Source organism: Candidatus Nanopelagicales bacterium (genome assembly GCA_028687755.1).
Taxonomy (GTDB): Bacteria; Actinomycetota; Actinomycetes; order S36-B12; family S36-B12; genus UBA11398.
In genome coordinates this window covers 1-57,671 of record JAQTZL010000011.1, presented here as the reverse complement: position 1 = coordinate 57,671, position 57,671 = coordinate 1, and the positions used below count along the sequence as shown (strand labels likewise).

Below are 57,671 nucleotides of genomic sequence, written 5' to 3'. Positions count from 1 at the left end.
TGAACAAAAGGCAGTGGGACAAATTCAGTGAAACCACCCGTACGTGCTTGCACTTCGCGAGTGCGCAACAGGTGCCGGGCCCAGTGCACTGGTCGTTCAATAGTCCCAAACATGATGGTGACGTTTGATTTCAAACCCACTTCATGAGCAGTTTCATGCACTTCAAGCCACTGCTCAGTATTTACCTTGTCGGCGCAGATCACGTTTCGAATTTCGTCATCAAGAATTTCAGCGGCAGTACCGGGCAACGAACGAAGGCCGGCATCGCGAAGTAGCGTAAGAAATTCACGCAGTGGAAGACCGAGACGATTGGCTCCCTCCCACACCTCTAGCGCAGAAAAGGCGTGGATATGCAGGCTAGGAGCAGCTGCCTTTACCTCAGCAAGAATGTCGAGATAGGACTGCCCGTTAAAGTCAGGGTGAATGCCACCTTGCAAACACACTTCAGTCGCACCAAGCTCTACAGCTTCAACTGCACGCACAGCAACATCGCTGCCCGTTAACAAATACGGCTCGCCACGAAGATTCAGCGTCGCGGGGCCTTTAGAAAAAGCACAGAACTTACATTTGAAGGTACATACGTTCGTGTAGTTAATATTTCGATTGCGCACAAACGTGACGACATCGCCATTGACCTGCTGTCGCAATTCATCGGCTAACGAAGCAACAGCCAGAACCCCTTTGCCACGTGCACCAAATAGGGTGACGAGCTCTTCTTCGCCCAACTCTTGCCCGGCACGAACTCCCGCGAGTACTTCACCAACCTCGCCACCAACACTCACGCTCTCACCATGAGCAATGAGCATCTCGGGGATTTGATCTGAACCTGAATACCAAGCCGTTGACCGACGTCCGATTTGAATAACTTCGGGACCCGTGCCAACGTTTTTTGCTGCTTCATATCGTTCGGGGAACATCGCACCACGATCATCACGCGCCAAACCTTCAGCATCGCTTCGATCCATCACTGCAAAGTGCAGGCGTTGGTCAATCCACTCATCAGCATTCAATACATACGAAGGATGAACGGTAAGGCGAGGCACGAGCGACTGACCACTTGCTTCTACGACAGCACGCAGGTCTTCAATATGCGGCCAAGGTCGCTCTGGATTTACGTGATCCGCAGTGATCGGAGAAATTCCACCGAAATCATCGATGCCCGCACCCAAGAGGCGAGCTGCATCGTCAACCAAATTTGGTGGCGCTTGCACATGCACATCAGGAGGCAAAATCATGCATGCCAACTTGATGGCATCAAGGTGATCTTCTTCGCTACACGCCGGCGCTAATCGCATCACTGTGTCAGGCTTTGGCATGAAGTTTTGAACAATGACTTCTTGCACATGGCCATGTCGTGCATGGGATGCAGCTATCGCTTCCAATGCAGCAATGCGATCTTCGCGAGATTCGCCGATACCAACCAAGATGCCGGTGGTGAATGGAATCTTTAATTCACCTGCTGCTTCAAGCGTTGCTAAGCGCCGCTCAGGTGCCTTATCAGGAGCACCTCGGTGCGCAGGCAAGTCATCACGCAAGGTTTCGATCATCATTCCTTGGCTTGGCGCCACAGCTCGGAGCTTGAACAGCTCCTCCTTGGAAATCGCACCAGCGTTGGCATGCGGAAGTAGTCCCGTTTCATCCAAGACTGCCTGACACGCTGCTACGAGGTAGTCAATGGTTGACGCGTACCCATGATCATCAAGCCATTGACGAGCAACGGGATAGCGATCTTCTGGGGCTTCGCCCAAAGTGAACAGGGCTTCGTGGCAGCCGACCTCGGCACCGGCTCGGGCAATTGCCACAACTTCGTCAAGGGTGAGGAATGGGGCCACATGCGCGGGTGATTGGGCGAAGGTGCAGTACCCACAGCGATCTCGACACAGGGTCGTGAGGGGAATAAACACCTTTGGGGAATAGGTCACCCGAGAGCGATCAATCTCGCTTCCCACCATGACCTCCACTGACTGTGGCACCTGAATTGATCACAATACCGGTCAGGCTCAAGGTCTAACGATGCAGCGGTGCCTCAGAGTGATCAAAGCCTTCTGGCTCAATTTGCAGCGTCGAATGGGCAATATTGAAGTGCCCGAGCAAACACTCTTGAAGTTCCTTTAGCACAGCACCGGTGTCACAGCGCGGCTCATCGGAGCGAACCACAACATGGGCGCTCATGACCTCAACACCAGATGTGATCGTCCATGCATGCATGTCATGAACATCAACCACGTCGACTTGGGAGAGCAGGTGTTCGCGAACTTCATCAAGGTTGATGGAATTTGGTGTGGTTTCCAAAAGAATTGATAAGGCTTCTCGTAGAAGCAGCCAGGCTCTAGGCAGGATCATGACGACGACCACGACTGAGACGAGCGGGTCAAGACGGTCCCAGCCGGTCAACCACATTCCTATTGCCGCGATGATCACCGCCACCGAACCCAACAGATCACCAAGCATTTCAAGGTAGGCACCCTTGAGGTTCAGGCTTTGTTGAGCACCTGCACTCAGCAACCGCATACCGATCACATTTGCAATGAGTCCCACAATTGCGAAGACCAGCATGAGCGGACTATCAACAACTGATGGATCCTGCCAGCGATGCCAGGCTTCGTAGCCAATAAACCCTGCGATGAGAAACAGCAACACCGCATTTGCCGCAGCAGCGAGAATTTCTATTCGCTGCAACCCAAAGGTGCGGTGGTTCGTTGCCGGGCGGGCAGCAAGGGTGAGTGCAAGAAGTGAAATCAACAAACCGGTGACGTCGGTCAATATGTGTCCAGCATCAGCTAACAGTGCAAGTGATCCAGAAAGCCATGCACCGAGCACTGAAACGATGAGTACGACGATAGAAATGCCAAGCGCCATTTTGAGTCGGCCGCGCAACTGCAGCGAAGTTAGCTGACCACCACCACTGTGATCATGCTGAAGCCCACCCATGACGCAAGTATCTCGTAGAAAGCACAAGGGCCGTGTGTGGATCACCACACACGGCCATCAATGAGTGGGGATGGGGCCCTCGAGGGGTTGGTGGGCCCGCCGCTACTCACCGATCTTGCGTAGATCGATGCCGGTCGCTGCATCGAGTGCCTTAACGGCACAGCTCAAGATAAGCACGAATCCACTGCAAGAAAAGCCTTTGATCTGACATTGACCGATCACAGTGTTCAGCTATGCAGTTGCCCAGCCATTGTCATCAAGGAGCAGTGAACCATTCACATTTGATGCTTCTTCGCTCGCCAACCATGAAATTGCCGTGGCAATTTGATCTGGCTCAGCCGGCGGTTGCATTGTTGCCATCGACAACATTGCCCGCTCCATTGCCCAAGGAGCATGCGGTGTAGATGAAGTACCAATATTGGTATTCACTGCACCCGGTAACACGCCATTTGAACGAATGCCTTTAGCCCCGTAGAAGTACGCGACGCTTTTTACAAGCCCCGCAACAGCATGTTTACTCGCTGTGTAAGCAACGCCAGCAGCACCTGCACCAACGGCGGCTTTAGAAACGACGGTAACTATTGAACCTTTGCCCGCACTTTCCATCACAGGAATGACTGCGCGAGTCAATCGCATCACGCCTTTGAGATTCACATCAAAAACTTCATCCCAAGTCGCGTCATCGACTTCACCCAGAGGAAGGAAATGATCCATGATTCCTGCAACATTGGCCAAGATGTCAATACGGTCTCCAACGGCACCAACGAGTGCATCAATATCTGACTGCTGAGTAACATCGCATGTCACAGCGGTGCACACTCCGCCTGCTGCAGTAATTTCACTTGCAGTTAACGTCAATGCTTCGACATTAATATCTGCAGCAAACACCTGTGCGCCCTCAGCCGCTAAACGAATCGCAGTTGCCTTACCGATGCCGCTTGCGGCGCCCGTGACGATTGCGATCTTTCCTGCATGCCGAGTGGTGTCCATGACGATCTCCTTCATTGAAGTCTCAATGTGAGTATGCGCCTTTTAACAACAAAAAAACAGCGGCTCAAGGTCCTGACCTGAAATTAGCTCGGTGGTTGCCACAGCGGCCGGGCGGCAAGTTTGCCCTTGATTACTGCACGTCGAAGAATTTCTGCGAAGTCTTCCAACTCGGCAGCTCGCCTCGTTGAAGAGCGATAGACCAACCCAATAGTGCGACCAGGAGCGGGAGCCTTGAAGTGCGCAATCCCTAAGGCTGCACCTCTGGCCTCAACGGTAACGGCGGTGGCTGGTAGCAAGGTGGCACCCAATCCTGCGGAAACCAACTGCACGATAGTTGCTAACGACGACGCACGTGCCGGATCACTGCCCGCTTCATTGGCTCCCGCTTGTCGGCAAACATCCAATGCTTGATCGCGCAAACAGTGTCCTTCATCAAGGAGTAGTAGGTGCAGATCTTGCAACGTCGTTGGGTCAACATCCACTCGACCGGCGAGCGCACTTTTTGCCGGGAGAGCCAACACGAAATCCTCGACATACATTGGGATCTCTAAGAGCCCCGCATCACTCGTAGGTAACGCCAAGATCGCAACATCGATATCACCGCGCTTCAGCGCATCAATCAGTCGCCAGGTTTGGTCCTCGTGAACTGAGAGTTCAAGATCAGGTGCTTCACGCTTTATCGTGCGCAATACCGAGGGCAATAGATATGGGGCGATCGTCGGGATCACGCCAAGGCGCATAGACCCAGTGAGCCACCGCGCTGGTTCAGCAGCGTCAACGACTGCATCCACAGCCGCTACTGCTTGCTGAGCCAAAGGCAACAGCTTTAACCCGGCAGCCGTGACAAGCACCTGGCGTGGATTGCGTTCAACGAGTTGCACATCAAGATTGGCTTCAAGGGTAGAAAGCGCCTGACTCAGAGTCGGCTGGGAAACCCCAATCATTGCGGCGGCATCGCCAAAGTGTTGGGTCGCAGCAATCGCAACAAAGGCACGCAACTGCACCACGGTAACTGAGGCCATAGTTAAATCCTATGACTCATCGCATTCATCAATGATTCTTCAATGCGAAAAAGTTCTCGAAAATCTTTCGATACCCCTCCGCCCCACACAAATGTCCACTAAGTTCCGTTTTATCGCGGTCAATACGACCACAGGAAGCAGGAACGATGGAAGACGAAGGTGCCCCAGGTTGGCAACGCAATAACTACGCAGCAATGCTCGCGGTGTTTTTGCTGTGCATCACCTTCTCCTTCACGATTCCCTTCCTTCCCCTTTACATTCAACAAATAGACCCAACCGTGAGTGGGCCGGATGCAGCCATGTGGGCAGGTATCGCAACGGGACTTGGTGGCGTGGGCTCGTTCATCTCTGGGCCGATCTGGGGAATCCTGGGAGACAAGTACGGGCGTAAGCCCATGCTCATCCGCGCGTGTGTCGGCGGTGCTGTCGGGTTAGTTCTCTTTGGCTTTGCCACGAGCATCTGGCAAATCGTTGCTATACGAGGGTTCATTGGCATCATGGCCGGAGCCCCTGCCGCAGCTATGGCCCTGATTGCTGCCGGTACACCAGCAGCAAAACTCCCCAAAGCCTTGGGTCAATTTCAAGGCGCAACCTTGGGGGGCATAGCTATCGGACCAGTGATCGCCGCAGGCTTTATTGCTGCTTGGGGCTATGAAACTACATTCTTTGTTGCAGGTGCATTGATGTTCTCTGGGGCTGCAGTCACAGTGTTCATGATCAAAGAACCAAAACGCGCTTTGGCACCCAAGGGCTCAGTCAAAAAACAAAGCATGCGCACTGTTCTGCGATCTCCACTTGTTTGGGGTGCTTTGATTTTGGTGCTCCTCCTGAGCTTTGCCGCACCAATGGTTCAACCAATTCTTCCGCCGTATGTCGTAGAGCTATTACCGGACAAGTCCAACGCAACCGCAATTATTGGGTGGCTCTTCTTTGGCATCTCTGCGGCAGGAGCCATTGCATCGGTGTTCGCAGGTCGAGTGATTGGTCGCATCGGCCTTCAACGAGTGCTGCTTATTTCGGCAATTGGCGTTGCAGTCTTTTTGATCCCAATGGGCTTTGTGAATTCGGTGATTGCACTGTCAGTCTTAGCCATCGTCATGTCACTCTTTGGCGGCTTTCTCACCACTAGTGCGGTCACGTTACTTCCAACTGTTGTTACAGCTGCGGCACTCAGTTCAATGTTTGGGCTTTACCAAAGCGTGCAGGCACTATCCGCTCAACTGGGTCCGGCCGTGGGCGGAATCATTGCGGCAAACATAAGTTACGAAGCAGCGTTTTTCATCGCAGCCGCTACCTTGATCTTCCTCGGACTCCCGATGTTTTATATCTTTAAACGTATTGCGGCAGTTCATAAAGTTATTGAAGAACCGCATCCTCATCAAATTGAAAAATCAGTGGATTCCCAAACACCATCAACTGGTCGATAAATACCTTCGGGTGACGCCTTGCCAGTCACTTCAGTTTCCAGTGCTTCAACGCGGGCCAGCAATGCCTGCACTGCACTACCCACAGGGTCAGGTGCATTGCGATCCTGTGCGTCATGCTTGGGCTGCGCAGTGTGAACACCAGCGCGAGCAACTACTTGACCTGGAACGCCGACGATGACTGAATCAGGGTCGACTGAGCGAACCAACACTGCGTTTGCACCAATACGCGAATCTGCACCGACATTGATGTCGCCTAACACTTTTGCACCTGCGCCAATGGTGACGCGATCACCCACAGTGGGGTGACGCTTTCCGTGACTCAAACTTGTTCCGCCAAGAGTCACACCGTGGTAAATCGTGACATCTGCACCTACGACTGAAGTTTCACCGATAACTACCCCTGCACCATGATCAATGAAGACGCGTGGGCCAATCGTGGCTGCTGGGTGAATCTCAACGCCTGTGACGGCTCGGGCAACTTGAGAAACAGCGCGAGCGGGAAAGTACGAGCCTTGCTTCCACAAGGAATTACTCAATCGATGCGCCCAAATAGCGTGCAAACCCGGATACAACAATGCCACTTCGATGGCAGAACGAGCTGCCGGATCGCGCTCTAGTACGGATTCGACGTCTTCCTTAGCCTGAGCTAAGAACGACACCAGTCCTTGGGGAAGGAAAGACATGACACCAGTGTGTCAGTTAGTCGCCTAGACCAGCAAAAAGGGCGGTCGAAAGATAGCGCTCGCCGAAGGAAGGCACGATGACCACGATCAATTTGCCTGCATTTTCTGGGCGCTGTGCAACCTGGGCTGCTGCCCACAGGGCCGCACCTGAGGAAATGCCTACCAGGAGACCTTCTTCAGTGGCTGCGCGACGAGCTGTCTTGAGCGCATCTTCGGCTTCAACCTTGACGACTTCGTCAAAAACCTGAGTGTCGAGCACTGTTGGCACGAACCCTGCACCAATGCCCTGAAGCGGATGTGGTCCTTTAGCTCCACCTGAAAGCACTGGTGATGCTGCTGGCTCAACCGCAATGATCTGAACCTTTGGATTACGTTCCTTAAGAACCTGACCAACGCCGGTAATGGTGCCGCCAGTTCCTACGCCAGCAATCACGATGTCGACTTTGCCGTCAGTGTCATTCCAGATTTCTTCCGCAGTTGTTGCGCGGTGAATTGCTGGGTTAGCTGCGTTTTCAAACTGCTGTGGCATGAAGTACTTAGGGTCTGAATCCGCAAGTTCCTTTGCCTTGGCGATCGCTCCACCCATACCTTCTGGCCCAGGGGTCAGAATGAGTTCTGCTCCATAGCCACGAAGCAACATCCGGCGCTCAATGCTCATGGTCTCTGGCATCGTTAACACAACCTTGATGCCGCGTGCTGCGCACACCATCGCTAGAGCGATGCCAGTGTTTCCACTTGTTGGCTCTACAACGATGGTGTCAGGACCGATGAGTCCTGCTGACTGTGCAGCATCGATCATCGCCACGCCAATGCGATCCTTCACGGAGTTACCCGGATTGAAGAACTCAAGCTTGGCAGCGACCGTGGCATTGGCGCCATCGGTGATATTGCGAATCTTGACTAACGGGGTGTTGCCGATCAACTCAGTGATGTCATTTGCAATGCGCATGAGCAAATCATGCCCTGTCCCCCACATTTCGCGCAGCACTCCTGCGGAAAATGCGGATGATTCGCAACTGGAGGCAATAATCGGACCTATGCCTGCTCCTAAAGACTGGAATTTACCCACCACCACGCGTAAGGCATCGGTCGCAGAGCGGTCAGCTGCAGGAAAGGCAGCTCGCAAGGAACACCCACGAAGCGCGCTTGGCCAGTGGTCACCAAATGGCGACCGTCCCGATGTCGTGAAAATGGTGCTCGACCAAGAAGTCAACCGAGTGCCAGAGCTGCTGCCCATTCGTCACGCCCGGATGGCTGCTAGCCCTTTCGCCTTTTATCGCGGCGGAGCATCAATCATGGCCTACGACCTTGGCACCTACTCCAACTCTGGAATCGTGAGCCAGCTTTGTGGTGATGCCCACCTATCTAACTTTGGTGTTTTCGGTAGCCCCGACCGATCAATGATTTTCGATGTCAACGACTTTGACGAAACCCATCCAGGCGCCTTCGAGTGGGATGTGGCGCGCATGGTCGCTTCATTCTTGATCGCCGCACAGGAAAATAAATTCACGCAGGCAGAAAGCCAAGCCATCGCCAGCACTGCAGCGAAAACTTATCGCGAATCGATGATGACATACGCGACCATGAATGATCTGGATCAGTGGTACTCCAGAGTTGATGCTCAGTATTTGATGGATCTCGCGGAAACTGAAGGCAGCACAAAAGCCGTGAAGAATATGGGTCGCACACTCGATAAAGCGCGCAGCCGCGATCGATGGTCCGCAATTAGCAAATTGACCGAGATTGTTGATGGCAAGCGACAGTTCCTCAATCAACCCCCACTGCTTGCTCGGCTTCCCATGACTGGCGCTGTCTGGCTTATGGTTGAAAGCCAATTTCAGCAGTACCGCACATCAATGCTCGATGATCGACGCGAACTACTACGTCGCTACCACATCATTGACTTCGCTCACAAGGTTGTCGGAGTCGGTAGCGTTGGCCTTCGAGCATTTGTTGTACTCCTTCAAGGTCGTGATGATGATGATCTACTCGTGCTTCAGGTCAAAGAAGCTGTGCAGAGCGCGCTATCTCGATACACGGGTGGACCACTCTTTACCGACGAAGGTCATCGCGTAGTAGCTGGTCAGCGAATGATGCAAGCAGCAAGCGACGTCTTCCTTGGTTACATCACTGGCATTGGGGGGCGACACTTCTATCTACGTCAACTTCGTGACATGAAATGGTCACCGATCATCAGCAACCTGACGCCTAAGGCCATGAACGGGTATGCGCAGTTGTGTGGGAAGTCCCTTGCTCGAGGCCACGCACGCAGCGGCGACTCCGTCAAGATTGCCGGCTACATCGGAACCAGCGACACATTCGATACCTCATTGGTTGATTTCAGCCAGCGATACGCAGAACAGGTGCATAAGGATTTTGCTGAGTTCACTCAAGCCATTACCGAAGGAAAAATCTCGACCACGATGAGCGAGACATCTGCGGTTGATTCCAGTTTGAATACCGAAACGCAGGCTGCAGGAGAAGCGTATGAGTTACATGAAGCCTCGAAACCAAAGGGTTGATTGCGTTTACCACCGCATCACGTCAGTGCCCTAAGGCCGTAGAGTCCACTACATGGACACCGGCGAGCAGATTGAACAAGATGCAGGTGAGCGCCGTTGGCCGATGACCGTTGCCGTCTTAGCTACCGGAGCACTCTTCTTCGTCATTCCAGAGGAATTCCGCTTAAACAACGTGTGGCATTACACCTATCTCGCATTCCTCATCGTTTTGCTCTTGATTTTGATCATTGGCGATCCCGGACGTATCGATCGGGAGTCACGCGGCCTGCGAATCGTCACCGGCATCATGCTTGGACTCATCACGTTCGTCACCCTCGTTTCCGCCGTACGCTTAGTGCTCGGTATTTTGACCAACGCTCAATTTGATACGCCAGGCACACTGTTACTCATTGGCGGAATTATCTGGGTAACGAACGTACTTGCATTCGCACTTTGGTACTGGCACTTGGACTCAGGTGGCCCCGCAGCACGCGCATTACGAATGATTCATACCCAACCAGCTTTTCGCTTCCCTGAGCAAGGACTGCCAGAAATTGTTGGTGAACACTGGTACCCGAAATTTGTTGATTACCTCGCCTTGTCTTTTAACACTGCTACAGCGTTCAGCCCCACTGATATTGCCGCGATTCGTCACTGGCCCAAACTTTCCATGATCACCGAGGCAGCGATTTCTCTTTCACTGATTGGGTTGGTGCTCGCCCGAGCAGTGAATGTTCTCTAGGTCGTTGAGCTTGCCACCGCATGTTTAGGCTGCTCATCGTTTCCAAGTTGATGGTCAATGAGTAAACGAATCAAGAACCCAATCGCCGCACCCATAATCGCAAACGGCGCAACAGCGGGACCCGCGCCAACGATCAAAAGCATTCCAAGAAGTGCGGAAGTCGCAGGGAGCTTGAGCATTGCCGCTGCCGAAGCGGCAATACCCGCAGCTGCCATTGCACTTACGGAATCGTTAGGGAAAATCAGTACAAATAGCACTGCAACTGCGACGCCTAGGAATGTTGCGGGGAAGATCGGGCCGCCACGGAAACCACTACCAAGCGCAACCGAATAGGCGATTCCCTTCCCAATCAAGATGCACAGAACCGCAGCAATTGAAGTTTCATGAATGAGGGTCGCCATGCCTGAATTACCACTGAAGAGAATTTGATCCATCGGCAATGAGAATCCGTTCATCGCAACGAAGAGAACGCCTGCTGTGACGATCGCAGCGACGAAAAGCCCGACCGTTGCGCGTTGGGAACTCAACCGTTCAAATGCCAAACCACCTAGTCGCGCCAGCACTGCGACAACTCCCGCCACGAGCGCAACGAGTAAACCAATAAACAGATCACCAAACGCAATTTCGGTATACGCGGGAAGCCCAGGAACACTCAATGAATGAACCCCGAATCCCGGGATACCCCAAATACCAATTTGGACGATGTAAGACCCAGCTAAAGCAACAAGCACTGGAGTAATCAGCAGTGCGGGCAACATGCCCAACGCCGCGAATTCCAAAATCATGAAGGCAGTGATGAACGGGCTGCCAAACACCGCACTGATTGCCGCCACGCCGCCGAGCATCATGATGGCCTGACGAGTTTTCGGATCCGCCTTGCGTGCCACGATCGCCCCAATGGAAGTACCTAACACAATCAGCGGGGCCTCCGGCCCAAGTGCGATACCAAAGATCAATGTTGCGAGCGCCGCCAGGAGAACTCCAGGAACAATGCGCAATGGATCATCAAAATGAAAACCTGTCAGTGGACCTTTACCTGTTGCCCCAGGTAGCTTGCGAATCAGCGTTACCAAGAGCGCCGAAAGCAACAGGAGTAGCGCTGCCCACCACCATGGAGTGGTTTCCAGACCAAGGGCTTGGGGAATATGCGCGAATACGAGATCGGTTCCATGGTCGATAATCCACAACAACAACGATGCGCCAATCGCGCCGAGCACTCCTATGGCAAGGGAAATTACAAGAAGGCGTGCAAGTTGTTTGCCAGTGAGCTGCTCAGCCATGGTCACCATTTCATGAGGAGATGAATATGAGGGCGACCCTACTCATTTACAGGAGAGTCACTACCTCGTGATGCTCGAGTCGAGGGTTGCGAGGGAAGGTTCCCTCAGGTGTCGCGTACCCGAGATTGACCACCATGAAGGATTTCAATGGCGTACCCGGGAAGAATTCAGCATCCACACCGGCAAGGTTGAAACCGCCCATAGGCCCAACATCAAGACCCACCGCGCGAGCAGCAAGAATGAAATAGCCAGCTTGAATATTGGCATTTGCCAAGGCCGCTGCGATGCGTATTGCATCGTCGGCAAATCGATCCTTGGCCGATGGATTCTGCGGAAGCACTCGTGGCAAGTTCTCGTGGAAATCTGTATCAGCAGCAAGAATGGCAACAACGGGTGCGGACTGCGACTTAGGCCGATTGGGTTCTGCAAGCAATGGAAGTAAGCGCGCTTTGGCTTCCTCAGAGCGAATGAAGGTGATCCGCAATGGCTGTGTGTTCATTGCAGTTGGTGCGTATTTCACTAGATCATAGATTTCTGCGAGCTGATCATCCAAGACAGGAGTGTCGTGAAAGGCGTATCCAGTTTGCGCCTCACGAAAGAGCGCATTTGTTGAGGCCGGACCAATTGCGCGTGAATGGGCTGTGAAGGTATCGCTCATGGCGGTCTCCTAAATTCCTGGGCTTCGTGGGCTTCATTGACGTGAGTAACGATCGAATGCCATAATAGTTGAACGTTCAACTTTAGGCAAAGGTGGGTCCCATGAGCAACCAACGAGCCGGCGCAGCATTTGATGCGTTCCTGCCTGATGCCCTGAAGCAATCACAGACCCATCGCACATGGACCGGCGCCGATGGCCCAATGCCTGCGCTGTTCATCAGCCACGGCGCTCCTCCACTCTTTGATGACGGCGCTTGGATGAAATCGCTGCTCAAGTGGACAACCTCTCTTCCTAAACCAACCGCAATCGTGATGATCAGCGCTCACTGGGAGTCAGCTCCCATTGCGATTTCATCGTCGAGTGCGTCAACCCCGTTGGTCTATGACTTTGGTGGCTTTGATCCGCGCTACTTCAACATGAAGTACGAAACCCCAGATGCATCCACGATCGCCAAGCTCGTCAACGATGTGTTGCCAGATAACGCACCGATTCATGAGCACAAGAACCGTGGACTTGATCACGGCGCCTGGGTGCCACTGAAAGCCATGTACCCATTAGGTGATGTGCCCGTGATCCAACTGAGTTTGCCAACCGCACGCCCTGATCGCCTTCGTGAACTCGGGAATCGACTACGCCCACTTCGCGAACAAGGCGTGCTGATTGTTGGATCAGGTTTTTGGACCCATGGATTGCCGTATCTCACCGGCGACATGATTCATCTTGGCAAGGTTCCTTCCTGGTCATCAGATTTTGATGCATGGGCATGGGACGCAACTCAACGCTTAGATTTCGACACCCTTGCCGACTACAAAGATGCGCCAGGCATGCCGTATGCGCATCCCAGCGCTGAACACTTCACCCCACTGTTCGTTGTGATGGGCGCTGCTAGTGAGAACGCCTTGCCCAAACTCACAATTGAGGGTTATATGTGGGGACTATCAAAGAAGTCCTTCCAAATCGCCTAAAGGAAAACCATGCATCCGATCGTTCACCAGAACGTCGCACTTCATCGCTTTGAAATTCATCTCGATGGCGAATTGATCGGTGTCTGTGACTACACCCAACACAACAATCGACTTTCATTCACTCATACTGAAATTGAACCTGCCCACGGCGGAAAGGGTTACGCCAAACTCTTGGTTGAAACAGCTCTGGATGATGCTGCGACTCAACATCTCGAAGTGGCGCCCTACTGCAGTTACATCCAAAAGGTGATTGCGGATCAACCGGAGAAATACCTTGGGCTCGTACCTCAAGAAGTACGAGCCCAATTCGGTTTGCCAGGAAGTTCTACGAAGTAACGATCACTCCACCAGCCGCTTGTAGATCGGCAATGCCGCCCTGCAAGTTCGTGATGTTAGTGAACCCACTACTTGCCATCTGGTCAGATGCGAGTGCGGAACGGCGACCACTGTGGCAATACACGGCATATGCTCCCCTCTTGCTTAACGCATCAATGGCAGCAGTAAAGGTGGGTGCCTCCACATCGATATTCACAGCACCTTGCAAGTGACCTGATGAGTATTCACTCGGGGTGCGCACATCGATCACTGTTGTCCCAGGCTGGGATGCAGTCTGCAAGAAGACTTGAGGATCTACTGTTGTTATGGCACTCGATGACGAACTGCACGCGGTCACCACGAAAAGCCCAGCCACAAGCATTCCTATGAATGCTACGAAGCCTAGAGATCGTCGGTTCTTGACTGCATTACTCATGCGCATGCTCCTGTTCCATTTGCGATCGCACTTGGTTCATATCAAGCGCTTTTACTGCCTGCACTAACTCTTCAAAAGCCGTACCGGGAAGAGCACCAGCTTCCCGGTACACCAAGATTCCGTCACGAAATGCCATAAGGGTAGGAATTGAAGTGATCTGAGCGGCAGCAGCAATCCCCTGCTCGGCTTCGGTATCAATCTTGCCAAACACCACATCCGAGTGGATCTCTGAAGCTGCTTCGTATACCGGCGCAAAACTGCGGCATGGTCCGCACCACGATGCCCAAAAATCCACAAACAGGATTCCGTCTTTTACAACTGCATCTTCAAATGACGTTGCAGTGAGATTCGTTGTTGCCATGCTGTTCCTTTACTGGTGTGAAGTGTTATGACTACTTATTGGTTCGAAGGCCAAAGATTCGATACAGCGGACAAAAGCCAACAACTGCCGTAACCACCATGACCGCGGCTACGACGAAAAGAATGATGCCGACAACTGTTGATCCACCAACCACCAACGCAATGGCGATCGCCACAGCAGCAATAACCAATCGAATGACGCGATCTACTGAACTTTCATTCTTCAACATGATGTTCTCCCTTTGAAATTTTCTTAGCGGGCGAAGGCCGCAAGGTGACTCTTTGAGCCACTCAGCAAACGCTGCAACACAGATGTGACGTCAGCAGGTGGATTGTCTTTAAGCATCACATTGATATCCGTGATGTCCTTTTTCTCAATGGCTACACCTGCGGCTAGCGCCGCCGTGGTCGAGGTTTTCCCACTCGCTATGAGTTTCTTGTAGAGCGCACTAAGAGACGCGTCTTTAAACGATCCAACTGGTAAACCAACGGTTGGGTCGGCTATGCCATAGGTCTTCAAGATTCCTTGCATGAGCGTCATGTGTGTGCGCTCAGAAGAGGAAATATTGCTGAACTGACGAACTCCTGTGGCTGCATACAACGTCGTGTACACGTCACGAGCTAACTTCTCCTCTTGCACGAGGTAGACCAATTGGGCTTTCAACTCCGGTGAAACTGACACAGCTTGCGCCTGCGCGGACGGGGTCAGTACTGCGACGCCGATGAGTGCGGCTGCGACAAATGATGAAACCTTCATGGCGAACCTCCATAGTCGGCCACGTCGTGACCTAAATTTAGTATACCCCATGGGGGTATACTTTGCCATAGGTATCTTCGGGTTTATTTGGGTGCGCGACCGATGTAATCAATGAGCGCCGACATGCCCTCATGCCCTTCGCCTTCATCTACCTCTTCGTCGTAGTCACGAAGTTCGATGGTTTCAAGACGTGCAAAAGCGCTACTCAACAACGCTTGGTCATATAGCTGATCAAGTACCGGTGGGCCACCCGTACCAAAACCAAGTTGACGATGGTGATAGCCCTCAAGCAACAACACTCCACCGGGCTTCAATGCCGCAATCATGTTAGCGAACATCATTGAACGCTCATCAGGCTTGGCGAATTGAATGAAAATCCCAACAACGGCATCGAAAGCCCCCACAGGCCAGATCCAAGTGTCGGCGTCTGCGCATTCATGGAAGATCGATCCAGGAACAAGTTCTGCCGCGGAATAGACAACAGGCACTCCGCGCTCTTTAGCCAAGGCCATGGATTTGGCTACAGCCACTTTTGAACCGTCAGTTGCGTGGACTGCAAAGCCCTGCTGCGCCAACCAGACTCCGTTGCGGCCTTCTCCGTCAGCAACCGCAAGCACGCGAGCGCCTACTGAAATATGCGCGGCGGAATTCACGAGGAAAACATTGGGGGCGGTGCCAAAGATGTAGGCATCTTGCGCAAAGCGGGTATCCCACGCTTGTAAATCAGGAGTAGCCATGGATTCCGCCTTATTCATGTGAGTGTTTTGTGTGGAGTGTAGGTTGATCTTATACCCCCATAGGGTATATTGCACTTATCTTCACTACGAGAAACCGAGGAATTCCATGTGTCGTCAGGCAACCTGTAAGAACTGTGGCAAAACCACGTGGGCCGGCTGTGGCCAACACGTTGATCAAGTCATGAAGGGTGTACCTAAGGACCAACGCTGCAAGTGCACCGCAGCGGAGAAAGCCGCAGCAAAAAAGCAGGGCGGTTTCTTCTCCAAGTTCTTTGGCTAAGAAGCACTAGCCTTGCGCGATGTCCAGTGAGATGAAGTCCACTCCACTCATCGCAATAGTTACGTGCGCGGCCTTCGCTGATCTTGACCCCGATGATCAACTGCTTCTTCCCTCACTCGCAGCACGAGCCATAAATGTTGAGATCACAGTGTGGGATGACCCTTCAGTGCAGTGGGATCGATTCGATCTCGTATTGATTCGATCCACGTGGGATTACAGCGCGCGCCGCAATGAGTTCATGGAATGGCTCAAGCGCGTCAATGTCGTCAGCACTCTTGTTAATCCAGTTGACGTCGTTACCTGGAGTTCAGACAAGCATTACTTAAATGACTTGGCCAAAGCTGGCATACCAACTGTCCCCACGCAGTTTTTCGAAATTGGCGATGAACTTGTGCTTCCCGAGGATGAATTCGTTATCAAACCGTCGATTTCTGCCGGTTCACGCGACACCTATCGCCTCAGTGCCGATAAACGTCAAGAAGCTCTGACAGCGATGGACGCCATTTTTGCCAGCGGACGTAGCGTCATGGTTCAGCCATATTTCAAGAGTGTTGATACCGCTGCTGAGACTGCGCTTATCTTTATCGGCGGTGAGTTCTCACACGCCATTCGCAAAGGTCCACTTTTGAAGTTAGACAACGCAGCTCAGGAATTCCATGGCGGGTTGTTCATCAAGGAAGAAATAATTGCGCGCACAGCCACACCAATGCAACTCGATGTCGCACAAAAGGCGCTGGCAGTTGCTCCGCAAGGTTGGCTTTACGCCCGCGTTGACCTCATTAATGACGATCATGGCAATCCTGTAGTGCTCGAACTTGAGATGGTTGAGCCATCACTATTTTTTGAAGTTGATTCGAACCCAGAGACGGGTGCACCAGCACGATTAGCTCGCGCCATCAGTCACACAATCAAATAACCGACAAAACAAAATAATCGTGGGCCCTCCCCCTCACCGAAGTGATGGAGAAAGGCCCACGAAGTTGTGAAGTGTTGTGCTTAGAGAATATGCAGCATTTCCTGGTATGTAGGAAGCACCCACAGATCATCGGCAACAACCGTTTCAAGTTTGTCACCAGCGGCACGAACTGCACCCATGGCTGGAATGATGCTGTTCAGTGCGTACTTGGCTTCATCAGTCAACTCGTGGCCAGCGTCAGCAGCAAGCACACCTTCAAGGGCAGTCAGTGCTTCAGTGAGTTCATTCACGATTGCCGTGACAGTCTTCAACGTGGTTGCGTTGCCTTCAACACCAGCGGCCTTGAGTGCAGCAATGTTGCCAGCAAGTTCAGTCTGGTAACGAATTGCTGAAGGCAACACCATCGTGGTGCCCATTTCAAGGGTGAGCTTTGCTTCCACCGCGATGCTGTTGACGTACTGCTCAAGAGCAACTTCGTAGCGGCTGTGCATTTCGCGTGCACTGAAGACTCCGTACTTCTCCATCAGTTCGATGGACGCTGGCTCAATGAGCTGAGGAAGCGCATCAACAGTGGTACGAAGGTTCAACAAACCGCGCTTAGCTGCTTCAACCTGCCACTCTTCTGAGTAACCGTTGCCGTTGAACACAACTGCGCCGTGCTCCTTCATGATCTTTGCGAGCACATCTTGCACAGCAGCGTTGAACTCAACACCCTTCGCAATTGATGCTTCAAGTTCGTTGGCAATGTAATCAAGGGCTTCAGCCAACATGGCGTTGATAACCGTCATTGGAGCTGCAACTGATTGGTTGGAGCCTGGAGCGCGGAATTCAAAGCGGTTGCCAGTGAATGCAAATGGGCTAGTGCGATTACGGTCACCTGGATCTGAGGGAAGATCTGGCATCGTGTCGACACCAACGCGCAAGGTCCCCTTGCTCTTCGATGACTTTGCTCCACCTGCTGCGATCTGTTCGAAGACGTCAGCCAACTGCTCACCCAAGAAGATCGAGATGATTGCCGGTGGAGCTTCGTTCGCACCAAGACGGTGATCATTTGAAGCTGAAGCAACAGAAACGCGCAAAAGGCCACCGTACTTATGCACGGCACGAATAACTGCGGCACAGAACACGAGGAACTGGGCGTTGTCATGCGGGTTATCACCTGGGTTGAGCAGGTTGCCTTGACGACCGTTACCGATCGAGAAGTTCACGTGCTTGCCAGATCCGTTAACGCCAGCAAATGGCTTCTCATGGAAGATGCATTCCATACCGTGGCGCTGAGCAACAGTCTTCAGTGTTGTCATCAACTGCTGCTGGTGATCTGAAGCAATGTTTGCGCGTTCGAAGACCGGTGCAATTTCGAACTGTCCGGGAGCAACCTCGTTGTGGCGGGTCTTCGCTGGAATTCCGAGCTTGAAGAGTTCGCGCTCTGCTTCCATCATCATGCCGAGCACACGCTCAGGAATCGCGCCAAAGTAATGGTCGTCAAATTCCTGACCCTTAGGTGGCTTTTGGCCAAACAACGTGCGACCTGAGTTAAGAAGGTCAGGACGCGCCAAGAAGAAGTGACGATCAACCAGGAAGTACTCCTGCTCTGGACCACAGAACGAAACCACGCGGTCTGGATCATTTCCGAAGAGGCGTAGAACGCGATCGGCCTGTGTTGACATTGCCTGCTGTGCACGAAGAAGCGGTGTCTTGAGGTCAAGAGCTTCGCCGGTCATTGACAGGAACACTGTTGGGATGCACAGCGTGTTGCCATTTGGGTTTTCAAGAATGTACGCAGGGCTCGTGACATCCCAACCGGTGTAACCGCGAGCTTCGAAGGTTGCACGCAGGCCACCGTTAGGGAAACTCGATGCGTCTGGCTCGCCTTGAACGAGCGTCTTTCCTGCGAACTCAGCAAGAGTCGTGCCATCGCCAGTTGGCTCAAAGAAACTGTCATGCTTTTCAGCAGTGAAGCCGGTCAGTGGGTAGAACACGTGCGCGTAGTGAGTCGCACCCTTTTCCAAAGCCCAATCGCGCATCGCTGCGGCAACTGCATCAGCAACTGTTGGGTCGAGCTTTGAACCATTTTCGATGGTGTCGATGACTGACTTGTAAACGTTCTTCGGCAGGCGACGTTGCATCACTGCCTTGTTGAAGACGTTCATTCCATAGATCTCACCAGGGGCTTCATTGACATCGAAGCTCACTGCGGGTGGAACGTAGGCCTCGACATCTTTGATTGCTTGCAGGCGTACGGCATTTCCACTCATGTTCATTACCTCTCGACACAGAGCACGGCATCCAGCGCGGTGCAGGTTGGGATAAGAGTAGGAAACGTAATCGCATGTTTTGTTACAGAGATATTACAAATAGGACATAACGGACATAAATGTCTGGTTTGAACCTCAGGCTGGAGGAATAACGGCTTCGTCAATCACCGTCTGGAAATCGACGGTGGCATCGATGCTGGTCAATAGCGCAAGCATTCCTGTCACCGCGCGGTGTTCAAGAAGCAGATTCGGCGGAAATGATAGCTTCCCCGCGTCTTTCAGTGAGCCTCCCGGATCTGACCAATCGCCGGCGCGCTCGGTGATCCAGTCTGAGGAAAATCGAAATTCAGGCTGCACGTACGGCGTGACATCTAGAGCAATAATGCGAGCCAACTCATCGGCACTTGTTGAATCCATGATCATGCCAACGTTGAGCCACAATTCCCGAACACCTTCAAGATCGTTTGCTGCCGCGAGTTGAAAGGTACGAACGAAGAGACGAGTGAACTCACCAGCGGGATGACCAACGGACCCAAAATCCAACACACCAATGGAACCGTCGTCCATCAGTCGGAAGTTACCGGGGTGTGGGTCTGCATGGATTGCTCCGACAAGTCTTGGAGACCACAAGGTGAATCGTGCAAGGTTTCTTGCAGCTTGATCACGTTGTTCTACCGGAGCTGACTGCAAGGTCGCATAAGGAATTCCCGGCAACCATTCAGTGACCAACATCGTTGAATCCGCAAAGATCACCGCAGGAATGGTCACCACGCCTGGATGCTTCGTTGCCCAAACATTGCGGAATTCTTCTTGCCACTTGGCTTCATTCGTGTAGTCCAGTTCATCCCACAACCGATCCGCATGTTCCTGAAGAAGTGCCTTGACATCCAACGTGGGAATCAGTCGGTGAATCAGCGGGATAAATGTGCGTAGCTGCAAGAGATCCGATCGAACAATGCGATGCGCATCTGGATATTGCACTTTAATTGCAACCCGCCTGCCGTCTGGCCATGTAGCAGTGTGCACTTGCCCAAGACTTGCGGCAGCCACAGCAACCTCGTCGACGTTAACACCTGCGGGCAAGCGATCAAATGCCTCTTGAACTTCAGTAAATGGCCGTGGTTCCGCATCTTCATATAACCGAGTTAGCGACGAAAGCATTTCCGCCTGCTCTGGTGGCAGCGTTGAGGAGAACAGTGCTAACAGTTGACCAAACTTCATGACGGGACCGCGTGCTTTTGCAAGCGCAGCGGTGAGTTCCTCCGCGGATGCTTGAAGCGCCTTACCGTAAGCAGCATCACGATCTCCACCAAAGGCTGAGATCGTTGCTGCACCAGCAAAACGAGCGCCGCTTTTTACTGGCACCACGGCTAACGAAGCAGCACGAGAAAACAGACTCATCGTCGCTCCTCTTCACTAGTAGCAAGCACGCGTGAAACAGACTGCTTCTGATCGTAAGCGCATCTCGAAGTCACGACGCTGGCGGCTACCTCTGGCGACCTTGGGATCGACCGCGCTGTGGCGCTTTGCGCGATCCTGCACGAGGAGCTGATGGTCGTCGAGCAGCTGGCGCTGATTCCACATGCACAGGCGCTGGCTTCACATATGGAGCAGCGGGTCCAACAAGAGCTCGAATCACTTCGGAACCCGGCTCCACCTGATGCATCTTTGGAGTGATGGCTGCTTGCTTCATTAACGAGCGAACATCGCCTCGTTGGTCAGGAGTGCCCACAGTGATCACAACACCTTCTGCGCCTGCACGAGCCGTGCGACCCGATCGGTGCAAGTACGCCTTGTGCTCTGCTGGCGGGTCAACATGCACAACAAGTGACACACCATCCACGTGGATGCCGCGAGCGGCAATGTCGGTCGCTACAAGAACGCGAACATCACCATCGGAAAATGCAGCCAGATTTCGAACGCGAGCATTCTGCGAAAGATTGCCATGTAACTCAACGGCCGGAATACCTGCAGCAGTGAGTTGCTTGGCTAGCTTTTTTGCTCCGTGTTTCGTGCGAGTAAACGCAAGCGTTCGACCTTCACCTGAAACAAGTTCACGCACTACAGCAGGCTTGTTATCTGACGTAACACTCATCACGTGGTGTGTCATTGCAGGAACAGGAGAGGCTGCTGAATCAACTGAGTGAGTTACCGGCGAGCTCAAGTAGCGCTTGACGAGCACATCAACACTGGCGTCGATGGTCGCCGAGAACAGCATGCGTTGGCCATTCTTGGGCGTTGCATCAAGTAGGCGCTTCACTACTGGCAAGAAACCAAGATCCGCCATGTGATCGGCTTCGTCGAGAACCGTTACTTCGACATGATCAAGTTTCGCAAAGCGCTGTTTCATCAAATCTTCAAGGCGACCCGGTGTTGCGATCAAAATATCGACGCCATGCTTCAACGCTGAAATCTGCGGATTGATCTTTACTCCACCAACAACAACCAGCGTGTTCATATTCATCGCTTTAGCCAACGGTGAAATCGTTTCATTCACTTGCGCCGCAAGCTCGCGCGTTGGCACCAAAATCAATGCACGAGGAGCACCTGGTTTGCGGGCGTGCTTTGACTCTGACAAACGCACAACTGTTGGGAGTGAGAACGCGACAGTTTTGCCACTTCCAGTTCGGCCGCGGCCGAGCACATCTCGCCCAGCGAGCGAATCAGGGAGTGTGGCCGTTTGGATAGGGAAAGGTGCATCAATTCCCGATGAGCGCAGTGACTGCACGAGCTTGCCCGGAACGCCCAGGGCAGCAAATGAATCAGTCGATGAGTTGACTGGGGATTGAGCGGAGACGGTTGTTACTACAGGCGTGGTCGAACGTGACAAAAGAAATCCTTCGTTGGTGAGCGTGGTGGCCGAGGTTGCTGGCCTGATTACGCGTCAACGCAACACAGAGGGGGAAAGAATCTTCCCAAGCAGACGACCTCGAGAGGATCTGATGATCTTCTCGGTCCATGTAAAAGTAACCCCTTCAGCTCAATTCACCCAATCCCCTCACAAAATTCCCTCAAGGCGAACAGGATTGATCATGCCTAGGCCCCGCGATCGGGCTACCTGCAAGTAATCTGTACCTGCAATGCCAATGGCAACCACAAGTGAGTTGAGTGAGATGACGACCAAGAATTGGGACGACTACCTGCGCGAACACGGCGTACGTATTACTCCCCAACGTCAAATGGTGATCAAAGCCGTCGCTGACCTCGAGCATGCCACCGCTGAAGAAATCCTCAAAGAGATTCAGCTTGTCTCATCAGCAGTGAACCTCTCAACTGTGTATCGAGCTCTTGAGGTCCTTGAAGACATCGGCTTGGTTGCTCACGCACACCTTGGCCACGGCGCCCCTACCTACTTCCTGGTCGATGACCGCACGCACATTCACCTCGTATGCGATATCTGCAGTCAGGTGACCTGTACAGGCGCGAACCTGGCAAACGAACTCGGCATGCGTCTGGATACAGAGCATGGTTTTGATCTTGACCTCACGCACCTTGCGATTCACGGCACCTGCAGCAAGTGCCGCTACATGGACACTGCTGCTTATATCTAGCAGCTACTTCCGATCATGAGCACTACAGATTTCATTGACTCTGACGATCCAATTGTTGCCGATCTTCTGGCCAGCACCATCGAATTAGTCGCTGAGGCAGGCGGTTGGATTGCGCCAACTACCACGTTCGTTTGCCGTGATGGTCAACTGCATGTTGAGTCCACGGAAGAGGCCAACAGCCCTCTCTTTCACATCCCCCGTGCTGCTTTTGTCCGCGTTGATGATGCGACGTGGAGCGACAACCCTGAACAGCTAGAAATGCTTTCCGTAGCCGATCACCTCAGTGACATCGAAGTTGAGATGCTTTACGTTCAAGTTGCCCTACACAACCAATGCAAGAAACTTTCATGGATGTCGAAAACTCACCCTTGGTTGGCTCCAGACTTGCCGAACGAAGTCATCGAAGCCGTGCGAGCCATCTTGCCAACATTTCGAATCCCTGCGATGACGGCAGCAGACACACTCTGGGCTAATCGTTGTTTCAAGATTGCACTTGATAATGATGAAGCACAACAACGCGTCCTTATCCCCCTGGTTGACCTACTCAATCACCATGAACAAGGTGCAATCGGTTCATGGAGCGGCGACTCGTTCGATGTCACGAACGCCCAGCCTTTGAACGCCAATGAGTGCGCACTTAATTACGGGATGAATCGCGATCCTCTTGAATTGGCTGCGGCCTATGGATTTGTGGATTCGGATAGCCCCTACGTACCAACAAGTGCGCTAAGTGAAGCAACACGAACACAGCTTGCATACCTTCTGGAATCTTGCGCAAAGTACCCGTCGAGCATTGCATGCCAGATTATTGCTGAAGCTGCGCGAAGAAATCTGGGAGCAAGTTAAGCCTCAATAAATAATGATGGACCCCGAAATTTCGAGGCCCATCATTGATGTGAAGCGTTACTTTGCCGGTGGAATTTTCACGATGTTTGAGAAATTCTCACCGTTGGCGGTGAATTTCACGGAGACATCTGAATTTGCTTGGCTTCGTGGAACCTTCATCGACCAACCAAACTTTTCACCTGAAACAGTTGCCGTTCCAGGCTTCTGAGCCTCCCATTTGCCGTTGGACCCAACCTGCACCCAAGGTGTCAGCTTCGTGCCATTTGCATAACCAGGCGCAGCACCTTCAACGCTTGGCTTTTGGCCACCAAGACCAAACAGAATCTTTGTTCGATTGAACTTCACGATTTTAAGATTGAACGCAGCAGCTTCGTTGCTCGCAGCTGACTTGTCACCCCAACCACCAGAGTTAAGTGCCTGCGCATAGAACGTGTACTTGGTCCCAGGAGTGACGTTATTAAAGGTGCATTGCGTCAAAATCTTGTCACTAAGGCGGGAAATGCAAACCTGGGCACTTGGAAAGTGCTTGCACAAGGTAGTTGGTAATCGGTCTTGAGCCTGCATCCTTAGGCGCATTCCAATTCAATGTAATGCGATTCCATTTTGGAGTTGCTTTCACGTCAATAGGTGCGCCCGGAGGATTGAGAACTTCGTTAAAATAATTGCTCCCGAATTGCGCGTACACGCGGTTGTCACCCGTGAAGTGAAGAGCGCCACCTGGGCCAATCCAGATACCCGATCCATCCTTACTGGTGTTCCAACCTATGAATTGCTTACCCGCAAGTGAGCAATCGTCAGCCTTTGGCGCCTTACCCCAGTTACCCATGAAGTCGGTTATTTTGGATGTCTTGCAACTACCGCCATTAGCATCGAAATCCAGGGTAATTAATGCAGGATTCGCAGCAGCAACATAATTCACCGGGCAATTCCCCAAGCAGGCGTTAGACAACTGCCATTGCTGAGTTGGATAGCCCGCAGTGAAGTTCACTCCATACTAGCCACTTGACGGTAGACCAAAACTGTTGCCTGGAAATGCAATTTTTACTTGGCTACTACCGTTTAAGCCAGTAGCGTCCGAATAGACGAATCTAAATTTTGTTCCCGATACCCAGTTACATGCAGACAGTGTTGGGTTTGCACTGTTAGCGCCAGGTGAACCATTTGGAGTCGGCGTACCTGATCCACCGGTCAATGTGAAGGTAGGGCACGTTGTACCTGTATTCGAACCGGCATGTTCGTGAAATCGAGCCAGTAAACGTAATAGTTATTCAAAGCCATGGTTGGAAAACCGTTAATGGTGACTTCGAGAGGCGCAGTCGCGTTCGTGTAGGTACTAGGGCTCACCGTGATTGTCTCGACAGCACTCGCCGGCCCAGCAACACTGACCAGCGTCGCCCCAGCCACCGCAACAGCAGCAACCACCGATGCAATCTTGCGCGAGATCAAACGTTGCACACTCATCAATCCACCCCCATACAGCCGCTGAACCGCGTCTATTAAAGACCGGACAATACACCATAAGTGAATGTTATTCACATTTAATGTGTGGAATCAATGGCTGCTAACGTCCGCTCGTGCCCCCTGGTCGCAAGCCCACACATTCCCGCGAGGAATTCGTGCTGGCTGCCATTGCTTTTGCCGATGAATTTGGGATTGCAAGGCTCACACTCCGCGCATTGGGCACGTCCGTAGGTGCCACCACAACTGCCATTTACCGGTATTTCCAGGACAAAGACGATCTGATCGTCGCCATGCGCGAATCTCTCTTAAATCAGATTGCGCCCCCGAATATTGACAGCAATCCACGAGCCAGAATTGTGGCCCTTGCACTTGGGTTCAGATCGACAGCTAAAGACCACCCTTGCCTTAGCCAGATCATGCAACTGTCAGCCGTCGAAGGCGAACAAACTGGCGCAATCATCGCACTCCTGTTTGAGATGTTGTCTGACTTGGGACTTACCGGCCCCTTGTTGGCCCGCGGCCATCGACAACTTGAATCCTTTGTCGTTGGTTCAACAGCGTTCGATTTCAGTGGTGCTCCCAATCACCTCTCGACTCGACTTGCCCGCCTCATATTTGTCAATAACAAGACAATCTTGCAATCCATCAATACCGAAAGTGACGTCGAAACCGTGAACGAGGCCGCATTCGTCACGAGCCTGAACTGGATCATTGACGGCTTGATTGCCGAATCCTCTGTGCAAAAGTAGCTTGCTTGACTGCCGTTACTTTTCAGTAACAACCAAAAACCCGTCTGCACGTTTCGGGGTCGTGCCGCGCAAGTGCACAACTTTTTTCACAACTACAGCGAAATGGTCGACATGAAGCCATAAGAGGCAGAAAAGCAGACTCTTCGTGAGTCGTGAATCAAGGAATATTCTTCAAACTTCTGTACCGTTGATCAATCATCAACACAAGAGGTTCTCGCATGCGACGCATTTCCACATTGCGATTTCTGCTCGGAACAGCAACTCTCCTTGCTGCTACCTCACTGACAGCTTGCTCTAGTTCTACTGAGGCTTCTACACCGAACGAAGTTGCGTCTTCTCAACCGTCGGCAACCAGACTTGCATCGGCGGAACCCATCCACGTCACTAAAGAAGACATGAACAAGACGTTCAACCTGACCCTTGAGCAGATGCTCATCATCGATATCGATACGCCAGCAGGAAGCGATCTCTTCGTCGCAACCGACAACTCTGATGCAGTGTCTATTGATCAAGCTGAAGGTAGCGGCGAAATCACCGCATCTCCTGCAGTCATCGCGAAAGCACCAGGTACGGCATTGATCACCGTGCAAGCGATCAATGACAGCGAAGATCAAACACCGTCAACGTTATTGAAATTTACCGTTGAAGTAACCACTAATTAAGCATTCCTCGACGAGGTGCCGCTCAATGTGCTGAACAATCTATTGAGCAGGACTGACCCTCACAACATTGGAGAAAGTTTTCTCCATCGGCAGTGAATTTCACTGAAACTGCTGTGTTGAATTGGCTGTGAGGAAGGTTCCTTGACCAACTGAACTTTTCACTGGAAACGAATGCAGGTCCAGCCTTCTGAATTTCCCACTTTCAGCTGGCGCAAGCCTGGACCCATTCGTTCGACTTGGTTCCATTTGTGTAACCGCCGGAACGACAATGTTTGACTACAGTCAAGCCCCAGCACACTTATCAACTCGACTAGACCGTCTTCATCTCGTTATTCACCCAACAGCTCCTCTCGTGAGGCACTTTCGCACCCGGCAGCTACGCCCGAACTGAGTAACACATTCAAGTGCCAACTATCGTTTTCTATCGATTTTAAATACCCCTACCCCTGAAGCATTTTCACTGCTAGCGTCCCTCAACCACATCTTCGCGCCCTATGGAGAACTGATGCTGAACGACGAGGAACTCGCTAGCCGCCTTGCCTTATGGCTTGCTCTACAGCTTGGAACATCCAGCGTTGAGGTGTCAGGGCTTGCTCGCAGCGGCGCAGGCAACTCCAACGACACCGTGGTGTTTACAGCCGTATGGGATGGGCAACCACACAAACTCGTCGTTCGCATTCAGCCGGGAAGCGACTCGCTTTATAAATACCCGTCGGCCGCACGTGAGGCGCGCGTAATTCAAGCGGTTGAAGCCGTTGGCACCGTGCCCGTTCCGCACGTCATTGGGATAGAAGAAGACGCTTCAGTTCTCGGCGCGCCTTTCTTCGTCATGGATCATGTTGAAGGTCGAGTACTCAAAGATGTGCCGAGCTATCACAAACGTGGCTGGCTGGTGGATCTCACACCTGAAGAACGCGCCAAACATTGGGATGAATGTTTGCGCGTGACAGTTGAAGTATCGAAGATTCATGGTCTTCCTGAATTGAAGTCAGGAAAGCGACCAATCAACGCGCTCACCGAACTCACCCGAGAAACCCTTGATTGGGCTGCACAGGGCAGAGATACCGGGCTTCTCGAACTTGGCATGCAATGGCTTGAAGCCAACATCCCAGATCGTGATGACGACTCCCTTTCTTGGGGCGATGCTCGCCCAGGCAATGTCCTGTTCAACCTTGACGGCACAGTTGCTGCTGTTCTTGATTGGGAAGCAGCAACCCTGGGACCTGCTGAACTCGATCTTGGGTGGTGGCTGTTTATGGAAGACGTCTACGGACGTCGTACTGGTCTCACGCCATTAGAGGGTGTGCCAATCGAAGAACCGCTCATCGCACGATGGGAAGAATTCATCGGACGCCCTGCCCAAGACTTGCAATGGTGTCGCATGCAAGCGGCAATGCAAATGGGCTTAGTCATGTTGCGCCACCGTGATCAACAGGTAACCAAGGGCTTGCTCACTGAAGAAGCCACCACTCATCTCTATAACCCAGTGACCCAGATTCTTGCTGAATACTTGGGCGAACCCGTTCCAGAACTTTCACCTCATTTCGCCGAACTCATGCGCGCGATGAGTCAACAAAAATCAGCGAAAGACGCTGCCAAGGAGACTTCTGCATGAGCAACAACCAACTTGGCGCCTACACACTTCCCGGCCGATCCATTCATCCACTCCTCGCCATTGAGCAAGCAAAGGTCGCTGAAGACATCGGCCTTGGAACAATTTGGCTCTCGGAACGTTTCGGGACCAAGGATGCTGCAACTGTTCTTGGTGCAATGGCCCAAGCTACGAGCACGATCAACCTCGGTGTTGGTATCACTCACTTCCAAACACGACACCCACTCGCCCTTGCTTCAATGGCACTCACACTGCAAGCACTCTCCCAAGGTCGATTCATTCTCGGTATGGGTCGCTCCGTTCCAATGCTCATGAAGGCATGGGGATTGCCACCAAGCACGAATGAATTGTTGATCGATGGTGTGCGCGTACTCAAGCAGCTGATGAACGGCGAGCGAGTGAAATATGAGGGACCGCTCGGAACTTTCCCCGTTCTTCAAATCAATGACTTACCTGAAGTAACACCACCACCAGTGATGCTCGCCGCTATTGGCCCAGTCTCACTTGATCTTGCCGGCGCCAATTATGACGGCGTGATCTTGCATCCATTTCTTTCTTTAGAAGCACAGCGCAAAGCGGTTGACATCACCCGAGCAGGAGCGGAATCTGCTGGTCGCGATCCACAAGCACTTCGCGTCGTGGCAACGGTCGTTGCAGCAGCTGATATGTCGCAGGAAGAAACTGACATGCGCGTTCGCGCTCGCTTGATTACTTACCTCAATGCTCCTGGACTTGGGCTGGGTCTGGTCAAAGCCAACGAGTGGGATCCCTCAGTCATTGATGCAGTGAACGCACACCCGCTGATCGCCACGCTTGGACGTCGGCCTGCGGATGGTGCCCTTGATCATGAACAACTCGTCGAGGTGAGCCAGGTCGTACCTGATTATTGGTTTACCGAAGCCGCTGCAGTGGGTACTACAGAACAAGTTGCCGAACGGTTGAAGCAATACCTCAATGCCGGGGCTGATGAAATTTTGATCCATGGCAGCACACCTGAATTTCTGGCACCGACAGTGCAGGCCTTTAATAATCAAACCGCTTGAAGACTCTCAACGTAGTTCTATCAGGATAATCTTATAATTCTGTAATAAAGAACCATATATACGGATTTTCGTATAGTACTCTGGCTTCATGAACGCCAAATCGACGGTCCGTGACGCTCAAGAACTCGGTACCTTCCTCAAGCACGCCCGTCGGCGACTCCACCTCTCACAAGGCCAAGTAGCCCAAGAACTTGGAATTACCCAGGCCTACGTCTCTGAACTCGAGACCGGAAAGAATTCGCTTGCCTTGGTCAGGATGTTCGACTTTATGCGCCTCACCGGGATCACCGTCAGCGTTGAAATTCCAGCAAGCGTTCAGACCTCACAGTTCCTGCGTACATGGAACCAGCAGTCACTCATCGACATATGCGTGCGTTACGGACTTGCCGAGCTTGCTGTCTTTGGATCAACCGCACGGGGTCAGGGTCGCGAAACAAGTGATATCGATCTGCTCTACACCCTCAAACCCGGTGTGCAACTTGGATGGTCCATCAACGACCTCAGCGATGAACTTGAAACGTTGTTCGGTAAAAAAGTCGACTTGGTAAGCAGGAAAGCGCTGCATCCTGCACTCAAAACCGAAGTGCTCAACCAGGCACAGGTGATCTATGCAGCGTGAGCGACTGCTTTTGGAAGAAATCATTACTGCCGCAAATCGAGCGACACAGATCGCTTCGCAATACACCGCCGAAACACTGGCAACATATCTTGACGCCCGCGATGCACTTCTTTGGAATCTCACAGTTCTCGGAGAAGCAGTCAATCAACTCCCCGAGGATCTACGAAATTCTTATCCAGCAATTCCCTGGCAACACCCCACGCGTTTACGCAATCGCATTGTCCATGGTTACTGGTCTGTTGATCTTGACGTCCTTTACGCAGTTGCAGTCAGTGACCTTCCAACTTTTGTCAAAGCAGTTGGCCAAGTACTGAAATCACTGTAGATCTCAGCTGCGAACTCAAGAATCTACCCGTCAGAGCACCATCGCTTGAGCGAGCAGTTCAAGCGACCGCAGGCGAAACTCAGGTGACACTGACTGATGCACAGTGATGAGCTCATCAGCACCAGTGTGTTGCTGGAAGTCATCAACAAATGCGCGAACTTGATCGATGGTGCCCAGTGCCGTGTAGGTGAACATCTGATCGAGCATCGCGGCTTGTGACGAGGCGAGCACCGCATCAACATCTTCCTCAGTGAGTGGCGCTCGACCGCGCCCAAACATCGCGCGCACCCAAGCACGTCGACGTAATTCAAACTGTTGTTGTGCGACTTCTTGTGAATCTGCCGCCATCACACTGAGCGCAGCCATGACATATGGCTGTTGCAATTGTTCCGATGGTTCAAAGCGTTCACGGTATATCTCAATCGCTTGGTGCAAAGCTTGCGGCGCAAAGTGCGAAGCAAACGCAAACGGCAATCCGAATTGTGCGGCTAATTGCGCGCCAAACAACGAAGATCCCAAGATGTAAAGCGGAACCTTTGTGCCGCGACCTGGAGTCGCATGAATGCCTTCAATCCTGCTCTCGTCGGACAGGTACGCCTGTAACTCCAACACATCATGCGGAAAGCCCTCTGCCGACCGTGGGTCACTGCGAAGTGCGCGAACAGTGACTTGGTCAGTGCCAGGTGCACGACCAAGCCCTAGATCAATGCGCCCAGGATGCAATTCCGCCAACGTTCCAAACTGCTCGGCGATCACCAAAGGTGAATGATTGGGCAACATGATCCCGCCCGAACCAAGGCGGATTGATTTCGTATTCGCAGCGATATGCGCGATCAACACTGCTGTTGCCGACGAGGCAATGGTCGCCATGTTGTGGTGCTCGGCATACCAAATGCGTGTGTATCCCAAAGCTTCTGCGCGTTGAGCCAGAACAACGCTGGCGTGTAACGCCTCACCAACACTTTGACCTTCGCCAATGGAAGCAAGGTCGAGTAAGGAAATCGGGACTGTCGTCATGGGGTGCCGTGCTCCTTTCGCACTGCCACCAAAGTGATCGTGCTCGAACCTAGAAGTCTGTTCCGCCATCAATGTTGATGAGCGATCCTGTGAGGTAGCCAGCACGTGGTGAAAGCAAGAATGCAATCAGGTCGCCAACTTCATCGGGCTTGCCTGGACGTCCAAGAGCAACGTGCATGCCCCATTCTTCAACCATCACGCGCTCAAGAGCGGTGTCGTAATCCCAACCGCGGGCTTCAGAGATTTGCTTACGCATGCCAGCAAGAGCATCAGTTTCAATTGCTCCAGGCGCAATGCAGTTCGCGCGAACACCATACTTGCCATAGGCCTTGGCGATGCCTTTAGTGAAGAGTGCGACGGAACCCTTGAGTGATGCATAAGGAAGGCGTACGAGTTCTGGTGATCGAACTGAGAAGGCAGCGGTAGTCACGATCGTGCCCTTGGTTTCGATGAGGTGCGGCAATGCTGCTTCAACTGCACGGGAAAGTCCCAGGAGTTGATCGCGAAATGCTGCGGTCCAATCATCATCTGAAGATTCAATCGACATCTGGCCTTTAGTGCCGGTCGTAATACCAATGCCGTCGAGACGACCCAAGAAATCAACGGCTCCTTGCACTGCCTTGGCTGCATCGCCTTGTACAGACACATCAAAGGCCAAACCCTTGGCCTTCGTTGCACCCTCAGAAACCAAAGCAGCGGCTGCAAGATCAGCACGCTCTTGATCGCGTCCGACCACAACGATGGAAGCACCGTCAGCCGCAAGGGCACGAGCGCCAGCAAGGCCCATGCCTGCAGTTCCACCAACAAGCAGATATCCCTTATCGCGAACTTGCAGATCCATGAGTTCCTCGTTTCACTGTATGGCCAAAGCCTGCGGTAACTAGGGGGAGTTTATTGAGTCTGAAATGATGCACGGGATTGACCGCCCCAGTACCCATCAATGACCGGCTGGATACCTTGATCGACCTTGTCTCCTGCCCCCAGGGTGACAAAAAGGGGCACAAAATGTTCTGCGGTGCGATGCGCATACGGCATCCCTGGCGCGTCCTCGCGATACTTGATCAACCTATCAATGTCACCGGCTGCCAACGCCTCTAATGCCCAAGTTGAGAACTCAGTTGACCAGCTTGACACAGCTTTACCCGTGATTGTCTCGGGAGTTGCAAGACCTACTCCATGAGTCATGAAACCCGAACCAAGGATTAATACGCCTTCGCCGCGAAGGGCCTTTAGACGTGATCCAAGCGCCAAGAGTTTGACTGGATCGGATGTAGGCAGACTTAGTTGCAGTACCGGAATATCAGCGCCCGGATACATGATCTTCAGCGGAATCCATGCACCATGGTCCAACCCGCGCGATGCATGCTGATGCACTGGCCCAATTTCCGACAATGATGCAACGACACTGCGTGCAAGGCCACTTGCATCAGGGGTGTCGTATCGCATTTTGTAATAACGATCAGCGAACCCACCAAAGTCGTACACGACATCAGTGTTCGGTGAAGTTGCTGACAACAACATCGGCGAGGACTCCCAATGCGCTGAGACAACCAGGATCGCACGGGGCTTTGGCATTGATTGCGACCAGGCAAAGAGTTCACTTATCCAGAGCGGATCATCAAAAAGTGGTGGTGCGCCGTGTCCTAGAAATAACGCTGGCATTGAGCCATCGTGCGCGGTCCATTCTGATTGCGTCGCGCTGATGGGTGCTGCAGCAGTGAGGAAGTCATCGAATGCCTGTGCAGGTTTTAGCGGATTGAGTAAAACAGGTGAGACGCTACCGCGGATCTGCACAGACATTGATGTTGAGTTCAGCTGAGGTTAAAGCTTGAATTCTGAGCGCTTACCTGCTGGAACAAGTTCAAGATATTCATCTTGATGCTTGCCGATAAATCCTGCGACGTACTCACACACAGGAAGTACTTGAAGATTCTTCGCCTTGGCTTCATCCAAAATTCCCCGCACCAACGTCTCAGCCATGCCCTGACCTTCGTATTCAGGAATAACTCGAGTGTGAAGAAGTGAGAGCACCGTTCCGTCAAGTTTGTAATCCTCAAAGGCAGCCAACTCGCCTACGAAGTAGTACTCATAGCATTTTGCCTTAGCATTGTTTTCTAACTTTGTGTCGCGCATGTCGTCTCCAAGTTGAATCGGTACCCCACACTAACGAATGCCTGCATCACAGGTGCAAACTTCCGCCTCCGCCGACTGGAATTGACTGCCCTGTGACCATTTGTGCTTTGTTTGAACACAGGAAAGCAACGAGCGCTGCCATTTCTGAGGGTTCACCGAAGCGACCCAACGGAATACGGTCGGTCATATCTTGAGTGGCCTCAGCAACGGTGATGTTGCGCTCGCGAGCAAGCCAAACCCAATAGGACTTATTGCGCCCGGTCAGAATCGATCCCGTCAAAATGTTATTGACCGTGATGCCATCGGACGCAAGACGAGCAGCCATCAATCGGTGCATGCCAGCAACTGGTGGTCGCACCACATTGGGCAACAGGTGTGGCAGATGTGTGCTTGGTTCACGGGCAACACCAGAACCGATATTGCAGATGCGACCCCAACCTTGGGCTTTCATGTCTGGTACGCAAGCGCGAGCCAAGGCCCATGACGAAACCAGCAGCTGCGTGAATTCTTCACGGTAAGCATCTACCGCCATGCCCTCAAAGGTTCCAGCCCCCGGGCCAGAGCCCTCTTTTGCAGCATCAATGACGTGACCAATGACGTTACTTATCGCAATGCTGATAGGACCGAAGCGATCACGTGATTCATCAACTACTCGTTGAACACTTTCTGGGTCCGTCATGCTCGCAGCAATGCCGTGGACACGACCTGGCGCAATCTCTTCTAACTCAGCGAGTGTTTCTTCCAGATTGGCTTGGGTACGTGACGCAATGACAACCTTGGCCCCTTCGTTTGCAAACGTGGTCGCAATTGCCTTACCAATGCCACGGCTTCCGCCTGAAACGATGGCTACTCGACCTGCAATTCCGTAATCCATTAGAAGATCCCCGATCCAGCGCCGCCATCGACAGTAATAGTGATGCCACTTAAGTAAGCAGCTCCTTGTGAACATAGGAATGTGACTGCGTTTGCTACATCTTCATCAGTAGCCGTACCACCCCGTAGCACTGCATTCGCAGTGATTCCGTTAGACCCAACTTCGCCCGTAATGACTTTGTTTAAACCCAGAATTCCAAGGGATGCAATTGCAGCTAATTCATCGGCTTCTGCGTCAACAGACTTCGCTTGCGCGGAGCCGATCCAGATGAAGCGACCCCATTTGCCGTCAATCATGCGAGGAAGTGCTGAGCGATAGGCATCAACTGCATTCGTAACATCGGTCCAGGCTTCATACAAGGTGTCTGGATTAGAAACATCGAGAACATCACTGCCCGGTCGTACCCCACCCACCGCGATCACCACATCGGCGAGAGGAAATGTTCCGTCTGTAGGTGACTGTGCAACAACAGCGCCTTCAGCTTCGAGCACTTTGCGACAGGCATCAAGTGTTGCTTGCTCTGGCCCACAAAGAGAGACCACCTTGCCTTGAAGATGAAAATCCACTGATCACGCCTGCCTTCCAGAGCGGTGGTGCATGTTCTTTGGAGTCAAGCAGAGGTTTTATTCACCGTCAACGCGTTTACGGTAACTGGTACCCAGTGAATGATTGGGAGTTCCGTTCAGCCTCGATACGCCAAGTCCAGTCTCTTGAACCCTTCATCGAGTGAAACTCTCGGTTTCCATTGCAACGCAGCTTGAGTCTCTCGTTGATCAAACCAGTGCGCGGTCGAAAGCTGTTCGGCGAGAAATGTTGTGATGGGAGGATCAATATCTCGATTTCCCCATACGCGCTCGACAACCATTCCCGACGCATACGCAAGTGAATATGGAACTCGACCACGAATCTTTGCGCCACCTGCTTGCGCGATGCGAGCGACAACTTCTGCAACCGTGCGTGGTTCACCATTGCTCACGACGAATGCTTTGCCGCGGGGGCATTGTTCAAGCGCACACGCAAGAGCATCGGCTGCGTTATCTACATAGGTCGTATCAATAAGGGACTGACCATTGCCGATGAGGAACAGCCGACCAGATCGAGCTCGATCAATAATGCGCTCGACCAACTGAGTGTCGCCCGGGCCCCACACCAAGTGCGGACGAATCGCAGTGACCGCCAATTCAGACGAGTTTGCCTCTAACGCAATGATTTCCGCCATTGCCTTGCTGCGTGCGTAATGACCTCGCACGTTGTCAGGTTCCGCAGGCTGCGCTCCCACGCCAACAAGCGGCGCGCCTGCATGCGCTACGGATGGTGAAGACACATGTACCAGCCGTGTCACACCTTCAGCCCTACACGCGTCGACAACATTGCTTGTTCCATCAACGTTGACCGCAACGAAATCTTCCCACGCACCAGCCATGGAAACCTTGGCTGCAAGGTGAACGACTGCTTCGTTTACAGCGATAGCGCGTCGTACTGCCGCAGCATCCGTCACATCTCCGAGAACTTCCTGCGAATTTCCGCTCGGGCTGCGCTGAAAGGTTGTTACCTCGTGCCCACGTCGACGCAGCTCTGCAACTGTGGCACTTCCTAGAAGTCCACGCCCACCGGTGACAAGAACTTTCACGAGCGCCCTGCCAACAATTGATTTGCCCACACTGCCAACGCCCTGCGATCAACCTTGGATCGATGACGAATATCTACTGGCAAGCTCGTGCGTGCAAGAACTGCCGCAACGGGCATTTGTGCCAACGAGCGAACCTCATCAATGAGGTCGAGATCAACTACGCGATTGGTTTCCAAAATAATGACCACTTGCTGGTTACCCAATGGCCCTACGCCAACTGCGGCGGCCTGAACTACGTCAGGAATTGCACCCATGCGTTGTTCGATAGCGACAGGGGCAATAGGGCCCGATGCAGTGGTGATCACATGCGCGAGTCGACCGCCTATCCACAGGCGACCGAAATCGTCCAATTCACCTACGTCACCAGTGCGATGCCAGCCAGCATCGCGACTACTGCGCCGCTGAGTAGCCCATAAGGAGTCGTAGCGATCTTTCATGTGCGGCGCACGAACTACAACCTCACCCAAGACCAAAGCTGAGTCACTCAGTGGGCCAGTAGCCATTCCTTGATGATCAAGAGCACTGATCCGAACCTCAACACCATCAACTGGATGACCAACGAGTACTCCTGGCCCGTCACCGGCTGAAATTATTTCTTCCAGAGAAACATCGCATACTGGCAATACTTCAGTCATTCCATATGGTGTGCGCACATCAGCTGTGGGACACAGATCCTTCATTCCTTGCAACAGTTCGCGTGACACAGGAGCACCTGCGCCCATCACGAGTCGCAAGGAGTTCAGTTCTGAATTTTTACGCAAACCATCTTGCGTTGCAACAACTGCACGAAGCGCAGCTGGTGAACCCCAAAGAACCGTGCCGCCAACAGCATGAACTGCTTCACCTAAAGCCTTGGCAGTTAATGTCGCAGGTCGCGTGACATCCATGTCAGGAATGACCGAGGCAATGCCTAATGCCGGGCCAAGTACCGCCCACGGTGCGAATGCGGCGACAAGCGCGTCGCGTTCGGTGATGTCCAGGTGCGCAACGATCAGATCCCTGGTGCGAGCAATGTGCTCATGTTGATACACCACACCCTTTGCCGGGCCAGTGGATCCAGAAGTGAACACGACAATGGCTTCATCATTTGTCTGTGCGTGTGCAGGGCTTACTTGCGACTTCCCTTCGGCAGCGATCCGCGCCAATTGCCGAGAGGCAATCACGTTCGCGCCAAGGCCTTGGACAACCGGAATTGCCTTTGGGATAGCAATAATTGAAGTAGGTCGAGCACTGCGCAAGGCACGTCGAATTCCGCGAACACCTAAGGCTGCATCGACGATCACTACCGTGACACCAATGCGCCAACACGCATAAATCGTTGCAATGAGATCTGCACCTGGCGTCACGAGTACTGCAACACGGTCACCTCGCTTGATACCCCTGCCTGCTAATCCTCGAGCAAGCAACTCAACTGTGTGATGCAACTGCCGCCAAGAAATTCGTTTCCAATGGCCACTACCTGCTGGTTCAACGATCGCATCTTCATGGGGGTGAGTACGCGCCCGTTCTTCAAGCGCATGCCACAGCGGAAGGGACTCTTCGAGAAAACTTCCGTCAAACTCAACCGTTGATTCATCAACATCGTGACGTGTTGCATCGAGATCACTCATCCACATCCAAAAATCATCAACAAGTGACGGTGCATCTTCGATGACGAGGTGTCGAGCACCTTCATATCGATGCACTTGTGCGTGTGGCATGCGCTCGCGCAAGTCGTTGAGATAGCGATCGCTAAACACTGGATCACCTGGACCCCACAGCATCAATGTGGGAACTTGAAGACCACGAATGCCTTCAGCAACTTCATCCAAAATTGCGGCACTGGGATGACTTGGCTTGACGGGAATGTCTTCAACGAAATCGCTAATCGCTGCACGACGGTCACCTTTGATGTATGGCGCCCAAAACGCATGTCGAATTTCCGGCGTCATTCGAGAACCACTCAGCGCTGTGGTGATGCGAAGGAAAATTGGCAACCGTTGCGTATTGAAAGTACGCAGTGGAGCGACGCGGGCCATAGCAATCACCCGTGGAATGCCACTGTCACTTGGTTGATGCACGGCAGTGTTGGTTAACACCAATCCCCGAACCTGCAATCGGTGAGCAAGCGCCCATCCCACCGAGATCGGCCCGCCCCAATCATGGGCAAGCACCACAACAGGCCCATCTATTTCCAATGCAGCGGCTAGACGACCAAGATCATCAATGCGTTGGCCAAGTCTGCGCTGCGTGGATAACCGTTCACTGAAACCCATTCCTAACTGATCTACCGCAACTACTCGCACATCCGCTGGAGCAGAAGCTAGTACTCGACGCCATAAATATGACCACGTCGGATTACCGTGAACCGCAAGGACAGTTACCCGCGGGTTGGGAGTCTGCGTATCAAGAACGTGCCACGTGCGTGCGATTCCATCACCGTCATCACAGGTGATCAGGCGCGACCACGACGGGTCAAGCCCAGGCAGATCAGCAGGTGGCAATGTCGCCGGCGCAGGTGCTGAAGGACCGCGCATCAACTACCAGACAATCTCGATGATGGCCGAGTTCAAACCAGAACCAATTCCCATCAGCGCAATGCGTTGACCAGAGACGAGATTGGCCTGATGTTCAGCGAGGGTGAACGGTACGGATGCTGGGCCGATATTGCCGCGGGTTGGGAAGATCACTGGAGTGCGTGCGGGATCAATTTCAAGTGCAGTGGTAATTGCATCCGTGTACACCTTAGAAACTTGATGAATGAAGTAGCCATCCAGATTCGACCAGTCAAAACGCGCCTTTGCGTCTTGCCAAGTATCAACAGCAAGTTCAACTCCGGCATTGAGAAGCTTCGTGGAATCGGTAACCATCCTCTCGAGATCACCAATGCATAACTTGTTGTGTTGCGTTGCGGCTCGAGTAACGCCGCCAATCATGCGGTGGCCTTCAGGGTGAAGGGATGCACGACCAAGCACCATCGCTGCTGCACCAGAACCCAACGTAAGCGTCGCGAATTGTGAAATCACTTCACTGCGCGTGGCATTTGAGTTTTGCAGCCGCTGAATTGTTGTTTCTTGCGTGTATCGAGTTCCTTCGGCATCAACGACGACCGCATAATCAATCTGCCCAGAATCAATCATCGTTGCTGCAAGATGCATGCCATTAAGAAATCCCAAACACGCATTACCGACATCGAAATTCATGCAGTGCGTACCAAGCCCAAGTTGTTCGTGCACATCAACTGATGCAGCAGGCTCCAAATGACTGCGACTTACCGAGGTATCGATCAGTAGGCCAATCTGACTTGGATCGATTCCGGACTCAGCAATCGCCTTAGCGCCGGCCATTGCTGCAGCGTCAGCAAAGGAAACATCAGTTGGCCACCAGCGACGCTCGCTGATCCCGGCCAGAGATTCCAACAGACCCGATCGAAGCCCTACTCGCTCCAAAGTTTCTGCGAGCTGAGTTTCTATTTCGGCAGATGTGACCACGATAGGACCATCAATTGCCGTCACTGACAACACCGCTGTATCGCGGTATCCGAACATTGCATTGCCGGTCATGAAATCCTTTATGAATAGTCGTGCTAACCCTGAAGCGACCCAAGCCTGCCATGGCCGCTACCTAGGCCCTTACCGCGGACTCTCCACAACCATATTCGGCCAAGATTTACCGCCGTTTCCCACTCCTCATACGCCGGATGCACCTTGCGTTGCTGTACCTCCGCCGATGGCAAGACTGAAGACAGCACGGGCGCTCCCCTCAGACCGCTGTTGTGCGAAAACGCGAATCCGACCCGAAACGCGTGTCCCGGGAGCCTAGGACATATCCGAGCGTCCAACAACATTCAAACCGTGATCGCACTATCGAGCAGGCTCGGTCTTCGTTGCTCCTTCGATCGAGCAACTAGGCCGTGTAGGTAGTGCTCACGGCAACTTTGCCCGCACGATCTCGATCAATACCAACCGGTGTCAGATTTTGGCGTATCAATGAATGCTCGAACGAACATCAGGAGCTCAAAAGAATGAGGACCAGCCCAGAGGGCTGGTCCTCATATTCGTAGCGGGGAGATACTGAGGATGCACGATCGTTGGGTTGCGTGCCCTGCAAGTTGTCCTCACAAAAGACCACTTCTGCACCCCCGTCTGCACTCCCCCGGGGGTGCAAGCTTGCACCCACCGCGCACACTTTCGAATCGTAAGCGGCCGACACTCTTCCTGGCTCAGGCATTAGCGGAATTCAACTCGGTTCATCGCTCAACCCGCTCGCACTGCATCAGATGCGTCATCAAGGAAGCGGGTTCATCGGATAATTGCGCATTGCATCTGCCACGCGGCAGGACTCTCCAGAACACTCTGACAAGGCATTCAACTGTTGTCGTAGTTGTCGAACGATTTCAGGGTCAGTAGTCGCGATGATGTTGTCCATCTCGTATGGATCGTTGATGAGATCGAAGAGCTCTTCCTCTCCGTCGTCGTATTGCACGAAGAGCCATTGTTCGCTGCGGCTCGCGTGGAATGCGGGGGCTTGGTACGGCTCATAGTCCGGGTCACCAGGTTTCGTCTGACGTAGCCGCTCATTGAGCGCCGCAGTGCGCCAGGGCGTCTTGGACTGGTGTGAGATCAAAGTGAGAAGACTGCGCCCGTCAACCCATGAGGGTGTCTCGGCTCCCAGCAGTGAGCTGATGGTCGGTCCGAGGTCCACCATTGACGTGATCTTGCTGATGATTGTTCCTTGGGCGATTCCTGGGCCGATGAGTACTGCCGGAACGACAGAGTCTTCGCGGTAGGCCGTGTTCTTTCCCGTTCCAAGCCTGTGGGTGCCAGCGTGATAGCCGTTGTCGGAAGTAACCACAATCAGTGTGTCGTCCAAGTGTCCAGCGCGCTGCAATGCGCTGACGAGCGCGTCGTAGGTGTCGGCGATCGATTCGGTGGACTCCAGGCCTTTGCGCCAGCGATCATCGAACATTGCAACGCGAGTCGCTGTGTTGTCTGGTTGAGCTGCCAGCCAATCGACTTCGCTACTTCCATGAACATTGAAGGACGGCGTTCTGGGTACGCCTTCACCGAGATGACTGCCAATGTGGCGATCTGCGACAGGCGCTGGGGTGTGCGGCTGGTAGGACGCGAACTCCATGAAGAACGGGGATGTCACCGATTCCAGGTGCTCAACTGCAGCCTGAGTCAGCACATCGTTGAGGAAATCCTCCGGGCTGTGCCCGTAGTCCTCCAGTTCGCCATTTCGATTGAGCGTGTAGTCGTAGCCCTTGTACGACTGATTCTTCGATATGGAGGTCACGAACGAATTCCAGCCCGGCGGAATGTAGTTCCGTGCAACCGACGGTCCGGGAAATCCATTCATGTACTTGCCGAACAGTGAGGTGTTCACTCCGGCTTCCTGTAGCCAAGTGGGTAGACAATCGTGTTCCAGCCCACGGTTGTAGAACGTCTGCCAACCGCCGCCGGTTTGAGGCACGTTGGATACGACTTGGTGGTTGTGCACGTATTGGCTGCGCAGGAGTGAGGCTCGTGAGGGGCAGCACAGCGAATTCGTGACCACGAAATTCGTCAAGGTCGTGCCCTGCTCTTTGAGCGCAGCCAGGCGGGGCACTTCGTCAAACGTTGACCAGTCCAGATCATCGGCCAACAGCAAGACCACATTCTTGATGTCCGCAAGGGAGCCGGTAGTGCGAAAGGACTGGGCCGAGTTCACAACAGACGGATCTGAATTTCCACTGCGGGATGAGTTCGAGGCAATCTGCCCCAGGACCATCACTGCGGCGATCGCAACGGACGTGAGGATCGCGGCTATAGCTGTTGACCATCGTCGACTCACTGGCACAGGCACGTTCGCGTTCCTCTACTGTCGCTGGGGGGTGTTTCCCATCTGTCGCAGGAACTCACCGAAAGGTCGGCATGCGCCGATTTGTCCCGTACCTTAACGCAACGTTAGAGTCTGGGCCGTACTGCAGGTGGCGAGTCACTCGTCCTGCCTCATTTCTGTAAGACCGGAGCATTTCTCGTGTCATTGGCACTACGTCCCACATCGCTGTCCCGACCCACGTGGCTGAGCCCGAGGGTCTTCCGAACCGAATTTCTCGCCGGATTGGTCGTTGCTATCGCGTTGATCCCGGAGGCGATTTCATTCTCGATCCTGGCCGGCGTTGATCCGCAAGTAGGCCTGTTCGCATCGTTCACCATGGCCGTCACGATCGCCTTCACCGGTGGGCGGCCGGCAATGATCTCCGCAGCCACCGGGGCAATTGCCCTGGTTGTTGCGCCACTGGTTCGCGATTACGGCCTGGGGTATCTGGTTGCCGCCGTGATCCTCGGAGGGATCTTCCAGGTCGCTCTCGCCCTTGCGGGAGTTGCGCGACTCATGAGGTTCGTTCCACGTAGCGTTATGGTCGGTTTCGTCAACGCGTTGGCCATCCTAATCTTCAGCGCCCAACTGCCATACCTGATTGACGTGCCAGCATTGGTGTATCCGATGGTGGCGATTGGGATCGTCATCATGCTTTTTCTGCCACGCGTCACCAGCATCATCCCTGCCCCTCTGGTTGCAGTCGTGCTGCTGACCATCGCGACTGTGACGCTCGGCTTGACCGTGCCAAACGTCGGCGGTGAAGGTGAACTGCCTACCAGCCTGCCGACGCTGGGGCTGCCTGACGTTCCGCTCACGTTTGAGACCTTGCGTATCATCGCTCCCTTCGCCCTCGCGGTGGCGCTTGTCGGGCTCATGGAATCGCTGATGACCGCCAAGCTCGTCGATGACATCACTGACACCCACTCCAACAAGACCCGGGAGTCTTTTGGTCAGGGCATCGCCAACATCGTCACCGGCTTCTTTGGCGGTATGGGCGGCTGCGCGATGATCGGGCAGACCATGATCAACGTGAAGACCAGCGGGGCACGGACCCGCCTGTCCACGTTCCTCGCAGGCGTCCTGCTGCTGACCCTGGTTGTCGCGCTGGGGCCCGTCGTCGAGGTCATCCCCATGGCTGCGCTGGTAGCAGTGATGATCATCGTGGCCTATTCGACCTTCGACTGGCACAGCCTGAAGTCGCTGCCCCACATGCCTAAGAGCGAGACCACCGTCATGCTCGCCACCGTGATCGCCACGGTATTCACCCACAATCTAGCCATCGGAGTTGTTGTCGGCGTCTTGACGGCAACGGTGCTGTTCGCCCGGCGCGTGGCCCACTTGGTCACAGTCGACCGCCAGCCAAGCGTCGACGGGACTTCGATCACCTACTTCGTGCATGGCGAGCTGTTTTTTGCGTCCAGCAATGATCTGGTGTACCAGTTCGACTTCGCCAACGACCCTGACGAAGTGATTATTGACATGACTGGTGCACACATCTGGGATGCCTCCACCGTTGCCGCACTCGATGCGATTATCTACAAGTACGAAAAGCGCAACAAGAGCGTGGAGGTGATCGGAGTGAACGAGTACAGCACCGCGATGCGTACGCGACTCAAAGGCCGTTTGACCTCGGGACACTGATGGACGGCAACGGAGTTGGAGACGGCGTTCTCGTGCAGATCGGCGTCCTCGCAGAGCGCGTAGGACTGAGCATGCGGACCGTGCGCTACTACGAGGAAGTTGGACTCGTGGTCCCTTCCACCCGTAGCCCAGGAGGGTTTCGCCTGTTCGGGCCACTCGAGGAAGAACGACTTCGAGTGCTCAAGACCCTCAAGCCTTTGGGATTCACCCTTGATCAGATGCGCGAACTCGTGCACGTCCTCGACGCCGCTGGCGCCCCAAGCCTGACTTCGGCCGCCCGATCCGCACTTCTGGCAAAGCTGACCGCTTTACATCAGGACCTGGACCAACGTCGAGTGCGTCTCCAATTGCAACTGGACGCTGCCACACAACTCAGCACGGCTCTCCAACGCGCCGAAGAGTCACTAGGCAGCGCCTAGCCCAACAGGCACGTGGCGAACCTCATCGCTCGCGACAGTTATGCTGCAAATGGAGCGCCGGGAAGTCTGGTCGGCACGGCAGGACATGCCGTCAACTGATTGGAGCGCTCCTTGCCTTCCCCTGGCGTGATATTCACGCGCATCCCCCGAGCCAACCGCCGCTGGGTTGAAGAGCAACTGCGCGAGGAAACTATCGGCGGAGCCCTCCTGCTCATCGCAGCCGCACTAGCCATGATCTGGGCCAACTCCCCATGGAGCGCCCAATACGAGGCCTTTGTCTCGACAGTCATCGGCATCCCCGCCCTCCACTTGGACCTCACAGTCGGGGAATGGGCTGCAGACGGGCTGCTAGCCATCTTCTTCCTGGTTGTGGGGCTCGAACTCAAGCACGAACTGACTCTGGGAACGCTGTCGCGCCCAGCACAGGCTGCTGTGCCTATCGCCGCAGCCTTGGGCGGAATGCTTGTACCAGCTCTGATCTACACAGGCATCAACCTGTGGACTCCAGGCGGATCACCCATCGGTTGGGGCATCCCCATGGCAACCGACATCGCCTTCGCACTAGCCGTGCTCGCCATAGTCGGCCGTCGACTGCCGGTGGCCCTACGCGCTTTCCTGCTCACATTGGCCGTCGTCGATGACCTCGGCGCAATCACTGTCATCGCCCTGTTCTACACCGAGCACGTATCCCTCACCTGGCTCGCAGCATCCCTAATCTGTCTAGCGGGCTACGCGTGGGCACAACATCGCCGAATAACCACATGGTGGCTGTATGTGCCTCTTGCCCTACTGGCCTGGGGCTTCATGCACGCCAGTGGCATCCATGCAACCATCGCCGGCGTTGCAATTGGACTTCTCACTCGTGCGCGCCCAGACACGGGCGAAGAACAAGGACCAGCAGATCGAGTCCAACATCGGATTCACCCGCTGAGTGCCGGAATCGCAGTACCGCTGTTCGCCCTGACCGCCGCAGGGATTCCACTTGCCGGGATCAACGTTGTCGAGGCGCTCACCAGCCCGATCGCCCTGGGAATCGGGATCGGGCTCGTGGTCGGCAAGCCAATCGGCATCGTATGCACAGCGTGGCTCGTTGCAAGGTTCACTCGGGCCTCGCTAGCTCCATCAATCACCTGGGCCGACGTCACGGCAGTCGGCGTGCTTGCCGGAGTTGGCTTCACCGTCGCACTACTGATTGCAGAACTAGCCTACGAAGGAACAGCCCTGCTCCCCGATGCCAAACTCGCAGTCCTCGTGGCCTCACTGATCGCTGGAGTCCTCGCCTCCATAGTGCTTCTCGCTCGCGGACGGCACTACACGCCACTGCGAGCGCACTCGGACTGATGAGAGCACCAGGGGCGAAATCGCCGAAGCCATCGATGGAATTGCCACGGCAAAGCTTGACGTCACCCGTAGTCCGTTTGAACTGCGATTGATTTTGCGAGGTACCGATGCTGCCGGGCACCTCACACCAACAGGGGTAGGGACCCGTGCTGCCGTTCGGGCAGATCGCGTCAGTGTCGGGGTCATGGTCAGTCCATTTCACGCGGGTGAGCTCGGCGCCGTCGGATAGCGCTCCTTCGAGGTTGGCTCCCCTGAGATTTGCTCCGGTCAGGACTGCGTACCTGGAATCTGCATTCCTGGGCTCTGCTTTCGCCAGCTTGTTCCCCCCTGAAGTACGCACCCGTGTTTTCAGAGTGACTCATGTCAATGCGGTTCATCGTGGCGTTGTCGAACATCCCCACCTCATGGTTGCCTTTGGACAGGTCAGCGGCCGTCAGGCTCGCATCGCTGATGCGTGGATCCGTTGGTATTCGGCATGGCCAGCCCGGCCAGGTACGCCTTGGCGAGGTTCGAAGCGTCGAATACAAACGCCGCCTTCCCGGCGGACTTCAAATTGCCGATCGAAATGCTGTTCTTGAAGCCAACTGCTCTGCGAAATCAATGACGTTCTGCGTGCGACATCGCCGACGATCGGTTGCGAGTTCTCGGCAAATGCGCAATGACAACATCTCAGCGAACATGTATCCCGCTGACGTCTGTATCTCACTGACGTCGCAAGTTCTTTCTAATCGTATTCGCCGCCAATTCTGTGCGCGGTGGAAGGTTGGCGGAGTTCTACTTTCGAACCATGACAAATCTCCACTTCCTCACTAAACCAATGGTCGCGCTCGCAGCAATTTCCGTTAGTGCTTTGGGATTCGTCCAGCCCGCTCATGCGGCGGTAGGCGACTTCACGGAGATTTCGATGCCGGCCTACGCGGCACCATACGGAGTTGTCCTTGGGCCTGATGGCAACATCTGGGTAGCAAATGGAGGCGGCGCGAACGCCATCGCAAGAGTCACGCCGTCCGGCACGGTCACCAATTTCCCATTGCCTGGACCCGGGTCGAATCCTCGATTCATCGCAGTCGGCTCCGATCGCAATCTTTGGTTCACGGAGCAGTCAAGCAACAAGATCGGTCGGATCACCACGACTGGGGTGATAACGGAGTTCGCCGTGCCTACGGCTAACTCCGAGCCGTGGGGTATCGCTCCCGGCCCCGATGGGGCACTGTGGTTCACCGAGATCAAGGCCAACAAGATTGGGCGCATTACCACCGCCGGGGCTATTACAGAGTGGCAAATTCCTACGCCGAATTCGCAACCGTGGGGCATTACTGCAGCACCCAAGGGCGAGCCTCGGATGTATTTCACCGAGCAAGCGGGCGACAAGATTGGCTCCATCTGGATGTCGGGAACGATCTCTGAGGTGGCTCTGGCAGCGGGCTCAGCTCCTCGAGGTATCGCAGTGAGCGAGGATCTGGTGTGGTTTGCAGAATCTGGATCCGGGAAGCTCGGTCGGCTGGCGGACTCGACTCCGCTAGAAATCAGTTTCCCGAGCAACTCACAGCCGACGATGCTCGCTGATGGTCCCGGACCGTCCATCTGGATCACCATGAACGGGACCAATCAGCTGGTGCGCATGGCGGCCAATGGATCCGTAGTGGGTATGTACGCGCTGCCCGCCAGCGCCAGGCCTATGGGACTGGACATGGGATCCGACGGCAGCATGTGGGTGGCAGAGACCTTTCCTGGCAAGATCGCCAAGGTCCTTTCGGGGCAAGTTCCCATGATTGCCAGCCCTCCAGGGATTATGTCGCCCACGAATCCCAATGTGGGATCGGTTCTGACGGCAGCCAACGGAAGTTGGTCCTATGCACCCACTAGCTATACCTACGCCTGGCAGCGTTGCTCTAGCCAGGCCGTCAACACCTGTACAGCCCAGGTATCGACGGCGTGGCAGTACACCGTCCAGGCCGCTGACGCCAATCAATATTTGCGCCTGGGGGTTGCTGCGTCGAGCGCCAACGGCAAATCCACCACGGAATACTCAGCTCCAGTTTCAGTGGGCTCCAGCACCACGACACCAGTTGTGGTGCCAACGGCGCCGCCACCGACTGTGGTGCCCACGGTGACCACTGTTGTCGGACCTGCGAAGCAAAAGCGCAAGGCCACCAAGACCTATACCGCGCGCGTCTCGGCCAGTGCGACCGGAACAGTCACCTTCAATTTCCGTGCTGCTGGCAAGCAAGGCATCCGGCGCGCAGCAGTTGGTATCGGTGGTGTTGCGCAGGTGCGCTGGCGTGTTCCGGCTCGATGGCCGCGTGGGCTCACATCGGTCACGGCATCCTTCCAGCCTGCCGTGCCGTCAGCCTTCACATTCTCCAGTGGTTTCACGCAGACAAAGATCCGCTGAAGGTGGTTGCACATTCGACCTCGCCCTTGCCCCCACGAGAATGCGGCATCGAACACGGACAACGAGACATTCTTGATGCCATTGGTTCGCTGATCGTGAAATGCAGGAATGGCAACGCGTGAGTTGCCGAAAGGCAATCCAATGTGAGCGCCTCCTCACCCCAAACACCTGATCTCACAATCTACGGCGGCATCCCCAGATGTCACTAACGGGTTCCACAGCTCTACGGGATGGAAATACAAATGGATCGCAAAAGCATGGCTGGGATCCTGGTTTCGAGCCTTGCGGCCGCAATGATTCCGCTCGGTGCTCTGGCAGCACCGGCAGCACACGCAGACACCTATGTCGATGGTCGTGACTTTGGACTGCACGTGCCCCGAGTAGCTAATGGTGTCGTACCAACAGTGACGTACGGAGCGATCAGGTTGTGGGATTCCGGTGTCGCATGGGGACAAGTCGAGCAGCAACGAGGCAAGTATTGGTGGGTGGGGCTGGACCACGCCGTACAAGCGGCGCAGGCGCAGCGTGCGCAGATTCTGTACGTACTTGGATCACACCCACATGGGGTGCTTCTCGCGTCTCGCAGGGCACCTACCCGAATAAGGGAGCCGCCTCCAATCCGCGGCTTATGTCCGATTGGCGTCGGTGGGTGACTGCCGTTGTTAGGCGTTTTGGGCCATCGATCGATGCGTACCAGATCTGGAATGAGGCCAACCTCACGACGTTTTGGCAGGGAACTCCACGACAGATGGTCCTGTTGACGCTGGAGGCAAAGCGCATCATCCGACGTCTGGACCCAACAGCGGAGGTTGTTGCAGCAAGCAGCACTGTCCGGCTGAAGAGTACCTTCAACAGAATCTTCCCTCGTACCTGAACCAACTGCGACGTCCGGGCTGGCCTGTGGACGCCTTCGCTATCCACACCTACGGACCGAGCACAGCAACCCCTGCACTTCGCGCCGCATACGTATCGCGTGCTCGCGCGGCGCTTCGCAAAGCACACGCGGCAATCCGACCACTGTGGGACACCGAAGTGAACTATGGAACAAAAGGCCCCGGCTCGCACTACCCCGACAAAGACATCGGCGGAACCAAGGCAGCGATCTATGTCGCGCACACCTATCTGGACAGCGTGAGGCTGGGGGTCGCGCACACCTTCTGGTACTCGTGGTCTGCCAGGAACGATCTCCTGGGCGTCACGATGAATACCGGCTTCCCCAGTTCCACGGCGTTTCAGACCACATACGCGTGACTTGCCGGCGCTGTGGTGAGTTGCCGAAGCGGGCATGTGCGCCTCTGCCGAGTGAATCGAGCAGGCGTCCTATCGACGGTTGCATGGACAAGCACCGGCAGTTGCGGCGCATTCACAGTTTCCTAATATGCGACGCTCATGTGCGATGCCACCAATCGCTGTCAGGACATAACCCCTGGAACACATATGCGAATCGGCAGGATGCCCCGCTGGTTTGGATAGTGGCGACGCACACTCAGTCGCTACTCAAGCGTCCAGCCATGTGTCCCAAGATTCATCTCACCGAATCTTCATTGGTACCGCTTGATCTTCCGCAGTTGCGAGCCTGGACTGGTGCACTGGAGCGCTTCTCACGAGGCCTCACTCATGCACGCTGGCTTGGAAGAAGCATTGATCCAAGCTCAAGGCGACGAGGGATCTCCGAAACGTGGAACAAGTGACGGCAAGAATTACCTCGCGCATGCTGCGACTGCAGTCAAGCGCAGCCGCAGTTCGCCGCACATTTGGACTGCCGCACTGACGCCCGCCGCACCTCGCGGAGACATGAAGTGAGCAGACGCACCGTGGCATCTGCGGTGCGTCAGGTGGTGTCCGGTAACAGCGTGTCCGGATGGCATCGCCTGCTCGTGCAAACACGACCAGTAGCCAGGGCAATCGGCCACGCAACAGTGCGCAACTCACGAACTACTGCACAGCCCTCGATACGACTCAAAGGTAAACCAGATCACGCTTCGCCAGTCCTGGTGGTTGCGCTCCTAATGCAACCCGATGATTCACACAACTGCCGGGCGAGGGAGCTACAAAGAATGGGCACCCGACTCTGTGAAATTTGTCATTCACACGATGCGCATGTGAAGTTGGGGCAACTCACTTGCGCTGATCCGCACAACGCGCGCGGACAATTCCGAACCGAGCATGTCCAAGAGCAGATTCATCAATTCGTACATGGACGAAGAGTCGATGTACTGCGTAGCAAATGTCATTTCCGTGCGACCTAAGTCCAAATCATTATGCACGGCGACCGTCGAACCCTGAAAAATGAGGAACAGTTCTTTCACCTCTGCTTCACAGAGATCAGGGTATGCAAACTCCACAGTCACTTCGAAATCGACCGCGCAACCTCCCGCTGCTACAGCAGGGCAGGGCATGGTGAGGGCGTAGGTAGGGCATCCAAGAAACGGAGAGCTCGTTTGGCCTAACACTGTGCTCATGCTCACCGCGCATTGACCTTGGACAGGTAGAGCGGGAGGCGAAGCAATTGACTTGCAATGCGAGTCAACGCCCACGGCACTCTTTCTCGCGTGAATCTGCAATTGCTCATGAGGAATGGTGCACACGCGCGAACACTCGTGGCGCTAGCCAGATCCCTCACGGCCGTCAGATCCCACGAAAACTTCCGTCGCTGAAATCTCAATACACGCCTGGGCGGATGTTCAGTCAGATGCTTGCCGAAGTTCATAGTTGGCACACGTCCGATACATTGATCGATGAGTGTCTGTAACAGTGGAATCGAAATCACAACAATCGAACAAGTACTCATTGATCTGTGCCGCCAGTACTTTGTGGCCGCGAACTGACTAGGTGTAGACGCGAAGTCCCCGAACTAGTAAGCCACCGGCAGCAGTCAGCCATAGCAAGGTCCTCGACCAAGAAGTTGATCAACTGGATGCGTTTCAGCACCCACTTCACCGAGTCACGCACCCACATGGCTTCGTGGCTTTCCCCAGCCAAGCGAGTCACAGTTTCCCGCGTCGACTGAATCGCATCCAGGGCTTCACTACCCATTGCATCAAGGGATAGAGCCTGATCGGCCAGGTGAGGCATGTCGGCGGCCATTTGGCTCCCTACGATCTTCAGGTTTGCGGTGAGAACCTCTTCCGCAAGCAGATCCAATGCCGCTGCCAATCTCGTCCACCAAATAGCCTGCTTCAAGTAGGCATGCGGACACATTGCCAATTCGCAGATCTCCTGGGTAGCGATCAATTCGCGTCGTGAGTCGATTTCACTTGCTTGGCTCATTACTGCCTCCTCGCGTGGACTCGTTGCACTCAGATTGCCATCGAACTGTGCCCAATTTGATTCTGGGGAGGTGACAGCTATGTGTCAGCACGATTCGGCAATTGGATCCCTACACACTGGTAGGAATGTGTGGAATTACACCAGCCATGCCCTTCAGGCGCTAACCGCGATTGCCGTCAATTGGACTGCCGCTCGTTGGGTCGCCGATGAGTTTGATTCACGCCAACTCGCGATGGAGCAAGATTCAAACACCGTTGACAGGGGATGACTCATTGCGCCTGACCCATCCTCTTTCGCACTTAAGATGAGTGGGACTGTCACGACCTAGACGTTTGCAGACGAAGTCAACTGCGACTGGAGAAACGTGACAAAACGCTTGAACCCTGAGGAATTGGATGATTCAGGATGTGTCCGAGAACCCTCGAGGACACCTAGCATCGCCGCCAATGCTGCCGCAATCGGCATATCGGTGATCTCCGCATCCTCCACGACTTCTGGTCCGTGCAGGTGCTCCGACAGTAGATTGAGGTCACCTATGACATGAACCCCACTGGCGCGAATCGCATCGACGTACACGCTCGCGAACTCGGCCGCCCGATCCAGTGCCCACTGCGGCGTCTGTAACCGCGCCTCGTCAGGCCCGGGCATTCGTCTTTCGATCATCCCCTTAATCAGCCCGTCATGTACTTTGTCGCTGTACGGGCCCCAGCCCATGGCTCCTCCAACCGCGATGTTCAGGTGACGAAGCAGTTCGGCTTCAGCCAGTGTCATCGAGCGATTGGGCGCAGCGTCCCGGTGATTAAGAAGGGTCCCACCGGGCAGACCGAGCAGCCGCTCGAAACTCAGGTAGATGCCATCACGGTTGGCGTCGTCAACGACAACGACGGTCAAGTTCTCTGGACCGACCAGTGCAGCCCAACGCTGGACAACGCGGTCATGGTGATGACGATTCCAAAACGTTTGCGGCTTGGGCTCCGCGAACTCAGAGGCAAAGATCTGGTGCAGCCAAGGCTCATATCCAGTCTCGTAGCCAGACTTCAGGATCTGCTGCCAGGCCGAGGGCAGAATGCGTGCCAAGTTACGAAGAGTGACAACAACATGGATGCGTTTCCGGCCGACCTGACTGACGATACGCTCGGCGATCTCGTTGCTGGACTCAGCGAAGAACTCACTCGAGCACACTGTTGTGCCCTCGTATAAGTGCGCGCTACGCACGAAATCCTTCCAGGCATTCGGATCAGGCGCCGCTGATCCCCCGACGCGCCAGCCCAACCTCCTGTCCATGGCCGAGGAGGCGATGAGTCGATGAGCCTGTCGGGTGCCCGGGTAGCGGATCTTCAGGGTTTCCAACACCGGTCGGCTATTAGCGAGCGAAGCCTGAATGGCGGTAGTGCCCGTCTTGTGCACGCCAATATGCAAGACCATGCCACCAGGAGCCAGCAGGAGAGAAGACCCTTCAGAATCTGCAGTCACTCCCAAACCCTACCTACAAGGGCTGCACCTGGGCTTCGTCAGCACCTGCGAGTACAAGCGCAACTCGGATCCGTAGCCGAGCACGCGCACACAGTTGAATAGCTGCTGCGAGCACTCACAACTGTGCTTCACCAGCATCGGCGCGTGGACCCCCGAAATGACCAAGGATCCCCGATTTTCACAGGGACCCACTGCTGGGCCAAGGCCCATGTAGTTGAACGTTCAATCTGTAGCGGGGAGCAGCTGAAGATGCAAGGGCTTTGGTTGCGTGCCCTGCGAGTTACCCTCACAAACGAGCACTTCTGCACCCCTTTCTGCACTTCCCTGAGGGTGCAAGCCTGCACCCACCCCGCGCACTGTCGACCAATCTAACCTCAGGGACGTTTCAACCTTTAGCAGCGCAAAGCCATCAATGCGTATACGAATTCACCACGCCGTTGGGCATTGCATCCGCCACTAGACATGAGGCTCCTGTTCATGCGGCGAGTGCCTTGAGTTGATGACGTAGTTGCCTCACGATCTCTGGGTCTGCGCTCGTGATCACGTTGTCCATCTCGAAAGGATCTTTGATGAGATTGAAGAGTTCTTCCTCTCCGTCGCGATCAATTTCTCTCACGCTACTTCCGATGTCGGTCACTCGGAGCGCTCAAAGGCTTGGGTCACTATCTAATGTATCCCCACTGTGGTTAACTGAATCCATGGAATGCGAGCCCTCCCTGCAGAGTCGAATCGTCTTTGGCGACGATCACTCTGCCGGTGCAGACATCGCATTTAGGTGGATCACTGCACACGAATGGCCCACGTGGGACCTTGACATTGTCTCCGTAACACCTCCGGATCCGAGCTTTGTCTCCTTGATCACCTCAGACCCCTTGCGTGAAGTGCAGCCCGAACACCCTCGGACGATTCCAAAGTCATGCGAATTGAAAAAGGTCCGATACCTGACTGCTTCAGGGGACCCACGAATCGTGCTCAGCGAGGGCCTCGGGGTTGGCCTCACGGTTATCGGAGCGCGCGGGAGCGGAATCATGAAGGCGCTCCATTTGGGCAGCACTGCTGAGCGGCTGGCGAAGTCTCCAAATGCACCTGTTGTCATCGCACGGCGCTCAGAACGGATACATTCAATCCTCGCTTGTGTCGACGGTTCCCCTCATTCGGATGCCGCCATCGCAGCACTCGTCAAGATGCCTTGGATAGCCACGACGCACGTGACTGTGCTCGCCGTTGATCACGATTTGGATTGGGATTCGGAAGTGCCATCCTTACGTGAGAAGGCTGAAAACTCTGCGCGGATATTGCGCGACTGTGGCGCAAAGGTGTCAGTGAAAGTCCTGCTCGCTGATCCGACTGTGTCGCGACTCAACGCCAAGTACCCGATCTTCGACATGCTCGATTCATTGGCCCCGGATTTTGTTGCTCTGGGCACGAAGGGGCGCCGGGGTCTATCTCGTGCGCTGATGGGATCGATCGCAAACGACGTCACTCAGTACGCAGAATGCTCCGTGCTACTAGCCCATGGCCACTGAGTCGACTTCAACAACGATACTGGCCGCGCGGATACGCCGCGGACTCCGCCATATTCGGTCACAGTTGCCCGAGTTTAGGGCTTCCGACAAGGTTGAACCATGGATCCCAATGATCTAGTAGCCACACTCACGGACCCCATCTGGATCCTCATCGCATTTGCTGCGGGCTTCCTGTGTCGCGCCATTGGTCTGCCACCTCTGGTGGGGTACCTCGCTGCCGGCTTGGGCCTGCATGCTTTCGGTGCCGAAACAGGTGCCCTGCTCGATCAAATCGCCGATGTAGGCATCATCTTGCTGCTCTTCACGGTCGGACTCAAGCTCAATCTGAAATCTCTCTTCAAGGCCGAGATCTGGGTGGTCGGAACCCTCGAAGTCACGCTGGCCACGTTCGGCTTCACCGGTGTTATCTGGTTGCTCGCATTCACTCAGACAGGGCCCTTTTCAGGCTTGGACCTGCGTGCTGCATTACTGCTGGGCATTTCGCTGTCATTCTCAAGCACAGTCTTCGCAGTGAAGGTGCTTGAGGACCGGGGCGCGGCATCGAGCAGACACGGAAAACTGGCGATTGGGGTGCTCGTCCTACAGGACTTCATTGCCGTCATCATCCTGGCCGCATCGGCGCAGGCGTGGCCGAGCGTCTGGGCTCTAGCTCTGGTCCTGCTCATTCCTGCGCGTCCACTTCTCGTCCGCGTGATGAACAGCAGCGGTCACGGTGAGTTGCTCCTGCTGTTCGGTGTCGCAGCAGCCCTGTCCGGCAGCGCACTGTTCGATGCTGTCGGCATCAAGGGAGCCGTAGGGGCGCTTGCTGCCGGACTCCTCCTTTCCAACACCGAGAAGGCCGATGAGCTCAGTAAGAACATGCTGGGCTTGAAGGACATTTTTCTCGTGGGCTTCTTTCTCAGCGTCGGCATGACACAGTTCCCGGATGGGATAGGCATCGCCATCGCAGCGGCCCTGATCTTGATACTGCCGCTCAAGGCCCTGCTCTATTTCCTACTGTTCTCCATGCGGTTCCTGCGAGCGCGCACCTCTTGGCAGGCGAGCCTGGATCTCGCCAACTACAGCGAATTTGGCTTGATCCTGCTCGTTGTCGCCGCTGGCGTGGGCTGGATTCCTTCGATATGGATCGCCGTCTTGGCTTTGGCGATCATCGGATCGTTTGCGATCTCCGCGCCTATCGCTGAGCGAGGGGATGTGTTCTACCGACACGTGCGGGCAAGTCTGAAACGCCACGAGCGAGCTCGACGACTACCAGGAGATGAAGATCTTCACGTGCTCGACATCGACTACGTAGTCTTCGGGATGGGCCGCATTGGCTCGCATGCCTACAGCGCACTGAACGCTCAACACCCTGGCCGGGTGCTCGGCGTTGACATGGACAGCGCGCGCATCGCACGAGCGCAGGCACACCAGCAGACGTGCGTCGTGGGAGATGCCACCGATCCCGAGTTCTGGTCGAGGACTGATGGTCTCGTTGAACATCTGTCGTGGGTCCTGCTCACCATGTCTTCACACGAAGCCAACGTGGCAGCTGTCGAATTGCTACGCGAGCGCGGCTTCGTTGGCAAGATCGCCGCAACATCGACCTTCCCCGACGATGCGCAGGACCTCCGTAACCTTGGCGTGGATCTCGCTTTCGATGTGTACGCCGAAGCCGGGGCCGGATTCGCAGCACACCTGTCACAACGCATCGCCGAGGAGTGACGGCTCTCTCAAGCCGTATTGAGTAACGGACAACAGGCATGAGCGCACAACCATATGCAAATCTGCAACACGTGGGTCTCGTAAAACTCGCTCCGATCCCCAACGGCGATCCCATATACCAAGCCGCCACGGGTGACACCCACGCTCTCGCCGGCTAGAGCAAATTCGGGCTGATTGGCTCGTCCATGATCAGAGTGCGCACTCTGCCTGCGACACTTTCACCGCGATGAGAGTCGATCATTAGGCATCAATCCAGCACCCCCCATTGCATTTTCGTCGTCAATCTCGCATCGAATTGTCGATCCGATCGACGAAGGACTGGACTCGCAGGACGGCTTGTTCGATGTCGGAGGCGAGACCGAGTTCGTCGAGACCTTCAGTGGCCCGAACGTACATTGACGGCCAATGGGGCAACGCAACGAGTACGGGCGGCCAGCGCTGCTTACTCCGACCCTCGAAGACAGCGACACACGCAGCACGCGTTTCGCTCAGGGTTTCGTCAACTAGCAGCGCTTCGAGAAGTTGCAGGTCAACCAGATCGCGCCCTCGATCATTCGCACGTGGCTCATCAACAGGCTCGGTGCAACCGTGGAGCTTCTGTGCGACCTGCCATGGCAGTGTCATGCACGGCACTGCCCCGCTGTTCGCTAGACCCACGAGCGCCAGAGCCTGGGAACTGACCTTGTCGTAAGAATCGCCGTTGCCCGCTTCGCTCGGAGAGACCTCGATCGGTACCGACACGAAGGGTTTGCCTTGGTAGTGGATCTTCGCAGTGAATCGGAATGCATCAGAACCCAGCACCGGAACCTCGAATGCAACCGGCGGCGTGAACACGGCAGTGAATCCCTCCCACCCTTGCGCACCTGCCTCGGCGAGCATTTCGTGGACGGCAGCGATGTCACCTCGAATGACGGCGTCAAGGACCTTAGACGTTCGGGACTGCGGGATGCCTCGCCGCAGTTCCAGGGAGACGCCTCCTTTGACCAGAAGCAGCGGATCCCCGTGATCGTCGGTCAGCGCCGAGAAGAACTGGGTCACGACTAGAACACCGACGTGCTGCTGGAGCCGACCAAAGACGATTCCCTCGCGCTTCGCAGCGGCCGCCAGGCGATCTCGCAATGCCCGCAGATTCGAAGGGGAGGCGTCATAACGCGACGTCATGCCCGTCGCCCGCTATTCGTGCCACGCTCATCGATCCGAGTGTGCAATGCCCGTGCCTCGTCCCGCCGAAGTTCACCTTGGGCTTCGGCTTGATCGAGCGCCAGACGTAGTTGGTAAGGGTCGGTGCCGTCGGCCAAGCAGTCTCGGACGGTACGGGCAACCGTGGTGACGGGAATATCGTCGACCTCGGTGACATCGCCCATCGCAAGGTCCCGGCGATGCAGGCGATACAGCTCACCACCTGCCCCGCGCGGGTGATTGGCGCGCGGCACGGTCAGATGAATGCGCGATGGGTTGACGTCGGAGAGCCCGTGCAGCACCAACGCCGACTCGTCGGAAACCACGCCCCTGCCCAGCGTCCAGGCAACCGCCTCAGCCAGATCGTCATGCCGGGTGCGCGGCAAGACGGGCACCCGATAAGCACCCCGACCCACGCGCTCCAGCCGTCCACGGGCAGCCATCACCCGCAACGCAGCAGGATCCACGCCAATGGCTCGGGCATCACGCGTGGTGATGTACCCGTGCTGCTCCACGGCTCGCTCGAGCACCCGATCCCTCACATTCATGTGCTAAAGCGTATCAAATTGATACGGATAAGCACACACAAGCACTTCAGAACCTCACCGCAAGTATGGGTGCAGATTGCCCAGGGCTGCATTCCCCCCGGGGTGCAATGAGACCCGGATCCAAGACTGCCGCCGCCTGCACCGAGGGTGCAGCCGGCAGGTGCACCGGGTGCAGGCTGCCGCCTACTTTGACCTCTCGGGAGAGGCTGAAAATCATGCTGAAATAGGACAAGACCTCCCAGATTTGGGAGGTCTTGAACCTAATTTGGTAGCGGGGAGAAACTGAGGATGCACGATCTTTGGGTTGCGTGCCCTGCGAGTTACCCTCACAAACGGTCACTTCTGCACCCCCCGCTGCACTCCCCTGAGGGTGCAAGCCTGCACCCACTCCGCCCACTTTCGAGGAAGTTATGCGACTTGGACGGCTTCCCTGACCTTGGCTGACACAGTCTTGGGAACGAGATAACCAAGTGACGACCCAAGCTGTGGCAACGCGGGCAGGAGTTAAGTCTCACAGTCTCGTCGCCCGTTCGGGCACCAAAACCCACGGTGGC

General features: G+C 54.6%; 60 protein-coding genes (1 of these 60 running past the window's edge). 25 read left to right on the top strand and 35 right to left on the bottom strand.

Going from position 1 to position 57,671, the window contains the following annotated elements:
- The 4 genes from PHN51_11145 to PHN51_11130 form a co-directional block, all read right to left on the bottom strand.
- Positions 1 to 1,952, bottom strand: the 5' portion of a protein-coding gene (locus PHN51_11145; GenBank protein MDD2819333.1) for a bifunctional FO biosynthesis protein CofGH. The gene continues 346 nt to the left of window position 1, outside the view; only the first 1,952 of its 2,298 coding nucleotides appear in the window; the start codon lies at positions 1,950 to 1,952; its stop codon lies beyond the left edge, outside the window.
- A gap of 55 nt (positions 1,953 to 2,007) precedes the next feature.
- A complete protein-coding gene (locus PHN51_11140; GenBank protein ID MDD2819332.1) occupies positions 2,008 to 2,931 on the bottom strand; it encodes a cation diffusion facilitator family transporter in 924 nt (307 codons plus the stop codon).
- A gap of 231 nt (positions 2,932 to 3,162) precedes the next feature.
- Positions 3,163 to 3,921, bottom strand: coding sequence for an SDR family oxidoreductase (locus tag PHN51_11135; protein MDD2819331.1), 759 nt, complete (start codon positions 3,919 to 3,921; stop codon positions 3,163 to 3,165).
- A gap of 83 nt (positions 3,922 to 4,004) precedes the next feature.
- On the bottom strand, positions 4,005 to 4,943 hold the full coding sequence (locus PHN51_11130; protein ID MDD2819330.1) for a LysR substrate-binding domain-containing protein: 939 nt from the start codon (positions 4,941 to 4,943) through the stop codon (positions 4,005 to 4,007).
- 146 nt (positions 4,944 to 5,089) lie between these two features.
- Between PHN51_11130 and PHN51_11125 the strand changes: the two genes are divergently transcribed.
- Positions 5,090 to 6,370, top strand: a complete 1,281-nt coding sequence (locus PHN51_11125) for an MFS transporter (protein MDD2819329.1) — start codon at positions 5,090 to 5,092, stop codon at positions 6,368 to 6,370.
- Here the strand turns inward: PHN51_11125 and cysE are convergent.
- Both cysE and cysK read right to left on the bottom strand, forming a co-directional pair.
- On the bottom strand, positions 6,322 to 7,053 hold the full coding sequence (cysE, locus tag PHN51_11120; protein MDD2819328.1) for a serine O-acetyltransferase: 732 nt from the start codon (positions 7,051 to 7,053) through the stop codon (positions 6,322 to 6,324). The two genes, PHN51_11125 and cysE, sit on opposite strands and share 49 nt — an antisense overlap.
- A 16-nt stretch (positions 7,054 to 7,069) precedes the next feature.
- Complete coding sequence (cysK, locus tag PHN51_11115; GenBank protein MDD2819327.1) at positions 7,070 to 8,002, bottom strand: cysteine synthase A; 933 nt, start codon at positions 8,000 to 8,002, stop codon at positions 7,070 to 7,072.
- A gap of 88 nt (positions 8,003 to 8,090) precedes the next feature.
- Here cysK and PHN51_11110 point away from each other — a divergent pair, with 88 nt between their 5' ends.
- Both PHN51_11110 and PHN51_11105 read left to right on the top strand, forming a co-directional pair.
- Positions 8,091 to 9,575, top strand: coding sequence for a DUF2252 domain-containing protein (locus tag PHN51_11110; GenBank protein MDD2819326.1), 1,485 nt, complete (start codon positions 8,091 to 8,093; stop codon positions 9,573 to 9,575).
- A gap of 52 nt (positions 9,576 to 9,627) precedes the next feature.
- Positions 9,628 to 10,296, top strand: coding sequence for a hypothetical protein (locus tag PHN51_11105; protein MDD2819325.1), 669 nt, complete (start codon positions 9,628 to 9,630; stop codon positions 10,294 to 10,296).
- Here the strand turns inward: PHN51_11105 and PHN51_11100 are convergent.
- Both PHN51_11100 and PHN51_11095 read right to left on the bottom strand, forming a co-directional pair.
- The gene (locus tag PHN51_11100; GenBank protein ID MDD2819324.1) at positions 10,293 to 11,576 is read right to left on the bottom strand and encodes a chloride channel protein; all 1,284 of its coding nucleotides are present in this window, start codon (positions 11,574 to 11,576) and stop codon (positions 10,293 to 10,295) included. The two genes, PHN51_11105 and PHN51_11100, sit on opposite strands and share 4 nt — an antisense overlap.
- Positions 11,577 to 11,622: 46 nt before the next feature.
- The gene (locus PHN51_11095; protein ID MDD2819323.1) at positions 11,623 to 12,234 is read right to left on the bottom strand and encodes a malonic semialdehyde reductase; all 612 of its coding nucleotides are present in this window, start codon (positions 12,232 to 12,234) and stop codon (positions 11,623 to 11,625) included.
- A gap of 101 nt (positions 12,235 to 12,335) precedes the next feature.
- Between PHN51_11095 and PHN51_11090 the strand changes: the two genes are divergently transcribed.
- Both PHN51_11090 and PHN51_11085 read left to right on the top strand, forming a co-directional pair.
- Entirely contained in the window at positions 12,336 to 13,199 is an 864-nt protein-coding gene (locus PHN51_11090; protein ID MDD2819322.1) for a class III extradiol ring-cleavage dioxygenase, read from the top strand.
- Positions 13,200 to 13,208: 9 nt separating this feature from the next.
- Positions 13,209 to 13,535: a GNAT family N-acetyltransferase gene (locus PHN51_11085; GenBank protein ID MDD2819321.1), complete on the top strand. Its 327-nt coding sequence runs from the start codon at positions 13,209 to 13,211 to the stop codon at positions 13,533 to 13,535.
- On the opposite strand, the gene PHN51_11080 is transcribed toward PHN51_11085, so the two are convergent.
- The 5 genes from PHN51_11080 to PHN51_11060 form a co-directional block, all read right to left on the bottom strand.
- Positions 13,525 to 13,950 (bottom strand): rhodanese-like domain-containing protein, encoded by a 426-nt coding sequence (locus PHN51_11080; protein MDD2819320.1) that lies wholly within the window; start codon positions 13,948 to 13,950, stop codon positions 13,525 to 13,527. The two genes, PHN51_11085 and PHN51_11080, sit on opposite strands and share 11 nt — an antisense overlap.
- Positions 13,943 to 14,311 carry a thioredoxin gene (gene trxA / locus PHN51_11075; GenBank protein ID MDD2819319.1) on the bottom strand — a complete coding sequence of 123 codons (369 nt, stop codon included), beginning with the start codon at positions 14,309 to 14,311 and terminating at the stop codon, positions 13,943 to 13,945. The genes PHN51_11080 and trxA overlap by 8 nt, the downstream gene beginning before the upstream one ends.
- Positions 14,312 to 14,342: 31 nt before the next feature.
- Positions 14,343 to 14,540, bottom strand: coding sequence for a DUF2892 domain-containing protein (locus PHN51_11070; protein ID MDD2819318.1), 198 nt, complete (start codon positions 14,538 to 14,540; stop codon positions 14,343 to 14,345).
- 23 nt (positions 14,541 to 14,563) lie between these two features.
- Complete coding sequence (locus PHN51_11065; protein ID MDD2819317.1) at positions 14,564 to 15,067, bottom strand: DUF2202 domain-containing protein; 504 nt, start codon at positions 15,065 to 15,067, stop codon at positions 14,564 to 14,566.
- 83 nt (positions 15,068 to 15,150) lie between these two features.
- A complete protein-coding gene (locus PHN51_11060) occupies positions 15,151 to 15,804 on the bottom strand; it encodes a class I SAM-dependent methyltransferase (GenBank protein MDD2819316.1) in 654 nt (217 codons plus the stop codon).
- Between the two features lie 299 nt (positions 15,805 to 16,103).
- Here PHN51_11060 and PHN51_11055 point away from each other — a divergent pair, with 299 nt between their 5' ends.
- Positions 16,104 to 17,000, top strand: a complete 897-nt coding sequence (locus PHN51_11055) for a hypothetical protein (GenBank protein ID MDD2819315.1) — start codon at positions 16,104 to 16,106, stop codon at positions 16,998 to 17,000.
- 80 nt (positions 17,001 to 17,080) lie between these two features.
- Here PHN51_11055 and PHN51_11050 read toward each other — a convergent pair whose 3' ends face one another.
- From PHN51_11050 to PHN51_11040, 3 genes are all read right to left on the bottom strand, one after another.
- Entirely contained in the window at positions 17,081 to 19,255 is a 2,175-nt protein-coding gene (locus PHN51_11050) for a glutamine synthetase III (protein ID MDD2819314.1), read from the bottom strand.
- Between the two features lie 135 nt (positions 19,256 to 19,390).
- The gene (locus tag PHN51_11045; protein ID MDD2819313.1) at positions 19,391 to 20,656 is read right to left on the bottom strand and encodes an AarF/UbiB family protein; all 1,266 of its coding nucleotides are present in this window, start codon (positions 20,654 to 20,656) and stop codon (positions 19,391 to 19,393) included.
- Positions 20,657 to 20,741: 85 nt separating this feature from the next.
- A complete protein-coding gene (locus tag PHN51_11040) occupies positions 20,742 to 22,085 on the bottom strand; it encodes a DEAD/DEAH box helicase (protein MDD2819312.1) in 1,344 nt (447 codons plus the stop codon).
- A 283-nt stretch (positions 22,086 to 22,368) separates the two neighbouring features.
- On the opposite strand from PHN51_11040, the gene PHN51_11035 reads away from it, so the two are divergent.
- Positions 22,369 to 22,806, top strand: coding sequence for a Fur family transcriptional regulator (locus tag PHN51_11035; GenBank protein ID MDD2819311.1), 438 nt, complete (start codon positions 22,369 to 22,371; stop codon positions 22,804 to 22,806).
- Positions 22,807 to 22,821: 15 nt separating this feature from the next.
- A complete protein-coding gene (locus tag PHN51_11030) occupies positions 22,822 to 23,652 on the top strand; it encodes a hypothetical protein (GenBank protein ID MDD2819310.1) in 831 nt (276 codons plus the stop codon).
- A gap of 57 nt (positions 23,653 to 23,709) precedes the next feature.
- On the opposite strand, the gene PHN51_11025 is transcribed toward PHN51_11030, so the two are convergent.
- From PHN51_11025 to PHN51_11015, 3 genes are all read right to left on the bottom strand, one after another.
- Positions 23,710 to 24,129: a hypothetical protein gene (locus PHN51_11025; GenBank protein MDD2819309.1), complete on the bottom strand. Its 420-nt coding sequence runs from the start codon at positions 24,127 to 24,129 to the stop codon at positions 23,710 to 23,712.
- 10 nt (positions 24,130 to 24,139) lie between these two features.
- Positions 24,140 to 24,640: an InlB B-repeat-containing protein gene (locus PHN51_11020; GenBank protein ID MDD2819308.1), complete on the bottom strand. Its 501-nt coding sequence runs from the start codon at positions 24,638 to 24,640 to the stop codon at positions 24,140 to 24,142.
- A 200-nt stretch (positions 24,641 to 24,840) separates the two neighbouring features.
- Positions 24,841 to 25,113, bottom strand: a complete 273-nt coding sequence (locus tag PHN51_11015; GenBank protein MDD2819307.1) for a hypothetical protein — start codon at positions 25,111 to 25,113, stop codon at positions 24,841 to 24,843.
- Between the two features lie 113 nt (positions 25,114 to 25,226).
- Between PHN51_11015 and PHN51_11010 the strand changes: the two genes are divergently transcribed.
- The 6 genes from PHN51_11010 to PHN51_10985 all read left to right on the top strand — a co-directional run bounded on the left by PHN51_11010 (position 25,227) and on the right by PHN51_10985 (position 30,123).
- On the top strand, positions 25,227 to 25,862 hold the full coding sequence (locus tag PHN51_11010) for a TetR/AcrR family transcriptional regulator (protein ID MDD2819306.1): 636 nt from the start codon (positions 25,227 to 25,229) through the stop codon (positions 25,860 to 25,862).
- 218 nt (positions 25,863 to 26,080) lie between these two features.
- Positions 26,081 to 26,524 carry a hypothetical protein gene (locus tag PHN51_11005; protein ID MDD2819305.1) on the top strand — a complete coding sequence of 148 codons (444 nt, stop codon included), beginning with the start codon at positions 26,081 to 26,083 and terminating at the stop codon, positions 26,522 to 26,524.
- A gap of 505 nt (positions 26,525 to 27,029) precedes the next feature.
- On the top strand, positions 27,030 to 28,139 hold the full coding sequence (locus tag PHN51_11000) for a phosphotransferase family protein (GenBank protein ID MDD2819304.1): 1,110 nt from the start codon (positions 27,030 to 27,032) through the stop codon (positions 28,137 to 28,139).
- Complete coding sequence (locus PHN51_10995; GenBank protein MDD2819303.1) at positions 28,136 to 29,179, top strand: TIGR03857 family LLM class F420-dependent oxidoreductase; 1,044 nt, start codon at positions 28,136 to 28,138, stop codon at positions 29,177 to 29,179. Before PHN51_11000 ends, PHN51_10995 begins: the two co-directional genes overlap by 4 nt.
- A gap of 88 nt (positions 29,180 to 29,267) precedes the next feature.
- A complete protein-coding gene (locus tag PHN51_10990; GenBank protein MDD2819302.1) occupies positions 29,268 to 29,798 on the top strand; it encodes a nucleotidyltransferase domain-containing protein in 531 nt (176 codons plus the stop codon).
- Positions 29,788 to 30,123, top strand: a complete 336-nt coding sequence (locus tag PHN51_10985; GenBank protein ID MDD2819301.1) for a DUF86 domain-containing protein — start codon at positions 29,788 to 29,790, stop codon at positions 30,121 to 30,123. The genes PHN51_10990 and PHN51_10985 overlap by 11 nt, the downstream gene beginning before the upstream one ends.
- Positions 30,124 to 30,153: 30 nt before the next feature.
- Here PHN51_10985 and PHN51_10980 read toward each other — a convergent pair whose 3' ends face one another.
- From PHN51_10980 to PHN51_10935, 10 genes are all read right to left on the bottom strand, one after another.
- A complete protein-coding gene (locus PHN51_10980) occupies positions 30,154 to 31,140 on the bottom strand; it encodes an LLM class flavin-dependent oxidoreductase (GenBank protein ID MDD2819300.1) in 987 nt (328 codons plus the stop codon).
- Positions 31,141 to 31,189: 49 nt separating this feature from the next.
- Positions 31,190 to 31,981 carry an SDR family oxidoreductase gene (locus tag PHN51_10975; GenBank protein ID MDD2819299.1) on the bottom strand — a complete coding sequence of 264 codons (792 nt, stop codon included), beginning with the start codon at positions 31,979 to 31,981 and terminating at the stop codon, positions 31,190 to 31,192.
- Between the two features lie 50 nt (positions 31,982 to 32,031).
- The gene (locus PHN51_10970) at positions 32,032 to 32,940 is read right to left on the bottom strand and encodes a class III extradiol ring-cleavage dioxygenase (protein MDD2819298.1); all 909 of its coding nucleotides are present in this window, start codon (positions 32,938 to 32,940) and stop codon (positions 32,032 to 32,034) included.
- Between the two features lie 21 nt (positions 32,941 to 32,961).
- Entirely contained in the window at positions 32,962 to 33,273 is a 312-nt protein-coding gene (locus tag PHN51_10965) for a GNAT family N-acetyltransferase (protein MDD2819297.1), read from the bottom strand.
- A gap of 46 nt (positions 33,274 to 33,319) precedes the next feature.
- Positions 33,320 to 34,147: an SDR family oxidoreductase gene (locus tag PHN51_10960; GenBank protein ID MDD2819296.1), complete on the bottom strand. Its 828-nt coding sequence runs from the start codon at positions 34,145 to 34,147 to the stop codon at positions 33,320 to 33,322.
- Positions 34,147 to 34,713, bottom strand: coding sequence for a hypothetical protein (locus PHN51_10955; protein MDD2819295.1), 567 nt, complete (start codon positions 34,711 to 34,713; stop codon positions 34,147 to 34,149). Before PHN51_10955 ends, PHN51_10960 begins: the two co-directional genes overlap by 1 nt.
- Before the next feature lie 116 nt (positions 34,714 to 34,829).
- Positions 34,830 to 35,777 carry an NAD-dependent epimerase/dehydratase family protein gene (locus PHN51_10950; protein MDD2819294.1) on the bottom strand — a complete coding sequence of 316 codons (948 nt, stop codon included), beginning with the start codon at positions 35,775 to 35,777 and terminating at the stop codon, positions 34,830 to 34,832.
- Positions 35,774 to 38,293 (bottom strand): alpha/beta fold hydrolase, encoded by a 2,520-nt coding sequence (locus PHN51_10945; protein MDD2819293.1) that lies wholly within the window; start codon positions 38,291 to 38,293, stop codon positions 35,774 to 35,776. Before PHN51_10945 ends, PHN51_10950 begins: the two co-directional genes overlap by 4 nt.
- Positions 38,294 to 38,296: 3 nt before the next feature.
- Entirely contained in the window at positions 38,297 to 39,319 is a 1,023-nt protein-coding gene (locus PHN51_10940; GenBank protein ID MDD2819292.1) for a 3-oxoacyl-ACP synthase III, read from the bottom strand.
- Between the two features lie 724 nt (positions 39,320 to 40,043).
- Positions 40,044 to 41,603, bottom strand: a complete 1,560-nt coding sequence (locus tag PHN51_10935) for a sulfatase (protein ID MDD2819291.1) — start codon at positions 41,601 to 41,603, stop codon at positions 40,044 to 40,046.
- A gap of 174 nt (positions 41,604 to 41,777) precedes the next feature.
- Between PHN51_10935 and PHN51_10930 the strand changes: the two genes are divergently transcribed.
- The 9 genes from PHN51_10930 (at position 41,778) to PHN51_10890 (ending at position 49,220) form a co-directional block, all read left to right on the top strand.
- Positions 41,778 to 43,262, top strand: coding sequence for a SulP family inorganic anion transporter (locus PHN51_10930; protein MDD2819290.1), 1,485 nt, complete (start codon positions 41,778 to 41,780; stop codon positions 43,260 to 43,262).
- On the top strand, positions 43,262 to 43,681 hold the full coding sequence (locus PHN51_10925) for a MerR family DNA-binding transcriptional regulator (protein ID MDD2819289.1): 420 nt from the start codon (positions 43,262 to 43,264) through the stop codon (positions 43,679 to 43,681). The genes PHN51_10930 and PHN51_10925 overlap by 1 nt, the downstream gene beginning before the upstream one ends.
- Positions 43,682 to 43,807: 126 nt before the next feature.
- Positions 43,808 to 45,022, top strand: coding sequence for a Na+/H+ antiporter NhaA (nhaA, locus tag PHN51_10920; protein ID MDD2819288.1), 1,215 nt, complete (start codon positions 43,808 to 43,810; stop codon positions 45,020 to 45,022).
- Between the two features lie 360 nt (positions 45,023 to 45,382).
- Complete coding sequence (locus tag PHN51_10915) at positions 45,383 to 45,835, top strand: hypothetical protein (GenBank protein ID MDD2819287.1); 453 nt, start codon at positions 45,383 to 45,385, stop codon at positions 45,833 to 45,835.
- Positions 45,810 to 47,417, top strand: coding sequence for a hypothetical protein (locus PHN51_10910; GenBank protein ID MDD2819286.1), 1,608 nt, complete (start codon positions 45,810 to 45,812; stop codon positions 47,415 to 47,417). Before PHN51_10915 ends, PHN51_10910 begins: the two co-directional genes overlap by 26 nt.
- Before the next feature lie 242 nt (positions 47,418 to 47,659).
- Positions 47,660 to 48,070: a hypothetical protein gene (locus tag PHN51_10905; protein ID MDD2819285.1), complete on the top strand. Its 411-nt coding sequence runs from the start codon at positions 47,660 to 47,662 to the stop codon at positions 48,068 to 48,070.
- On the top strand, positions 48,067 to 48,291 hold the full coding sequence (locus tag PHN51_10900) for a hypothetical protein (protein MDD2819284.1): 225 nt from the start codon (positions 48,067 to 48,069) through the stop codon (positions 48,289 to 48,291). The genes PHN51_10905 and PHN51_10900 overlap by 4 nt, the downstream gene beginning before the upstream one ends.
- A gap of 26 nt (positions 48,292 to 48,317) precedes the next feature.
- On the top strand, positions 48,318 to 48,668 hold the full coding sequence (locus PHN51_10895) for a hypothetical protein (protein ID MDD2819283.1): 351 nt from the start codon (positions 48,318 to 48,320) through the stop codon (positions 48,666 to 48,668).
- A 366-nt stretch (positions 48,669 to 49,034) separates the two neighbouring features.
- Positions 49,035 to 49,220: a hypothetical protein gene (locus tag PHN51_10890; protein MDD2819282.1), complete on the top strand. Its 186-nt coding sequence runs from the start codon at positions 49,035 to 49,037 to the stop codon at positions 49,218 to 49,220.
- Between the two features lie 284 nt (positions 49,221 to 49,504).
- Here the strand turns inward: PHN51_10890 and PHN51_10885 are convergent, their stop codons facing one another.
- From PHN51_10885 to PHN51_10870, 4 genes are all read right to left on the bottom strand, one after another.
- Positions 49,505 to 49,879: a hypothetical protein gene (locus tag PHN51_10885; protein MDD2819281.1), complete on the bottom strand. Its 375-nt coding sequence runs from the start codon at positions 49,877 to 49,879 to the stop codon at positions 49,505 to 49,507.
- A gap of 325 nt (positions 49,880 to 50,204) precedes the next feature.
- Positions 50,205 to 50,687 carry a hypothetical protein gene (locus PHN51_10880; GenBank protein ID MDD2819280.1) on the bottom strand — a complete coding sequence of 161 codons (483 nt, stop codon included), beginning with the start codon at positions 50,685 to 50,687 and terminating at the stop codon, positions 50,205 to 50,207.
- A 324-nt stretch (positions 50,688 to 51,011) separates the two neighbouring features.
- A complete protein-coding gene (locus PHN51_10875) occupies positions 51,012 to 52,160 on the bottom strand; it encodes a hypothetical protein (protein ID MDD2819279.1) in 1,149 nt (382 codons plus the stop codon).
- Positions 52,161 to 52,635: 475 nt separating this feature from the next.
- Entirely contained in the window at positions 52,636 to 52,776 is a 141-nt protein-coding gene (locus tag PHN51_10870) for a hypothetical protein (GenBank protein ID MDD2819278.1), read from the bottom strand.
- An 82-nt stretch (positions 52,777 to 52,858) separates the two neighbouring features.
- Between PHN51_10870 and PHN51_10865 the strand changes: the two genes are divergently transcribed.
- Entirely contained in the window at positions 52,859 to 53,686 is an 828-nt protein-coding gene (locus PHN51_10865) for a universal stress protein (protein MDD2819277.1), read from the top strand.
- A 99-nt stretch (positions 53,687 to 53,785) separates the two neighbouring features.
- Positions 53,786 to 55,390, top strand: a complete 1,605-nt coding sequence (locus PHN51_10860) for a cation:proton antiporter (protein MDD2819276.1) — start codon at positions 53,786 to 53,788, stop codon at positions 55,388 to 55,390.
- 279 nt (positions 55,391 to 55,669) lie between these two features.
- Here the strand turns inward: PHN51_10860 and PHN51_10855 are convergent, their stop codons facing one another.
- Positions 55,670 to 56,551, bottom strand: a complete 882-nt coding sequence (locus tag PHN51_10855; protein ID MDD2819275.1) for a nucleotidyl transferase AbiEii/AbiGii toxin family protein — start codon at positions 56,549 to 56,551, stop codon at positions 55,670 to 55,672.
- Positions 56,548 to 57,117 carry a type IV toxin-antitoxin system AbiEi family antitoxin domain-containing protein gene (locus PHN51_10850; protein ID MDD2819274.1) on the bottom strand — a complete coding sequence of 190 codons (570 nt, stop codon included), beginning with the start codon at positions 57,115 to 57,117 and terminating at the stop codon, positions 56,548 to 56,550. The genes PHN51_10855 and PHN51_10850 overlap by 4 nt, the downstream gene beginning before the upstream one ends.
- Between the last annotated feature and the right edge of the window lie 554 nt (positions 57,118 to 57,671).

Coding starts and splice junctions, on each gene's coding strand:
- PHN51_11140 (MDD2819332.1), bottom strand. CDS start 2,931: ATGGGTGGGCTTCAGCATGATCACAGTGGTGGTGGTCAGCTAACTTCG.
- PHN51_11135 (MDD2819331.1), bottom strand. CDS start 3,921: ATGGACACCACTCGGCATGCAGGAAAGATCGCAATCGTCACGGGCGCC.
- PHN51_11130 (MDD2819330.1), bottom strand. CDS start 4,943: ATGGCCTCAGTTACCGTGGTGCAGTTGCGTGCCTTTGTTGCGATTGCT.
- PHN51_11125 (MDD2819329.1), top strand. CDS start 5,090: ATGGAAGACGAAGGTGCCCCAGGTTGGCAACGCAATAACTACGCAGCA.
- cysE (MDD2819328.1), bottom strand. CDS start 7,053: ATGTCTTTCCTTCCCCAAGGACTGGTGTCGTTCTTAGCTCAGGCTAAG.
- cysK (MDD2819327.1), bottom strand. CDS start 8,002: ATGCGCATTGCAAATGACATCACTGAGTTGATCGGCAACACCCCGTTA.
- PHN51_11110 (MDD2819326.1), top strand. CDS start 8,091: ATGCCTGCTCCTAAAGACTGGAATTTACCCACCACCACGCGTAAGGCA.
- PHN51_11105 (MDD2819325.1), top strand. CDS start 9,628: ATGGACACCGGCGAGCAGATTGAACAAGATGCAGGTGAGCGCCGTTGG.
- PHN51_11100 (MDD2819324.1), bottom strand. CDS start 11,576: ATGGCTGAGCAGCTCACTGGCAAACAACTTGCACGCCTTCTTGTAATT.
- PHN51_11095 (MDD2819323.1), bottom strand. CDS start 12,234: ATGAGCGATACCTTCACAGCCCATTCACGCGCAATTGGTCCGGCCTCA.
- PHN51_11090 (MDD2819322.1), top strand. CDS start 12,336: ATGAGCAACCAACGAGCCGGCGCAGCATTTGATGCGTTCCTGCCTGAT.
- PHN51_11085 (MDD2819321.1), top strand. CDS start 13,209: ATGCATCCGATCGTTCACCAGAACGTCGCACTTCATCGCTTTGAAATT.
- PHN51_11080 (MDD2819320.1), bottom strand. CDS start 13,950: ATGAGTAATGCAGTCAAGAACCGACGATCTCTAGGCTTCGTAGCATTC.
- trxA (MDD2819319.1), bottom strand. CDS start 14,311: ATGGCAACAACGAATCTCACTGCAACGTCATTTGAAGATGCAGTTGTA.
- PHN51_11070 (MDD2819318.1), bottom strand. CDS start 14,540: ATGTTGAAGAATGAAAGTTCAGTAGATCGCGTCATTCGATTGGTTATT.
- PHN51_11065 (MDD2819317.1), bottom strand. CDS start 15,067: ATGAAGGTTTCATCATTTGTCGCAGCCGCACTCATCGGCGTCGCAGTA.
- PHN51_11060 (MDD2819316.1), bottom strand. CDS start 15,804: ATGGCTACTCCTGATTTACAAGCGTGGGATACCCGCTTTGCGCAAGAT.
- PHN51_11055 (MDD2819315.1), top strand. CDS start 16,104: ATGTCCAGTGAGATGAAGTCCACTCCACTCATCGCAATAGTTACGTGC.
- PHN51_11050 (MDD2819314.1), bottom strand. CDS start 19,255: ATGAGTGGAAATGCCGTACGCCTGCAAGCAATCAAAGATGTCGAGGCC.
- PHN51_11045 (MDD2819313.1), bottom strand. CDS start 20,656: ATGAGTCTGTTTTCTCGTGCTGCTTCGTTAGCCGTGGTGCCAGTAAAA.
- PHN51_11035 (MDD2819311.1), top strand. CDS start 22,369: ATGACGACCAAGAATTGGGACGACTACCTGCGCGAACACGGCGTACGT.
- PHN51_11030 (MDD2819310.1), top strand. CDS start 22,822: ATGAGCACTACAGATTTCATTGACTCTGACGATCCAATTGTTGCCGAT.
- PHN51_11015 (MDD2819307.1), bottom strand. CDS start 25,113: ATGAGTGTGCAACGTTTGATCTCGCGCAAGATTGCATCGGTGGTTGCT.
- PHN51_11005 (MDD2819305.1), top strand. CDS start 26,081: ATGCGACGCATTTCCACATTGCGATTTCTGCTCGGAACAGCAACTCTC.
- PHN51_11000 (MDD2819304.1), top strand. CDS start 27,030: ATGCTGAACGACGAGGAACTCGCTAGCCGCCTTGCCTTATGGCTTGCT.
- PHN51_10995 (MDD2819303.1), top strand. CDS start 28,136: ATGAGCAACAACCAACTTGGCGCCTACACACTTCCCGGCCGATCCATT.
- PHN51_10990 (MDD2819302.1), top strand. CDS start 29,268: ATGAACGCCAAATCGACGGTCCGTGACGCTCAAGAACTCGGTACCTTC.
- PHN51_10985 (MDD2819301.1), top strand. CDS start 29,788: ATGCAGCGTGAGCGACTGCTTTTGGAAGAAATCATTACTGCCGCAAAT.
- PHN51_10980 (MDD2819300.1), bottom strand. CDS start 31,140: ATGACGACAGTCCCGATTTCCTTACTCGACCTTGCTTCCATTGGCGAA.
- PHN51_10975 (MDD2819299.1), bottom strand. CDS start 31,981: ATGGATCTGCAAGTTCGCGATAAGGGATATCTGCTTGTTGGTGGAACT.
- PHN51_10970 (MDD2819298.1), bottom strand. CDS start 32,940: ATGTCTGTGCAGATCCGCGGTAGCGTCTCACCTGTTTTACTCAATCCG.
- PHN51_10965 (MDD2819297.1), bottom strand. CDS start 33,273: ATGCGCGACACAAAGTTAGAAAACAATGCTAAGGCAAAATGCTATGAG.
- PHN51_10960 (MDD2819296.1), bottom strand. CDS start 34,147: ATGGATTACGGAATTGCAGGTCGAGTAGCCATCGTTTCAGGCGGAAGC.
- PHN51_10945 (MDD2819293.1), bottom strand. CDS start 38,293: ATGCGCGGTCCTTCAGCACCTGCGCCGGCGACATTGCCACCTGCTGAT.
- PHN51_10940 (MDD2819292.1), bottom strand. CDS start 39,319: ATGACCGGCAATGCAATGTTCGGATACCGCGATACAGCGGTGTTGTCA.
- PHN51_10925 (MDD2819289.1), top strand. CDS start 43,262: ATGGACGGCAACGGAGTTGGAGACGGCGTTCTCGTGCAGATCGGCGTC.
- PHN51_10915 (MDD2819287.1), top strand. CDS start 45,383: ATGTCAATGCGGTTCATCGTGGCGTTGTCGAACATCCCCACCTCATGG.
- PHN51_10910 (MDD2819286.1), top strand. CDS start 45,810: ATGACAAATCTCCACTTCCTCACTAAACCAATGGTCGCGCTCGCAGCA.
- PHN51_10905 (MDD2819285.1), top strand. CDS start 47,660: ATGGATCGCAAAAGCATGGCTGGGATCCTGGTTTCGAGCCTTGCGGCC.
- PHN51_10890 (MDD2819282.1), top strand. CDS start 49,035: ATGCACGCTGGCTTGGAAGAAGCATTGATCCAAGCTCAAGGCGACGAG.
- PHN51_10885 (MDD2819281.1), bottom strand. CDS start 49,879: ATGAGCACAGTGTTAGGCCAAACGAGCTCTCCGTTTCTTGGATGCCCT.
- PHN51_10880 (MDD2819280.1), bottom strand. CDS start 50,687: ATGAGCCAAGCAAGTGAAATCGACTCACGACGCGAATTGATCGCTACC.
- PHN51_10865 (MDD2819277.1), top strand. CDS start 52,859: ATGGAATGCGAGCCCTCCCTGCAGAGTCGAATCGTCTTTGGCGACGAT.
- PHN51_10860 (MDD2819276.1), top strand. CDS start 53,786: ATGGATCCCAATGATCTAGTAGCCACACTCACGGACCCCATCTGGATC.
- PHN51_10855 (MDD2819275.1), bottom strand. CDS start 56,551: ATGACGTCGCGTTATGACGCCTCCCCTTCGAATCTGCGGGCATTGCGA.
- PHN51_10850 (MDD2819274.1), bottom strand. CDS start 57,117: ATGAATGTGAGGGATCGGGTGCTCGAGCGAGCCGTGGAGCAGCACGGG.